The sequence below is a fragment of the Sediminibacterium sp. C3 genome (assembly GCF_000508085.1).
Classification (GTDB): Bacteria; Bacteroidota; Bacteroidia; order Chitinophagales; family Chitinophagaceae; genus Sediminibacterium.
In genome coordinates, this window is the sequence record NZ_KI669560.1 from 3,024,819 (window position 1) to 3,082,489 (window position 57,671).

Annotated in this window: 48 protein-coding genes and 1 tRNA gene (2 of these 49 cut by a window edge); 27 read left to right on the forward strand and 22 right to left on the reverse strand. The window is 40.5% G+C overall.

The window, feature by feature from the left end; all coding sequences use genetic code 11:
- Both F777_RS17465 and F777_RS0114165 read left to right on the forward strand, forming a co-directional pair.
- Positions 1–2,310: the 3' portion of a S8 family serine peptidase gene (locus F777_RS17465; RefSeq protein ID WP_081720523.1), read on the forward strand. 1,497 nt of this gene lie to the left of the window's left edge; 2,310 of the gene's 3,807 nt are visible here — the last part of the coding sequence; its start codon lies off the left edge, out of view; the stop codon is at positions 2,308–2,310.
- Between the two features lie 84 nt (positions 2,311–2,394).
- A complete protein-coding gene (locus F777_RS0114165) occupies positions 2,395–3,141 on the forward strand; it encodes a ferredoxin--NADP reductase (protein ID WP_026752622.1) in 747 nt (248 codons plus the stop codon).
- Here F777_RS0114165 and F777_RS0114170 read toward each other — a convergent pair.
- Entirely contained in the window at positions 3,138–4,607 is a 1,470-nt protein-coding gene (locus tag F777_RS0114170) for a glycine--tRNA ligase (RefSeq protein WP_026752623.1), read from the reverse strand. The genes F777_RS0114165 and F777_RS0114170 overlap by 4 nt on opposite strands.
- Before the next feature lie 96 nt (positions 4,608–4,703).
- On the opposite strand from F777_RS0114170, the gene F777_RS0114175 reads away from it, so the two are divergent.
- On the forward strand, positions 4,704–6,110 hold the full coding sequence (locus F777_RS0114175; protein ID WP_026752624.1) for an aminopeptidase P N-terminal domain-containing protein: 1,407 nt from the start codon (positions 4,704–4,706) through the stop codon (positions 6,108–6,110).
- 10 nt (positions 6,111–6,120) lie between these two features.
- Here F777_RS0114175 and F777_RS0114180 read toward each other — a convergent pair whose 3' ends face one another.
- Both F777_RS0114180 and dtd read right to left on the reverse strand, forming a co-directional pair.
- Positions 6,121–6,444 carry a nucleotide pyrophosphohydrolase gene (locus tag F777_RS0114180; protein ID WP_026752625.1) on the reverse strand — a complete coding sequence of 108 codons (324 nt, stop codon included), beginning with the start codon at positions 6,442–6,444 and terminating at the stop codon, positions 6,121–6,123.
- The gene (dtd, locus tag F777_RS0114185) at positions 6,444–6,896 is read right to left on the reverse strand and encodes a D-aminoacyl-tRNA deacylase (protein ID WP_026752626.1); all 453 of its coding nucleotides are present in this window, start codon (positions 6,894–6,896) and stop codon (positions 6,444–6,446) included. The genes F777_RS0114180 and dtd overlap by 1 nt, the downstream gene beginning before the upstream one ends.
- Positions 6,897–6,963: 67 nt before the next feature.
- On the opposite strand from dtd, the gene F777_RS17470 reads away from it, so the two are divergent.
- The 9 genes from F777_RS17470 (at position 6,964) to tig (ending at position 15,947) form a co-directional block, all read left to right on the forward strand.
- On the forward strand, positions 6,964–7,695 hold the full coding sequence (locus F777_RS17470; protein ID WP_051408634.1) for an MbnP family protein: 732 nt from the start codon (positions 6,964–6,966) through the stop codon (positions 7,693–7,695).
- Positions 7,695–8,768, forward strand: a complete 1,074-nt coding sequence (locus F777_RS16890) for a cytochrome-c peroxidase (RefSeq protein ID WP_051408635.1) — start codon at positions 7,695–7,697, stop codon at positions 8,766–8,768. The genes F777_RS17470 and F777_RS16890 overlap by 1 nt, the downstream gene beginning before the upstream one ends.
- Positions 8,769–8,804: 36 nt before the next feature.
- Positions 8,805–10,295 (forward strand): lipopolysaccharide biosynthesis protein, encoded by a 1,491-nt coding sequence (locus tag F777_RS0114200; RefSeq protein ID WP_037369551.1) that lies wholly within the window; start codon positions 8,805–8,807, stop codon positions 10,293–10,295.
- A 15-nt stretch (positions 10,296–10,310) separates the two neighbouring features.
- On the forward strand, positions 10,311–10,781 hold the full coding sequence (locus F777_RS0114205; RefSeq protein ID WP_026752628.1) for a GAF domain-containing protein: 471 nt from the start codon (positions 10,311–10,313) through the stop codon (positions 10,779–10,781).
- 230 nt (positions 10,782–11,011) lie between these two features.
- Complete coding sequence (locus F777_RS16895; RefSeq protein WP_081720524.1) at positions 11,012–12,256, forward strand: DEAD/DEAH box helicase; 1,245 nt, start codon at positions 11,012–11,014, stop codon at positions 12,254–12,256.
- Between the two features lie 57 nt (positions 12,257–12,313).
- Positions 12,314–13,549 (forward strand): serine hydrolase domain-containing protein, encoded by a 1,236-nt coding sequence (locus F777_RS16900; RefSeq protein ID WP_037369553.1) that lies wholly within the window; start codon positions 12,314–12,316, stop codon positions 13,547–13,549.
- 99 nt (positions 13,550–13,648) lie between these two features.
- Complete coding sequence (locus F777_RS0114220; protein ID WP_026752629.1) at positions 13,649–14,392, forward strand: sensor histidine kinase; 744 nt, start codon at positions 13,649–13,651, stop codon at positions 14,390–14,392.
- A 29-nt stretch (positions 14,393–14,421) separates the two neighbouring features.
- Positions 14,422–14,503: transfer RNA gene (locus tag F777_RS0114225), tRNA-Leu, on the forward strand.
- 79 nt (positions 14,504–14,582) lie between these two features.
- The gene (gene tig / locus F777_RS0114230) at positions 14,583–15,947 is read left to right on the forward strand and encodes a trigger factor (RefSeq protein ID WP_026752630.1); all 1,365 of its coding nucleotides are present in this window, start codon (positions 14,583–14,585) and stop codon (positions 15,945–15,947) included.
- A gap of 43 nt (positions 15,948–15,990) precedes the next feature.
- On the opposite strand, the gene F777_RS0114235 is transcribed toward tig, so the two are convergent.
- Positions 15,991–17,601 (reverse strand): patatin-like phospholipase family protein, encoded by a 1,611-nt coding sequence (locus tag F777_RS0114235; RefSeq protein WP_026752631.1) that lies wholly within the window; start codon positions 17,599–17,601, stop codon positions 15,991–15,993.
- Positions 17,602–17,774: 173 nt separating this feature from the next.
- Between F777_RS0114235 and F777_RS0114240 the strand changes: the two genes are divergently transcribed.
- From F777_RS0114240 to F777_RS18110, 4 genes are read left to right on the forward strand one after another with little or no spacing between them, the layout of a single operon-like run.
- Positions 17,775–18,470 (forward strand): ClpP family protease, encoded by a 696-nt coding sequence (locus tag F777_RS0114240; RefSeq protein ID WP_026752632.1) that lies wholly within the window; start codon positions 17,775–17,777, stop codon positions 18,468–18,470.
- Between the two features lie 20 nt (positions 18,471–18,490).
- Complete coding sequence (locus F777_RS0114245) at positions 18,491–19,129, forward strand: ClpP family protease (RefSeq protein ID WP_201767615.1); 639 nt, start codon at positions 18,491–18,493, stop codon at positions 19,127–19,129.
- Between the two features lie 6 nt (positions 19,130–19,135).
- On the forward strand, positions 19,136–20,371 hold the full coding sequence (clpX, locus tag F777_RS0114250; RefSeq protein WP_026752634.1) for an ATP-dependent Clp protease ATP-binding subunit ClpX: 1,236 nt from the start codon (positions 19,136–19,138) through the stop codon (positions 20,369–20,371).
- Positions 20,372–20,390: 19 nt separating this feature from the next.
- Complete coding sequence (locus F777_RS18110) at positions 20,391–20,552, forward strand: hypothetical protein (protein ID WP_173399634.1); 162 nt, start codon at positions 20,391–20,393, stop codon at positions 20,550–20,552.
- Here F777_RS18110 and F777_RS0114260 read toward each other — a convergent pair whose 3' ends face one another.
- From F777_RS0114260 to F777_RS0114285, 6 genes are all read right to left on the reverse strand, one after another.
- The gene (locus tag F777_RS0114260; protein WP_026752635.1) at positions 20,553–22,493 is read right to left on the reverse strand and encodes a tetratricopeptide repeat-containing sensor histidine kinase; all 1,941 of its coding nucleotides are present in this window, start codon (positions 22,491–22,493) and stop codon (positions 20,553–20,555) included. It abuts the gene before it with no gap.
- Between the two features lie 84 nt (positions 22,494–22,577).
- Entirely contained in the window at positions 22,578–23,717 is a 1,140-nt protein-coding gene (locus F777_RS0114265) for an acyl-CoA dehydrogenase family protein (RefSeq protein ID WP_026752636.1), read from the reverse strand.
- Between the two features lie 143 nt (positions 23,718–23,860).
- Complete coding sequence (locus tag F777_RS0114270; protein WP_026752637.1) at positions 23,861–24,781, reverse strand: ComEA family DNA-binding protein; 921 nt, start codon at positions 24,779–24,781, stop codon at positions 23,861–23,863.
- 19 nt (positions 24,782–24,800) lie between these two features.
- Positions 24,801–25,577 carry an MBL fold metallo-hydrolase gene (locus F777_RS0114275; protein ID WP_026752638.1) on the reverse strand — a complete coding sequence of 259 codons (777 nt, stop codon included), beginning with the start codon at positions 25,575–25,577 and terminating at the stop codon, positions 24,801–24,803.
- Positions 25,578–25,626: 49 nt separating this feature from the next.
- Entirely contained in the window at positions 25,627–25,902 is a 276-nt protein-coding gene (locus F777_RS0114280) for a hypothetical protein (protein WP_026752639.1), read from the reverse strand.
- A 73-nt stretch (positions 25,903–25,975) separates the two neighbouring features.
- Complete coding sequence (locus tag F777_RS0114285) at positions 25,976–27,535, reverse strand: T9SS response regulator signal transducer PorX (protein ID WP_026752640.1); 1,560 nt, start codon at positions 27,533–27,535, stop codon at positions 25,976–25,978.
- 68 nt (positions 27,536–27,603) lie between these two features.
- On the opposite strand from F777_RS0114285, the gene F777_RS0114290 reads away from it, so the two are divergent.
- Genes F777_RS0114290 through F777_RS0114310 form a run of 5 tightly spaced genes read left to right on the forward strand, consistent with a single transcriptional unit; the run spans position 27,604 to position 32,807 of the window.
- Entirely contained in the window at positions 27,604–28,818 is a 1,215-nt protein-coding gene (locus tag F777_RS0114290; protein ID WP_026752641.1) for an HD domain-containing protein, read from the forward strand.
- A 9-nt stretch (positions 28,819–28,827) separates the two neighbouring features.
- Positions 28,828–29,880 carry a UDP-3-O-(3-hydroxymyristoyl)glucosamine N-acyltransferase gene (gene lpxD, locus F777_RS0114295; RefSeq protein WP_026752642.1) on the forward strand — a complete coding sequence of 351 codons (1,053 nt, stop codon included), beginning with the start codon at positions 28,828–28,830 and terminating at the stop codon, positions 29,878–29,880.
- 53 nt (positions 29,881–29,933) lie between these two features.
- Positions 29,934–31,346 carry a bifunctional UDP-3-O-[3-hydroxymyristoyl] N-acetylglucosamine deacetylase/3-hydroxyacyl-ACP dehydratase gene (locus tag F777_RS0114300; RefSeq protein WP_026752643.1) on the forward strand — a complete coding sequence of 471 codons (1,413 nt, stop codon included), beginning with the start codon at positions 29,934–29,936 and terminating at the stop codon, positions 31,344–31,346.
- Positions 31,347–31,384: 38 nt separating this feature from the next.
- On the forward strand, positions 31,385–32,182 hold the full coding sequence (gene lpxA / locus F777_RS0114305) for an acyl-ACP--UDP-N-acetylglucosamine O-acyltransferase (protein ID WP_026752644.1): 798 nt from the start codon (positions 31,385–31,387) through the stop codon (positions 32,180–32,182).
- Positions 32,169–32,807 (forward strand): ABC transporter ATP-binding protein, encoded by a 639-nt coding sequence (locus F777_RS0114310; RefSeq protein ID WP_235785959.1) that lies wholly within the window; start codon positions 32,169–32,171, stop codon positions 32,805–32,807. Before lpxA ends, F777_RS0114310 begins: the two co-directional genes overlap by 14 nt.
- On the opposite strand, the gene F777_RS0114315 is transcribed toward F777_RS0114310, so the two are convergent.
- Positions 32,787–34,001, reverse strand: a complete 1,215-nt coding sequence (locus F777_RS0114315) for an alanine dehydrogenase (RefSeq protein WP_026752646.1) — start codon at positions 33,999–34,001, stop codon at positions 32,787–32,789. The two genes, F777_RS0114310 and F777_RS0114315, sit on opposite strands and share 21 nt — an antisense overlap.
- 29 nt (positions 34,002–34,030) lie before the next feature.
- On the reverse strand, positions 34,031–34,450 hold the full coding sequence (gene tsaE / locus F777_RS0114320) for a tRNA (adenosine(37)-N6)-threonylcarbamoyltransferase complex ATPase subunit type 1 TsaE (protein WP_026752647.1): 420 nt from the start codon (positions 34,448–34,450) through the stop codon (positions 34,031–34,033).
- Positions 34,451–34,529: 79 nt separating this feature from the next.
- Between tsaE and F777_RS0114325 the strand changes: the two genes are divergently transcribed.
- Both F777_RS0114325 and F777_RS16905 read left to right on the forward strand, forming a co-directional pair.
- Entirely contained in the window at positions 34,530–36,656 is a 2,127-nt protein-coding gene (locus F777_RS0114325; RefSeq protein WP_026752648.1) for a heavy metal translocating P-type ATPase, read from the forward strand.
- 4 nt (positions 36,657–36,660) lie between these two features.
- On the forward strand, positions 36,661–38,565 hold the full coding sequence (locus F777_RS16905) for a RecQ family ATP-dependent DNA helicase (protein ID WP_037369562.1): 1,905 nt from the start codon (positions 36,661–36,663) through the stop codon (positions 38,563–38,565).
- Positions 38,566–38,601: 36 nt separating this feature from the next.
- On the opposite strand, the gene F777_RS0114335 is transcribed toward F777_RS16905, so the two are convergent.
- Entirely contained in the window at positions 38,602–40,161 is a 1,560-nt protein-coding gene (locus tag F777_RS0114335) for a helicase HerA-like domain-containing protein (RefSeq protein WP_026752649.1), read from the reverse strand.
- Positions 40,162–40,259: 98 nt separating this feature from the next.
- On the opposite strand from F777_RS0114335, the gene F777_RS0114340 reads away from it, so the two are divergent.
- The 3 genes from F777_RS0114340 to F777_RS0114350 all read left to right on the forward strand — a co-directional run bounded on the left by F777_RS0114340 (position 40,260) and on the right by F777_RS0114350 (position 42,573).
- On the forward strand, positions 40,260–40,718 hold the full coding sequence (locus F777_RS0114340; RefSeq protein WP_026752650.1) for a hypothetical protein: 459 nt from the start codon (positions 40,260–40,262) through the stop codon (positions 40,716–40,718).
- A 147-nt stretch (positions 40,719–40,865) separates the two neighbouring features.
- Entirely contained in the window at positions 40,866–41,792 is a 927-nt protein-coding gene (locus F777_RS0114345; RefSeq protein WP_026752651.1) for a cytochrome-c peroxidase, read from the forward strand.
- Positions 41,793–41,874: 82 nt separating this feature from the next.
- Entirely contained in the window at positions 41,875–42,573 is a 699-nt protein-coding gene (locus F777_RS0114350) for a response regulator transcription factor (protein WP_026752652.1), read from the forward strand.
- Between the two features lie 23 nt (positions 42,574–42,596).
- Here the strand turns inward: F777_RS0114350 and ruvB are convergent, their stop codons facing one another.
- Positions 42,597–43,628: a Holliday junction branch migration DNA helicase RuvB gene (gene ruvB / locus F777_RS0114355; protein ID WP_026752653.1), complete on the reverse strand. Its 1,032-nt coding sequence runs from the start codon at positions 43,626–43,628 to the stop codon at positions 42,597–42,599.
- A gap of 55 nt (positions 43,629–43,683) precedes the next feature.
- Between ruvB and F777_RS16910 the strand changes: the two genes are divergently transcribed.
- Positions 43,684–44,367: a Rossmann-fold NAD(P)-binding domain-containing protein gene (locus tag F777_RS16910; protein WP_051408636.1), complete on the forward strand. Its 684-nt coding sequence runs from the start codon at positions 43,684–43,686 to the stop codon at positions 44,365–44,367.
- A gap of 7 nt (positions 44,368–44,374) precedes the next feature.
- Here the strand turns inward: F777_RS16910 and F777_RS0114365 are convergent, their stop codons facing one another.
- The 8 genes from F777_RS0114365 to leuS all read right to left on the reverse strand — a co-directional run.
- The gene (locus F777_RS0114365) at positions 44,375–45,091 is read right to left on the reverse strand and encodes a peptidoglycan DD-metalloendopeptidase family protein (RefSeq protein ID WP_026752654.1); all 717 of its coding nucleotides are present in this window, start codon (positions 45,089–45,091) and stop codon (positions 44,375–44,377) included.
- 87 nt (positions 45,092–45,178) lie between these two features.
- Positions 45,179–47,356 carry an outer membrane beta-barrel protein gene (locus F777_RS16915; RefSeq protein ID WP_161631523.1) on the reverse strand — a complete coding sequence of 726 codons (2,178 nt, stop codon included), beginning with the start codon at positions 47,354–47,356 and terminating at the stop codon, positions 45,179–45,181.
- 125 nt (positions 47,357–47,481) lie between these two features.
- Positions 47,482–48,717, reverse strand: a complete 1,236-nt coding sequence (locus F777_RS0114375) for a helix-turn-helix domain-containing protein (RefSeq protein WP_026752655.1) — start codon at positions 48,715–48,717, stop codon at positions 47,482–47,484.
- A 14-nt stretch (positions 48,718–48,731) separates the two neighbouring features.
- Positions 48,732–51,374 carry a S41 family peptidase gene (locus F777_RS16920; protein ID WP_201767616.1) on the reverse strand — a complete coding sequence of 881 codons (2,643 nt, stop codon included), beginning with the start codon at positions 51,372–51,374 and terminating at the stop codon, positions 48,732–48,734.
- Positions 51,374–51,838, reverse strand: coding sequence for a DPP IV N-terminal domain-containing protein (locus F777_RS18265; RefSeq protein ID WP_201767617.1), 465 nt, complete (start codon positions 51,836–51,838; stop codon positions 51,374–51,376). Before F777_RS18265 ends, F777_RS16920 begins: the two co-directional genes overlap by 1 nt.
- Positions 51,839–51,930: 92 nt before the next feature.
- The gene (locus F777_RS0114385; protein ID WP_026752656.1) at positions 51,931–54,093 is read right to left on the reverse strand and encodes a S9 family peptidase; all 2,163 of its coding nucleotides are present in this window, start codon (positions 54,091–54,093) and stop codon (positions 51,931–51,933) included.
- Between the two features lie 57 nt (positions 54,094–54,150).
- The gene (locus tag F777_RS17475) at positions 54,151–55,287 is read right to left on the reverse strand and encodes a BamA/TamA family outer membrane protein (RefSeq protein WP_051408638.1); all 1,137 of its coding nucleotides are present in this window, start codon (positions 55,285–55,287) and stop codon (positions 54,151–54,153) included.
- Positions 55,274–57,671, reverse strand: partial view of a leucine--tRNA ligase gene (gene leuS, locus F777_RS0114395; RefSeq protein ID WP_026752657.1) — the 3' portion only. Its footprint extends 389 nt past the window's final position; 2,398 of the gene's 2,787 nt are visible here — the last part of the coding sequence; its start codon lies off the right edge, out of view — the gene reads right to left on this strand; its stop codon occupies positions 55,274–55,276. The genes F777_RS17475 and leuS overlap by 14 nt, the downstream gene beginning before the upstream one ends.

The following is a 57,671-nucleotide window of genomic DNA, read 5'->3' on the forward strand; positions in this document are numbered from 1 at the left end:
GATGCATCCAGCAACTTAAACGATCGTACAGCCAAGCTGGTACACGATTTAGATATTAAAATCACCAGAAATACACAGACATTCCTTCCTTGGGCATTGGATGTAAGCAGCCCCTCTTCTGCCGCAAGCAAAAGAGTCAATAGTGTAGACAATGTTGAGAGAATTGATGTTGATAGCACTATTCCCGGCGCCATATATACCATAACAGTAACCCACAAAGGAACATTGGCCAGAGGAACTCAGGCTTATGCTTTAATTGTGAGTGGCGCAGGTGGTGTTTCATACGGCAGCTCCGCTTCCCTTACCAGTGGTGCAAAAATTGACAGTTTATCCTTCAGCAATATCCGTTATAGCAGCCCTACTGGTTGTAAAACATTTACAGACAACACCAATTTAACTGGGAATATTCAGGCAAGACAGGTACTTCCCATTTATTTCCGCACCAGCTCCTGTGATGCAACTGTTGCATCAAGAATTGTGAAAGTATATATTGACTACAACAATGATGGTGATTTTAATGATGCCGATGAACTGGCATTAACCAGTACGGTACAAAGTGGCAACAGCAGTGTTTTTACTGGTACTATTACGATTCCATCAACTGTAACCATTGGCACCATTCACAGAATGAGAGTCATTACACGAGAAACCACAAATGCTTCTGATATTGTTCCCACCGGAGAATATTCAAGGGGCGAAACTCAGGATTACCTCTTAAAAGTGGAAACACCTTCCAATGATGTTTCCATGAGTAATATCGTATCCCCTGCTGCTGGAAATTGTGGTAATGAAAAGCAATACATTACCGTAGCCATTTCCAATAATGGCGCTAATGCACAAACCAATGTTCCTTTTACTGTAATTGTAAAAACCGGAACAACAACAGTAGCAACTTTCAACGCTACCTATCCTGGAACCATTGCAGCACTTTCAACTGTAGAGTATACTATACAAACACCATTCAATGCTTTGGCAGGAACCACTTACACCATTTCCGGCGAAACCAAATTAAGTTCAGATCAGAACAGTACTAATAATCTTATTGAAGTTGCAGTACCTATATCAGCCAACTCTGATGTACCGGTTGCAGAAGGTGTGGTTTGTAACAGTTCAGCCATTTTACGCGTACTGAATCCAGGTAACAGTAATTATTTCTGGTATGCAGATGCAACAACCACTACGCCTTTTGCCGTTGGTAGCTCTGTCACTACTACTAATGTTCCAGCCAACAGAACCTATTATGTTACCAAAGAAGCCAGAGGCTCAGTTGGAGCTGCCTCCAAATTAACTTTCCCAAGCGGCGGGTACAATGCGTTTGCAGGAAATTATATGAAGTTTAATCATGATGTTCCGGTGAAAATTGAAAGCGTAAGAATGTACACTGCCAATCCGGGTAAAATAAAAATCACAGTGGGAGATAATTTAACTGCGGGATCAACTGCGGGAAGTTACTCCTATAGACCCTTATTAAGCAAAACATTTGATGTATTCAATTCAAGACCCACAGCAGCCATTGGCGCTTTATCTGAAAACAATCCTAATGACTCTGGATTTGTATACAATCTGAATTTAGAGATTCCCGGAAATGGAGAAAAAATCATTATTGTGGAATGCTCAGAAGACGCCAATGTTTACAGAAACAATAGCATTTCAAGCACTATTTATCCTTTTGGCATCAGTGGTCTGATGAGTTTTACAGGCAATAGTGTTTCATTGGCTCCGGCGGCCGGTCAAGACGAAAACCAGTTCTGGTATTTCTTCTACGACACTAAAGTATCTACCGGATGTCCAAGCAACCGGGTACCTGTAGTAGCTGCGCCTAACACGCCGCTTACCGTTTCTCAGGTAGGCGATTCATTGGTAGCCAATTTAAAAACAGGAACTTTCCAGTGGATTTATAATGATACTGCATTTGTTGCGGGTGGAAATGGTTCTTCTATAAAACCAACCCGTACCGGAAATTATAAAGTACAGTTACTGGATGCATTTGGATGTAGTAAAACTTCAGCCAATGTAAGTTATACGGCAACAGCCATCACCACGGTGGATCCAAGAGAAATTAAATTAACGGTTTCTCCCAATCCGAATAATGGTATTTTCCAATTGAGTTTTGAAGTAACCAAAAGAAGTGATTTATCCATAGAAATACTGAATGCATCAGGTCAGCGAGTATTCCTGAATACGCAATCAGGATTCCTGGGTAAATACAACAAACAACTCAGTTTAAAACAATATAGCAGTGATGTGTATTTGTTGAAAATACAACATGATAAAAAAACCTATCTGCAGAAAGTTATCATACAGAAATAAACCTGCGATATTCTATTCAATGCCTCTATGAAAATAGGGGCATTGTTATTTATGGGTATTTCGTACTTTGTGTAAAACAATGCTATGCTTCAACCCTGGTTAAAAAGTGTGGTAATTAAAACCGAAGACATTACCCATAGCACACGCAGATTCTGGGTACAGATTCCTGAGCTTGAGCGATTCAATTTTGAACCAGGGCAATTTGTAACTTTTGATTTACCCATTCACGAGCAGCGAAACAAAAGATGGCGATCCTACTCCATTGCCTCTGCGCCGGATGGTACCAATGTATTTGAATTGGTCATTGTTTTAATGGAAGATGGATTAGGAACGCCCCATTTATTCAATGACGTTACAGTTGGCAGTGAACTACTGGTAAGAGGTCCGCAAGGCAAATTTACCATGCCTCCTGTATTAGACAAAGATTTATACCTGATTTGTACCGGAACAGGTATTGCCCCATTCCGCTCAATGGTTCATCATATTCACCAGCAACAGCTTCCTCATAAAAATATTCACCTGGTATTTGGTTGCCGTGAATTTAAAGACAGTTTGTATGAAGCAGAATTAAAGCAACTTGAAAACAAACTTCCCGGATTTTATCACCACCCCTGTTTCTCCAGGGAACTGGTGGTGGGGCCCGGCCAATATAGCGGCTATGTGCATGCCTGCTATACGGAACTGGTAGAAAAGCACAAGGGTATGACCGGAGCCATACCCGAAGCGAATTTCTTTTTGTGCGGATGGAAAAATATGGTTGACGATGCCAAAGCAAGAATTCTCTCCTTAGGTTACGACAAATCGGCTATCCACCTTGAACTGTATGGTTAGTTACTAATATGCGATAGCACCAGTTCTTTTACTTTACTAATCGGAATGCGTTCCTGCACCATACTGTCTCTGTGACGAATGGTTACCATATTGTCTTCCTTGGTCTGATGATCAATGGTTACACAGAAAGGCGTACCAATGGCATCCTGACGACGGTAACGTTTACCAATGGCATCTTTTTCTTCGTAGAAGCATTTAAAAGCGCCCTTGCATTCGTCCATCAATTCGCGAGCAATTTCAGGCAGACCGTCTTTTTTAACAAGCGGCAGAATCGCCAGTTTATTAGGAGCAATTTTTGCAGGAATTCTCAATACCACTCTGCTATCGGTAGTACCATCTTCTTTGGTAATAGTTTCTTCAGCATAAGCATGGCTTAAAATCAGCAAGAACATACGATCCAGTCCAATAGAAGTTTCTATTACATAAGGAATGTAATTACCATAGGGCTTACCGGTTGCTTCATCAATATCATTGTCAAAATACTGCTGTTTTTTCTTACTGTACTCCTGATGACTCTTTAAATCGAAATCTGTTCTGCTATGAATGCCTTCTACTTCTTTAAAGCCGAATGGAAATTCAAATTCAATATCCAAAGCCGCATCAGCATAGTGGGCCAGTTTCACGTGATCGTGATAACGGTATTTTTCAGCAGGCAATCCTAAACTTAAATGCCAGTTCAGTCTTTCCTGTTTCCAATAGTTATACCATTCCATCTGTGTGCCGGGTCTTACAAAAAACTGCATTTCCATCTGTTCAAATTCTCGCATACGAAAAATAAACTGACGGGCTACAATTTCATTACGAAATGCTTTACCTATCTGGGCAATACCAAATGGCACTTTCATTCTCGCGGTCTTCTGCACATTCAGGAAATTCACAAAAATACCCTGAGCCGTTTCCGGTCTTAAATAAATAGTATCGGACTCTTCTGCTACCGAACCCAGCTGGGTAGAAAACATCAGGTTGAACTGACGAATATCGGTCCAGTTGCCGGTTCCGCTTACGGAACAAACAATCTGATAATCAGCCAACAGCTGTTTTAATCCTGCAAAATCTTCTGCTGCCAGTAACTGATCCATCTTTGCCAGCAGTGCATCGGCTTCGGATGATTTGCCCGCCTCTCTTAACTGGTCTGCCTTAGCTTCAATAATATGATCTACTCGGTATCTTTTCTGGCTGTCTTTGTTGTCAATCATCGGATCACTGAAATTATCCACGTGACCGCTGGCCTTCCAGGTGGTAGGGTGCATAAATATAGCCGCATCAATACCCACGATATTCTGGTGCATCTGCGTCATACTTTTCCACCAGTAATCCTTGATATTCTTTTTTAACTCACTTCCATAAGGGCCATAATCGTAAACGGCACTGAGACCATCATAAATTTCGCTACTCTGGTATACAAAACCATACTCTTTGGCATGTGAAATAATTGCCTGAAAACTGTTTTCTGTTGCTGTGCTCATACAGCGGCAAAAATAGGTGATTACCCGTTTATCCAGTAAAATGGGCAATGTTGATTAAAAAATTTAGTTTAGAGACACAAAACTCAACAGACCGTTATGAAAAAAATCCTGTTCTGGATGCTGCTTTTGCCTGTAATGGCTAATGCACAGCAAACCAATGTACAAACCACAGAATATCCGAATGACTATTTAAGTCCTGCCTTTCATGCGGGCAGAAGGGCTGCTTTTAAAGAAAAAATGCCGGCTAAATCGGTGGGGATTTTCTTTGCCAGTCAGGTAAGACTAAGAAATGATGATGTAGACTACCAGTATGCACAGAATAAAAACTTTTATTATTTCACAGGGCTGGAAGAACCCAATGCCATGCTATTGCTGTTTAAGGAACCTACCACCATCTTAGGCAAAACAGGTACGGAATTTATCTTTGTTCAGAACAGGGACCCGCAGCGGGAAATGTGGAATGGCAAGATCCTGGGCGCGGAAGGTGTAACCAAACGTTACCAGTTTACCAATGTTTTTTTAAACCGCGATTTTAAAAACAACACCCTTGCACTGAATGAATACGATTCTGTATTAACATCTTTCAGATCAGAAGATATATTTCAGACCTATCCCAGAACAAGGGATGAATTGAGCAGAATGGCAGGCATAGTTGACAGTTTAATCAAAGCACACAACAAACCCATTGCCAGCAGAACCCAAATGCAAATCTTAACTGCTTTAAGAGGCATTAAACAACCCGAGGAAATTGCCATTCTGGAAAAAGCGGCTGCCATTAGTGTGGAAGGGCACAATGAAGTAATCAAAGCGGTTAAACCTGGCATGACCGAATACCAGGCCCAGGCCATCATGGAATATTCTTTCAAGAAAAATGGTTCTGAATACCCCGGCTATCCAAGCATCAATGGCTCATCGGAGAATGCCTGCGTATTGCATTATGTAACTAATTTAAGATTGATGAAAGACGGAGATTTGTTGTTGAGCGATTGTGCGGCTGAATACCATGGATACACAGCCGATGTTACCCGCACGGTTCCCGTGAATGGTAAATTTACTCCTGAACAAAAAATCATTTATGAACTGGTATTGGCAGCACAGGATTCAGCTATAGCGGTTTGTAAACCAGGCATGCCTTACAGTGGTTCCGATGCTGCTGCCAGAAGAGTCATCAACAGAGGTTTGATTCAGTTGGGTATTGCTGCCAATGAAGCAGAAGCAAGACGTTATTTTCCTCACGGAACATCCCATCACCTGGGTTTAGACGTGCACGACTTAGGTATCAGAGGCAACCAGGCTTTTGAACCCGGTATGTATTTAACCGTAGAGCCAGGTATCTATATTCCACCAAACAGCAAATGCGATCCGAAGTGGTGGAATATCGGCGTAAGAATTGAAGACGATATTTTAATTACCAAAGAAGGCAACCGCAATCTTTCTGCAGGTGCGCCCAGAACAGTTGCTGAAATTGAGAAGCTGGCAAAAGCCAAATCTAATTTCAACTAAAATATAAAAACTACAACTTGGGGTTATTCTTATGGCGGTCCTTGTCTCTTAGGGTTTTCTTCTCTAGGTTTTTTTCAAGGGCTTCCGTAAGATTAACCCCGGTTTGGTTAGCCAGACAAATCAATACCCACAAAACGTCGGCCATTTCATCTGCCAGTTCATGGGAAGTATCGGAAGCCTTAAAGGATTGCTCTCCGTATTTTCTTACCATAATCCTGCTGAGCTCTCCTACTTCTTCCATCAGAATACCCAGGTTGGTTAATTCATTAAAATAACGCACCCCAACGGTTTTTATCCATTGGTCTACTTGTTGCTGTGCCGCTTCTATTGTCATTATTCCTTGTTTTTTGAATCTATTAAAATGGTTACGGGCCCATCGTTCACCAGGGCAACTTTCATATCCGCTCCAAAAATACCCGTCTGAATTTTTTTACCCAGCTGGGTCTCTAAAGCGCTAATCATTGCTTCATATAAGGGAACAGCAATTGGAGGCTTGGAAGCTTTGATATAAGAAGGCCGGTTGCCTTTTTTGGTACTGGCATGCAGGGTAAACTGACTAACCAGTAAAATATCTCCATTTACTTCTTTTATGGAACAATTCATTACACCTGCTTCATCATTAAAAATCCGAAGGTTCACCAGTTTACCTGCCAGCCATTCAATGTCTTCCTGAGTATCGGCGTCTTCAATCCCCACCAAAACCATTAATCCCATACCGATTGCCCCATTCAGTTTTTCCTCAATGGTTACCGATGCACTGGAAACTCTTTGAATTACTAATCGCATAGAAAGAAATTTAACCGAAATTTGAAAGAACTAAGATAAACATTCAAAACAGAAACCCTTGAATAGAATGCCTGCATACAAAGCCATTTTTCTGTTTGGAGTATTGTTTACCGCAATGGCTGTAAAAGCACAGCACAGCATTGAATTCAATCCCCTGTATGGTACAGCAATCTGGAATCCAGACAGTAGCTATACCAATTTTGCCGGCGAAAGTTTACAAATCAATAAGTGCCTTTTTTATACATCAGGATGGAAAGCAATCATTAACCATCAAAATAAAAAAGGACAGACCGATACAGTTATCTTAAGTAATGCTCATTATTTAATAGACCTGAGCGAACCCAAGAGCCTGAAACTTCCATTTACCGTTCCAGCCCATGCTACTCAACTTATTTTTACGTTGGGGGTAGACAGCATTAAAAACACAACCGGTATTCAAACTGGTGTGCTGGATCCGGCGAGAGGCATGTTCTGGACCTGGAGAACAGGATATATTATGGCCAGAATGCAGGGTACTTCGCCCTCAGCCAACACGGCTGGTAAACGTTTCAGTTATGATGTGGGGGGATTTGAATCGCCGTATAATGCAGTCAGAACCATCGCACTCAATCTGCCCGAAACCGCTGGCTCGGATAACCATGCAAAGAACCCGCTATATATTCAAACTGATTTATCCAAATGGTTCCAAGGAAAGCATACCATCAGTATTGCGCAAACACCCAACTGTCACAATGCTGGGAAGCTGGCTATGCAACTGGCAGATAATTATCAGCAGCTATTTCAAATACTTTTACATTGATGAAGAAGGCCGGTATCATATTATTCTTAGTGGTGTTTGTTCTTTCAGCGCTGGGCTTTATGGAGCAGCCGGAAAGAAAAGGCTTGCCTAAACAACAGCCTTTGATTGTTCCTAAGGGCTGGCCGAAACCCCTGTATGATTTCTCAAAAAATCCTTTAACGGCCGAGGGAATTGAACTGGGCAGACAGCTGTTTTATGAACAACAACTCAGCAGAGATGGCAGCATTTCCTGCGGAACCTGCCATCAGCAATTTGGTGCATTCAACAACTATGATCACCCTTTGAGTCATGGATTGGACAATAGCTTAACTACCCGTAATGCTCCCGGTCTCTTTAACCTGGCCTGGCAGAAATCATTCATGTGGGATGGTGGCATCAATCACCTGGACCTTCAGCCACTGGCACCGCTGACGGCTCATAATGAAATGGGAGAAAGTATTGAAAATATTATCAGTAAGCTTAAGAAAAGCAAAACCTATCCACGATTATTTAAAGCAGCATTTGGCGACCCAACCATTAATACCCAACGACTCGGAAAAGCATTGAGTCAGTTTCTCTTAACCATGGTAAGCAGCAACAGCAAATACGACAGAGTGATGCAGGGCGCAGATAGTTTTAATTTACCGGAGAAACTGGGTTATGCCATTTTTAAAAGTAAATGCAGCAGTTGTCATACAGAACCACTGTTTACCGATTTCAGTTATAGAAATACTGGCATGCCCCTGGAACCCTTCTTACAGGATATGGGCAGAATGACCATTACACAGGATCCTGCTGATTCACTAAAATTCAAAGTGCCCAGTCTGCGCAATGTAATGGTAACATTCCCCTATGGTCACGATGGAAGATTTTTTTCTCTGAGCAATGTATTTGAACATTATCGTAACAACATGCAGGTAATGGGCAACACAGATGCTTTATTGAAAAATAAACTTCCACTCAGCAACTATGAAATAGGACAACTCAAAGCATTCCTGCAAACCCTTACCGATTCGGCTTTTCTGCGGAATCCCCGTTTTGCAGCACCAGGAACCAGCCCCTCAGCAACACAACCCTTAGACCTGCACAACTGATAACAATACCCTATTTTTGAGCAATAGATAATTCCATTGAGCGAGATAAAAAAACTGGCAAGTCAAACAATCTGGTATGGTGTACCCACTATAGCCAGTCGTTTTTTAGGGTACCTGATGAACCTTTCGCTTCCGTTGTTTTTTGCACAACCTGCTACTACGGCAGATTTAACACAGATCTACGCAATCATTCCTTTTCTGAACGTGTTGTTCACTTACGGATTGGAAACCGCCTATTTCAGATTCATCAAAGAAGAAGACCCCAATCGGCTTTACAGTACTTTATCTATTTCTTTACTGGGGAGTACTCTCTTGTTCACAACCATTTTATGGTTATGCAGAGAACCCCTGATGAACTGGGCCAACCTGGAAGCACAGCCGGCATTTATCAACTGGATGATTGGTATTTTATTTTTCGATACCATCAGCACCTTGGCCTTTGCCAGGCTCAGACAGGAAAACAGACCCCGTAAATACGCAGCAGTAAGACTATCCAGCGTACTCATCAATTTTATTACCGTACTGGTTTTTATAGGATGGATTCCACAATACGTACAAACCAATCCAGCATCCGCACTCCGTTATTTTACTGAGCAGAATATTGGCATTGGCTATTATCTGATTGGCAACCTGGCGGGCAGCATCCTCACTTTTTTGTTACTCTTTTCCGAGTTCAGAAAAATCAAATGGAACTTCCATTTTGATGTATTGAAAAAAGTACTGAGTTACAGTTACCCATTGATTATTGTAGGGATGGGTGGCATGGTAAATGATATGTTAAGCAGACTGATTTATCAGCATGTGGTAGACCTGCCGGTTGAAGAAGCCAAACACGAGCTGGGCGTATTCGGTAATATTTATCGGCTGGCGGTTTTAATAACCATTATGATTCAGGCATTCAGAATGGCAGCTGAACCCTTCTTCTTTAAACAAAAAGGAGAAGAGAACGCGCAAAAAACCTATGCCCGCGTAATGAAGTTTTTTGTGATTGCCTGCAGCTTCATGTTGTTGTTCATTAGTTTGTTCATTGAAGTATTTGAATGGTTTTTTGTGGCCATTGACAAGCCCTTGTGGACGCAGGGATTGCAGATAGTTCCCCTGCTCGCTTTAGGCAATATATTCCTTGGCATTTATTACAATCTAAGTATCTGGTACAAGCTCACCGACAGAAACAATTACGGTGCACTCATCACTGTTGGCGGTGCGGTCATTACCATTGCAATGAATATAATCTTAATCCCCAGCCTTCACTATTTAGGCGCCGCCATTGCCACTTTTATTTGTTATGTATTCATGATGCTGGTTAGCTATTACCTCGGTCAAAAGTATTATCCGGTTCCTTACGCAACTAAAAAAATCATCGCCTATTTAGTGGTGGTTCTACTTATGTACGGCATTCAAAAAGCAATCCTGTATTTTATTCCTCAGCTATGGCTGGGCATTTTCACTGGATTTATTTTCATTGGTCTGTTTGGCTGGCTGGTTTTTTGGGCAGAAGAAAAAGAAATCAAAAAACTCATCTCGTGAATTTATCTTTGCAGTATGGCAGAAGATTTACAGATTATCAAAGGAACCAAGTCTGAACAATACGAGGCATTGATCCCTCAAATTAAAGGTTTGCTAAGTGGCGAACCTAACCTGATTGCCAACCTTGCCAATACAGCAGCAGCCCTAAAAGAGCAATTCGGCTGGTTCTGGATAGGTTTTTATCTGGTAGAAAAAGACGAACTGGTACTAGGCCCCTTCCAGGGACCAGTTGCCTGCACCAGAATCAGAAAGGGAAGAGGGGTTTGCGGAAGCAGTTGGGAGCAGGCTAAAACCTTGATTGTACCCGACGTTGAAAAATTTCCCGGTCATATAGCCTGCAGCAGTTTATCTAAATCTGAAATCGTTGTTCCTTTATTCAAAGACGGAAATATATGGGGCGTTCTGGATGTTGATAGCAGCGATTACAACCAGTTTGATGAAACCGACCAGCTTTATTTAGAACAAATTGTTGCGCTGCTATCTTAATACACAAACGCTATAAGCTTTACCATTTACTTACTGCTAAAGGCAAGTTTCCCGCTAACGGTCTCCATTTGAAAACCATGCGCATTTGGGCTTCTCCCCCAAATTATGTACCTTTGCATTATTCGTATATGTCTCAGTTATACTGGAATCTACTTCAGTGACAAGGTAATCCCAACAATATCAGGTTATATACCACTTGAAATTTCAAGTGTTCATTTAAATCACATTTTGTGTTATTCAAAGAATTAGAACTCATTGAGCCCATCTTAAAAGCGCTCGAAACAGAAGGGTATACCAACCCTACCCCCATTCAGGAACAAGCGATTCCGTCCGCCCTTGCAGGTAAAGACATTTTGGGTTGCGCCCAAACAGGAACAGGAAAAACAGCCGCTTTTTCTATTCCTATTCTTCAACTGGTTTGTCAGTCTCAGTTAAACGGAAATTTCACCAGAGGCATCAAGGCATTAATCCTTACCCCTACCAGAGAATTGGCTATTCAGATTGACGAAAGTATTGCAGCGTATGGTAAAAATCTGCGCATCTCCCATGAAGTTATTTTTGGGGGTGTATCGCAACATCATCAGGTAATTAACTTAAAGAAAGGAGTAGATATTTTAACTGCTACCCCAGGTAGATTACTAGACCTGATGCAACAGGGATTTATTCATTTAAAAGATATTCGTTTTTTTGTATTGGACGAAGCCGATCGTATGTTAGACATGGGCTTTATTAACGATGTAAAGAAAGTTGTGGCTAAACTACCTGAGAAAAAACAGACCTTGTTTTTCTCAGCCACAATGCCCGATGAAATTAAAAAATTAGCCAACACCCTTTTAAAGAATCCGGTAACCATTGCGGTAACACCTGTTTCTTCTACGGTAGAAAAAATTGAACAGGCGATTTATTTTGTTGAGAAGGAAAACAAAAAAAATCTGCTACAAGATTTACTACAAGACAGTACCATCAAGTCGGCACTGGTATTTACCAGAACCAAGCACGGTGCAGATAAAGTTGTGAAGAATCTGGTTAAACAAGGAATAACTGCTGAAGCCATTCATGGTAATAAATCACAGAATGCCAGACAAAGGGCATTGAACAATTTTAAAAATGGTAGCACCCGCATCCTGGTTGCTACTGATATTGCAGCAAGGGGAATTGATGTAGATGGTTTGTCCCATGTATTCAATTACGAATTACCCAATGTTCCGGAAACCTATGTTCACAGAATTGGCAGAACAGGCAGGGCGGGAGAAAGCGGTATGGCCATTTCTTTTTGTGACACAGAAGAAAGAGCTTATTTGAAAGACATTCAGAAGCTGATAAAAATTGAGCTGCCGGTTGTAAGCAACCACGAATACCATTCGGCTACCCCTCAGAAAACCAGTTCCAATCAACCCGAAAAAATAAAGAAACCTGCACCCAGAAACAGAATGGTGAAACAGAGTTATTACAAATCTGGGAGAAGCAGCAAGTAATTTTTCTGATTTAAGCACTGACTGATCAGATTAGCAATAGTTTTTTTAGATTGTAGCATGATTAAACCCATTCATTTATTCATCGCTACAATTTTTTTTGCCATTACAGGAAATGCACAATCTGCAAAGAAGGGGGCAATTGCATTGTATTATCCTGAACGTTCCAACTGGGAAACCAAAGCTCCCGAAGCATTGGGAATAACTGCATCAACGATAGAAAAAACGATCGCCACTGCCAGGGCTGCGGAGTCACCCAATCCCAGAAGTATGGAAGAAAACCATTACAAAACTTTTGGTAAAGAACCTTTTGGTGATGGCATTGGTCCTTTTGAAGACCGTGGAGAACAGACTGGTATCATTATTTACAAGGGGTATAAGGTAGCAGAATGGGGCAGCCCGCTAAAACCTGATATGACCCATAGTGTGGCAAAAAGTTTTTTATCTGCTGTTGTAGGTTTGGCAGTAGATGCGCAATTGATACGGTCGGTTCAGGATCCGGTACACAGCTATGTTCCACCCATTGAGTTATTTCAACCTGAGCCTGTTAGTAAACCCGCTTCTCTGTTTAATCAACCAGAATTATTACACCCTTTTGAAACTGTTCACAACAAAACCATTACCTGGGAATCCATGTTAAGACAAACCAGTGATTGGGAAGGAACGCTATGGGGTAAACCCGATTGGGCAGACCGGCCCGACCCTGATCCCAAAAAATGGTTGAACAGAATCCGTTATCAGCAGGGTACTGTTTTTGAATACAATGATGTTCGGGTTAATGCGCTGGCATTGGCAGCTACCAGTGTTTTCAGACAACCGCTTCCTCAGGTTTTGAAAAAAAATATCATGGACCCCATTGGGGCATCCAATACCTGGCGTTGGACAGGCTACCGGAATGCTTGGATTGTATTGGACGGAAATCCGGTTCAGTCTGTAAGTGGTGGCGGCCACTGGGGCGGAGGCATGTTTATACATGCGGAAGACATGGCTCGCTTTGGATTACTTACCCTGCGTAAAGGCAAATGGAAAGATCAGCAAATTCTTTCTGAGTCCTGGATTCGTCAGTCTACCACTCCGGGTCCGGCCAACAAGGAATATGGATACATGAATTTTTATTTAAATACCGACCAGAAATTAATTCCAGCTGCACCGGCTGAATCGTTTGTGCATTTGGGCAATGGAAATAATGTGGTGTATGTTGACCCCATTAACGATTTGGTAGTAGTTTTGAGATGGGTAACCCAAAAAGGGATGATTGACACCATTTCCACACTACTGGAGGGACTCAAGAAATAACAATTTTTCGTCAATAGACGAATATTTTATAATTGCTTAAATCTCAATGATAAATACCTAATTTTAGGTGACGGCGTTTCCCCCAGCCGATTATACGCCATGATTAACCCAAGTCCTATAGCAACGGAAAGCTTAGAAGAGCAAAACCGAAAATTGCTGAAAACGCAACATGCACTGGAAAAAAAAGTAAGTCAGCTAAAAGATTTTGCTGGGATTATAACGCATGATGTAAGGGGACCTGCCCATAATATTTCCAAAATGTTGGAAATGTACGAAAGCACCAATGATCCGGAACTGAAAAAAGCTTCCATGGATTATTTAAAAAAAATCAGCAAGGACCTTACCAACAATCTCAATGAACTGATTCAGATATTACAAATCCATCTGGAAAAAGACATTCCTGCTTCAGATTGTTCTTTTGAGGAAGTTATCAACAGCGCTCTGCTTCAATTACAGGATGTAATTCAGCAGAAGAATGCGGTAATTGAACAAGCCCTGGAAGTGGCACAGATTAATTACCCAAGGGTTTACTTACAAAGCATCGTTTACAATTTATTGAGCAATAGTCTTAAATATACCAAACCCGGGACCGCTCCAGCCATTCGCATTGAAACCTTCGAAAAAGAAGGGGCCATTCATTTATCGGTTACTGATAACGGATTGGGTATTGATTTAACTAAGTTCGGCCACTTGCTATTCAAATTTCAGAAGAGCTTTCACAGCGGTTTCGACAGCAAGGGAATTGGTCTATATCTCATAAAAAATCAGATTGAAGAGCAGGGGGGGAATATTTTTTGTGAAAGCGAATCACAAAAAGGAACAAAATTTACTGTTCGTTTTTAAAAAAATCCCCTATTTTTGCCGTCCCAAATGCGGATGTGGCGAAATTGGCAGACGCACTAGACTTAGGATCTAGCGCCGCGAGGCATGTAGGTTCGACCCCTATCATCCGCACTGAACCACCTTTATAGGTGGTTTTTTTATGCGAAACCCTTACCTTTGCAGCCCGATTTTAAGTATATAAAACACCTATATGGCTACAATTACCAGAGAAAACATTGGCTTATTAAATGATAAGCTTACCGTTACCCTTACCAAGGAAGACTATTTAAGTGGCTTTGAAAACAGCCTGAAGAAATATGCAAAGACTGCCAATATACCTGGCTTCAGAAAAGGTATGGTACCCACTGGACTGGTAAAGAAAATGTATGGTCAGGGGGTATTTTCTGAGGAAGTATTGCGTAAAGTAGAGCAGGAAATGAATGCCTATATGACCAAAGAGCAGATTGATATTTTTGCTCAGCCACTTCCACTTGAAAATGACGCAAACAAATTAGACATGAACAATTTGTCTGATTATGTTTTTTCCTTTGAAATTGGATTGAAGCCGGAATTTGAAGTAAATCTGTCAAAATTTGAAGCTACCCGCTATGTGGTAACGGTTACCGATGCAATGATTGATGACGAAATCGCAAGATTGCAGACCCGTTTTGGTAAAATGACAGAACCTGAAACAGTTACAACCGAAGACAATGTATTGAATGTAACATTTACTGAAACCGATTCAAAAGGAAACCCTGTTGAAAACGGGGTAAGCAAAGACAACAGCGTTCTGGTAAAATATTTTGCAGAAAAGTTCCGTAAGAATTTAATGGACAAGAAAAAAGACGATGTGGTACTTCTGCAAATCAAGAAGGCTTTTGAAGACAAGGAAGCAGAAACCATTCTGGCTGATTTGGGATTAACCAAAGACGATGCTGACAAGTATTTCAATATGTTAATCACCAAAGTAGGTTTAGTAGAGAAAGCGGCGTTGGACGAAGAACTATTTAAGCAGATTTATCCAGGCAACGAGAATATTAAAACCGAAGCAGACCTGAGAAATGAAATCAAGACTGAAATTGAAAAATACTATGCTCAGTCTGCTCGCAATCAGGTTCAGGATCAGATATATCACTACCTGGTAGATCATGTTAGCATGGAATTACCAGAAAACTTTTTAAAACGCTGGTTACAAAACGGTGGTGAAAAGCCAAAAACTGCAGAAGAAGCGGAAGCAGAATATCCAAGTTTCTCCAAACAATTAAAGTGGACTTTAATCAGCAGCAAATTGTCACAAGACAACAAAATTGAAGTGCTTCCTGAAGACATCCGCAATTTTGCCAAAATGCAATTGTTCAGCTATATGGGCAACCAGTTAGGTGCTTTGGGCGACAACCAGCAGTGGATTGATGACTATGCAAACAGAATGATGCAGGATAAAAAATTTGTGGAAGACAGTTACCACAGAATCAATGCAGAAAAATTATTTGACGCATTGGAGTCTCAGGTAAAAGCAAAAGATGAAAGCATTAGTGCAGACGATTTTGCTAAGAAATTAGAACACCATCATCATTAATAGAAGATATCATATTTTAAAAACCAGCCAAAGGCTGGTTTTTTTATTGGCATAACTGATGCGCTTTTAGTGCAGTTTTCATCTGACGAAGTAATGTATTTGCAACATAACGGTTCACGAAGAGATGTCCGCTCAGTTGCAAAAGTCGCTTTCTGAACCAGTGACTAGAAATAACAGATAAAATGGCTGCGCTTCTTTTTTGAATGAATGGCTTTAACTCATCAATAAAATCAGCATGGGTAACCGGCCATTGAGGCTCAGGCTTGGTAAATTTAAACAGCGGAATAATTTGCACACTCTCTTCCTTATCGCACAGAAAAGATTTCAAATGAATGCCTGCATATCCTTTGGAAAAAAGTGGATGTTGATGGAAATCCTTCAGTGGGATTGTAAAATGATTTTGCAAAAACCGAATACAATTATACTGCCCCAATGCATAATCGTGCTCTCTGAATCTTTTACTCAGGAATCCACCAAATCCCTGCAGCGAACCGCTTGCAATTGCTTTTTCTCCTTCTATTCGCTCTTTCAGACTCCCCTGGTATCGAACCGGTGAAATTAAAAATTGTCCTGCTTTTTCCTTGTTCATCATATCAGCTATGGGTAGGGGTTTGGCTTTCATTTGGTGCATCATGGCAAACAGAATTTGTTTTGCAACCCCGGTAATGGCAGTTGATTCATTGTCTTTAAATCCGGTTGATTCCGGAAATGGGTCAATCATTAGTACCGTTTGAGTAAAAGAGGAAAATGAATCACGGTCAGTGCCCTGGAATTCACTACCTCCTGCCTTTTGTTGCAGGAGTTCAATAACTTTTTCAAAGGGTTCATTGTTCATGAGGCCACCGTCGACCTGTAAGGAAACATGATCGGCAGAACCATCCAGCAGTATGCCCTGCTGATTCAACCAATGATTTTCCTGAATGAATTTCAGGGGCCGTTTCAATAATACCGGCTTCAATACAAGGGGGAAAGCCCCTGTGGCCATAATTGCTTTTTGCAACAAATTAGCATTGATTCCTTTGGATAAATTCAAAGGAATCCAGCCAGGGTCCGTTAGCTCCCCATAATCTTTTCCCTGCAATGGTTCTGTAAACTGCGACCCTGTCAATTGAAAACAGGCAAAATCATGATGAACCGACATTCGGTGTGTCGACTTTTGCAAATCGGATTGAAAGGAAATATTGAAAGGATATCCTGCCAGATTGGTCATTGTGGCAAATAATTTCATGGCGGGATCCATATAGGGGGGTAATACATTGTGGGGATTAGCAGCTGCTGCAATGGCCCGGAGACTTAATCGTTCAACAAAACTCCCATTGAGCAGGGATGAAAGGGATTGAGATGTAGCAATATCAGCCGTATCCAGCAAGAAAGGGGCCATGGAATCTGCTTCCATTTCAACCCAGCTTTTGTACAAAATTTTTGCAGCAGGTTGCTGAATTGCTGCTGCAGCTAACAGTCCGGTCATTCCTCCCGCAGAAGCCCCACCCACTACTGAAATATTTACCCTATGTGTGGGAACCCCTGACTGACCGCGTTTTTGCTCCCAGTTTTCCAAAACCTCCAGCAAACAATCCAACACACCTGCCGTATATGCGCCAGCCGAAACTGCTCCTGCCATGCAAATTCCTAAATGAAAAGATTCGTTTTTCATATCTTAACAAATAACGTTTCTGAACTTATCTAAAATGAACGACCTTTGCAACCGTGTTTTAACGGTAAATCAAGGGTTATGTCAAAATGCCATGGATAAAGCTTTGCACAGTATTTGAACAGGGTTGATACCGATTTAACAAAACACCTAACTTCAACACGAAATACAGTTATATGAATATTGAAAAAGAATTTGAGAAATACGCCGTAAAACACCATGGAATCAGCAGCGGGGTTTTGCACAATTACAGACAGTATGGTCAGGTTACCAATCTTACCCCTTACATCATAGAAGAACGTCCTTTGAATGTAGCGAGCATGGATGTTTTCAGCCGCTTAATGATGGATCGTATTATTTTTCTGGGAGAAGGCATTAACGATTATGTTGCCAATATTGTAACAGCACAATTACTGTTCCTGGAGAGTACCGACCGTACCCGCGATATTCAGATGTATATCAATAGTCCCGGTGGCAGCGTTTATGCTGGATTAGGCATCTATGATACCATGCAGTTTATTGGTCCTGATGTAGCAACCATCTGCACGGGAATTGCAGCCAGCATGGGTCAGATTTTATTGTGCGCAGGTGTTCAGGGAAAAAGAACCGCTTTAAAACATAGCAGGGTTATGATGCATCAGCCAAGCGGTGGCATTGGCGGACAGGCAACTGATATTGAAATTACTGCCAGAGAAATTAAAAAACTAAAACAGGAATTGTATTCCATCACTGCTAGCCATACCGGCAAATCAGTGGAAACCATTGCAAAAGACAGTGACCGCGATTTCTGGATGACAGCTCTGGAAGCCAAGGAATATGGCCTGGTAGATGAAGTATTATTAACCAATCCACGCAAAGAGAAGAAAGGATAAACCATTCAAAACAAATTACTATGAGTGCTAAATATATATTGAACCCATACTTGTCTAACGACGCTGAAGAGCCTGAAGAAAATAAAGAAGATAAGCCGGAAGCTATGAGTAGCTATCTGACCAAAAAAATGGAACACCTGTTTTTTGAGAAGAGAGCCGTGTACTTATGGGGTGTGGTAGATGATAAATCAGCAAAAGATATTGTATCAAAATTGTTGTTACTGGATGCAGACAAACCGGGTGCAGAAATTAAATTATACATCAATAGTCCCGGAGGTGTTGTAACCAGTGGGATGGTTATGTACGATACCATTAAAATGATTCAGAGCCCAGTTAGCACAATTTGTATGGGACTAGCTGCCAGCATGGGGTCTATACTTTTAAGCGCAGGCACCAAGGGTCGCAGGTTTATTTTTCCTCACGGTGAAGTAATGATTCACCAACCTAGTTTGGGCGGATATTATCAGGCTACCAGTGCTGACATTGAAATTCAGGCCAACCAGATTTTAAAAACCAAACAACTGGGTGCTAAGATTCTGGCTGAAAACTGTGGCAAATCAGTAGAACAAATTCTGGCCGATTTCGACAGAGACTACTGGATGGACGCCGAAGAAGCGGTTGCTTATGGCATCGCTGATGGTATATTAAATAAGATATAAGAAATTATGGCAAAGCAAAATAATTTACACTGCTCTTTTTGTGGGAGAAGTAGGGATGAGGTTAAAATTTTAATCGCCGGTCAGGAAGGGCATATTTGTGAAAATTGCGTTGAACATGCCGAAGAAATCATAGCGCAGGAATTAACCGCAAAAAATAATCCTGCCTCCGCAAGTGGAGCTGTACAAATCAGAAAGCCAAAGGAAATCAAGCAGTTTCTGGATGAGTATGTGATTGGTCAGGATGAAGCCAAAAAAATACTTTGTGTAGCAGTATATAACCACTACAAGCGTGTAAACAATAAGCAGAAAGTAGATGATGTTGAAATTGAAAAAAGCAATATCATCATGGTGGGTGAAACGGGTACCGGTAAAACCTTACTGGCAAAATCAATCGCCCGTTTATTGAATGTGCCTTTTGCCATTGTAGACGCCACTGTTTTTACAGAAGCCGGCTATGTGGGTGAAGACGTAGAAAGCATGCTTACCCGCTTGTTACAGAATTGCAATTACGATGTAACAGCAGCAGAAAGAGGCATTGTTTATGTAGACGAAATAGATAAGATTGCACGTAAAGGTGACAACCCATCCATTACCAGAGACGTTAGTGGAGAAGGTGTTCAGCAAGGTCTTCTGAAAATGCTGGAAGGAACAGAAGTGCTGGTTCCGCCGCAGGGAGGAAGAAAGCATCCTGAACAAAAAATGATCAAGGTAGATACCAAAAATATTCTATTCATTTGTGGTGGTGCATTTGATGGCATAGACAAAGTCATTGCCAGAAGAATCAATACCAATGCCATTGGTTTCAGTGTAAACAAAGATGAACAGGAAATGCAGAGAAGCAATCTCTTGGAATTCATCAATGCACAGGACCTGAAAAGTTTCGGATTGATACCTGAACTTTTAGGAAGATTACCCGTGGTAACCCATTTAAATCCTTTGGATGCCGCCACCTTAAGAAGCATTTTAACAGAACCGAAAAACTCCTTGATTAAGCAATTCACCAGATTGTTTGAGATGGAAGGAATAGAGCTGACCATTGAACCGGCTGTTCTTGATTTTATGGTAGCCAAAGCCATGGAATATAAGTTAGGTGCAAGAGGACTCAGAAGCATCTGTGAAAGTATTTTAACAGAAGCCATGTTTGAGTTACCGGGAACTGAAACAACCACTTTGGATGTAACCCTTGACTACGCTGAAAAAATGTTCAGCAAGAGTAAGCTAAGTGCTTTAAAAGTTGCCTAACCCTAAATTAAGTATACACATGAACGAGTTAATAGAAAAATTAGTAAAGGAAGCTGGTTTGTCAGAACAACAGGCCCAACAAGCCATTGCTACCATAGCAGGATTTGTAAAAGAAAAATTCCCTATGCTGGGAGGTGCTGTTGATCAGATTTTTGCAGCTGGCTCCAAGAGTGAAGATTAATTAAGCTTGCATATGGGGGAGCTTGATAACAAACCTGCTCCCCTTTCCAGGCATACTCTCTATGGTTAAACTACCATCGTGCCTGTTGATTAAATCGCTACAAAGCATTAACCCAAATCCACTTCCTTTCTCCATAGAAGTTCCTGCAGTAGTAAAGTACTGTTTTGCATTTACTTTCTGAATGGTTTCATCAGACATACCAATACCGGTGTCTTCCACCAGAATAATTGTCTCTGATTCTGTTTGCTCTGTTTTTATTTCAATCATCCCTTTTTCTGGGGTGAACTTTATTGCATTACTGATTAAATTCCTAAGTACAATTCTAATCATTTCTTTGTCTGCAAAAATCTGCATCTGTGGATTTACCAGATTATGAAATAGAATTTGTTTGCGATCTAGCAACATTCTATGTTCGTCTTCCAGTCCTTTTACCAATTGGAAGATTACTACTTTTGAACGATCCAGATTTTTACCAGCCATCTGGCCTTTTAGCCAGAAAAGCAAATTATCCAACAAAGAAGTAGTGCCCATATACTGGGTTTCCAGTTGAAGCAATAACTGTTTGGCCTGATCTTCAGGAACAATTCCCTGGTTCACTAAATTCAAAATACCTTTTGTATTTACCAATGGATTTCTAAGGTCGTGCGATATAATTGAAAGTAATTTATCTTTTGTTTTATTATCGGCTTCCAGCATTCTGTTCTGATAAGAAATTTCCTTATTCAGGGCCCCCATTTCTTCAATCTGGGCTTCAATTAAAATATTTTTAGCTCGAAGCTCTCTACTGAAATGTTTTTGTTTTTGATAGTTTATAAATACCATCACCACCAAAACAGCCAGTATAATTAAAATAAAAGTACCGACTGTTAAAATGAATAGCTGTTCATCTGAAGCACGCTGTGCACGAATAAAGGCGTTCTCTTTGTCTAATCTTAAGTTTTGCTGATTCTTGATGATATCAATAAAGTTAGAGGCATACTCATTTTCTTTGATGCGGTGTTGGTTAGTAACAGCAATAATAGTATCCTGCCAGGCAATGGCTTGTTCCGGATTATTAACCTTTTTATAGTAATTAATAATCTGAGTTACACTCTGATAAGTTAAATCATAGGCATTGATTGATTTTGCAAACTCATAAGATGTTTTTGACAATGCATACATTTCATTCAAGAGTCCTCTCTTCAAAGCAATATCTGCAAGTGCAAGATTATTCAGCGCCATTCCATAGCGATCATTAATTTTCTGATCTATTGCCATAGAAGCATTAAAAAAACTGACCGCCAAATCCAGATTCTTCCCATTCAAAGCCAGTTTGCCTAAATGATACAAAGCTTTCTTTTCACCATAGCTGTATTTAATCTTTTTACTGATATTCAAAGCCTGGTCAAATAAAATAACAGCAGAATCTGGTTTGTCTCTGTATAATTGAATTAAACCAAGACTATTTTTAACATTGACAATTTCCTCTTCTTTATTGTACTGTTTAAAAATACTAAGGCATTCATTGAATACGGTAACAGCCGTATCGTAACGACCTTCGAGCAGTAAGGCATTTCCAATTTGCTGGGTTACTTTGGCCAAATTAAAAGTATCCTTGGTTCTCTTAAATATGTCCAGTGATAGATAATAATCGGTTAGTGCCCTTTTGTTGAATCCCTGTTGCTGATAAATTCCTCCTTCGTTTAAATAAGCAATTGCCAATCCTTTTTGATAATCAATTTGCTGTGCCGTAATCTGTGCTATGATCAGCAGGTTCAGCGCTTTTGAAATATCTGAACGTTTGCTTGCAAATGCTTCCTGATTTAAAGAATCAACTACAGCCGTCGTTCCTGTGGATTTCTGGCCATAAAGCTGATTCAAAAAAACAGATAGAACAAGTATGATTAGTATCCGCATATAACTGAATGAAGAAAAAGGATATAATGGATTTATACGTTTCAATATACAAAGTTTTGTGTGAACCTAGTCTATAAAAAAAGAGACCCAATCGGGTCTCTTAATATGAGCAAGCAATCGAAAAACATTTTATTGAAGTACTTCTCTTGCTATCACCATTTTCTGTATTTCTGAAGTTCCTTCCCCAATAGTACACAATTTTGCGTCACGATAGTACTTTTCTACAGGAAAATCTTTTGTGTATCCATACCCGCCAAAAATCTGGATGGCTTCGGTGGCTGCCTTAACTGCCACTTCGCTGGCATAATATTTAGCCATGGCCCCTTCTTTAGTTACTTTTTGCCCTTTATTCTTTAAGTCACAGGCCTGGTGGATCAGAAGGTCGGCAGCCATGATTTCTGTTGCCATATCCGCCAACTTAAAACTGACTCCTTGAAAAGACGCAATAGGTCTGTCGAATTGCTGACGTTCCTGCGCATATTGCAATGCCGCTTCGTACGCACCTTTGGCGATTCCAGCTGAGAGCGCAGCAATGGAAATTCTTCCGCCGTCCAGTATTTTCATGGCCTGTCTGAAGCCATCTCCCACTTCGCCTAAACGATTGCTATCAGGAATAATACAATTATCAAAAATCATTTCTGCCGTTTCACTGGCGCGCATACCCAGCTTATTTTCCTTTTTGCCTGCTGTAAAACCCGGGGTTCCTCTTTCTACCACAAATGCAGTTGAATTACCGCTGGTTCTGGGCTCTCCGGTTCTGCAAATCACCACAGCAACTTCCCCTGACTTACCGTGTGTAATCCAACTCTTAGTACCATTCAACACCCAGTTATCGCCTTGCTTAACTGCCGTTGTTTTCATATTTCCCGCATCACTTCCCGTGTTGGGCTCGGTTAGGCCCCAGGCGCCAATCCACTCAGCAGTTGCCAGTTTAGGTAACCAACGTTGTTTCTGCTCTTCGTTTCCAAAGCTCAGTATATGATTCGTACAAAGTGAATTATGAGCAGCCACACTTAATCCAATACTTCCGCAAACTTTCGCAATTTCCTGAATAATGGCATTGTATTCAAAATATCCTAAACCAGCGCCTCCATAAGCTTCCGGTACCAATACCCCCATTAATCCCAGCTTCCCCATTTCCCTGAACAAAGCCTCAGGAAAAAACTGAGCTTCGTCCCATTCCATAAGATGGGGTTTAATTGATTGCAATGCAAAATCCCTGGCCGTGTCGGCTACCTGTCTGGTTAATTCTGTTTCCTGAAAATTCATAGTTAAAACTTTACAATAGACGGGGGCTGAATAATGCAAGCGTACTATTCAGACCCCCTAAAACAAACAATCGTTAGTTAGTTTGTGGAGCAAATCTAGGGGATTTTACATGAAAAAATTGGTTAAAAAAGGGAAGAATATATTCACAGCCGAACTTGTTGAATCAATTGCTCATATTGAGCCGGTTGAATGAAAACAATCTTTCTTAAATCTTCCAGCTGTTGGAATAATCCATACAGTTTCCTGTATTGAACAATTGCAGACGCAATGTCAGGACTAACCCCTGCTTTAATAAGCAATGCTTCGCTGGCCGTGTTGATGGAAGGAAGTTCGAGCCTTGATTTTTCGGTAGGCGAAATACTATTATTGAGCTGAAGAAAAGGTTCTATGATGGAAAACACAGAGTCAGTTAGTCCATAGGTTTTTCGGATTTCGGAAATGGAATTAAACTGACCTAAATGGTTTCGGTATTTGAGAATTCTGCCTGCTAATACCGGACCAATTCCAGGCAATTGTTCCCAGGCAGTCTGATCTGCCGTGTTAATTTCAATTTTATGTGGCATCCGTCTGCTGTATTCTTTTTTTCCGTAGGTTGAATCTCTGTATGTGTTCGCCTCGCGTTTCTGATATAACGCTTCAATTCTGACAAAAGGCATCAATGATATTGCCAGGTCTGGATGAATGCCCCAGATTTTTTTCAAATCAGCAGCTTCTTTAAATCTTCCCCCCTTATTCCGATAATTACTTAAAGTTTTTATGTTTTTTTCCGTGAAGCCTAATTTGCCCAGCATTGAAGTACTGGCCGTGTTGGGATCAAAGAAAAATAGACTAAGCGTATTCTTGGTTGACGGTGAGACTGTATTGGAAAAATTGCTATCAGGCCCTTTTTCTTTCGGGTAGTCCACCTGATTTGTCCATTGCAACTGCTCAACAGGCAATGGTTGGGGAGTATCTTTTAAAAAATAAGGGGCAGCAATAAATAATCCCAATAGCATCAGCAACCCCAATAATCCAATCCGCTCTTTCTGTGAAAAGCTTAGATAATCTTTCATCCATTTTTTCATCTCCGCAAAATTTGCGGGATTACAAACTAATTTCTAACCCATCAAAAGCAAGTTGTATATGCGATGGTAGTTCCTGATTAATTTCATCGTGCAAACCCAATTGGTGACTTATATGGGTAAAATACACTTCAGGAACTTTCAGCATCTCGGCAATATCAATAGCTTCTTGTAACGTAAAATGAGACAGATGTTTTTCCTTTCTCAAAGCATTTAACACCAGTATTTTGGAACCTTTTATTTTTTCCAGTTCGGACTGCTCAATAAAATTGGCATCTGTGATGTAAGTAAAATCACCCATTCTGAAACCCATCACCGGCATCCGATGATGCATTACCTGTATGGGTTCTACTTTAATATCATTAATAAAGAAAGTTGATTCTCCAATGGTATGCAACTGTATTTCAGGAGTTCCGGGGTATTTATTATCTGAAAAAGCATAATAAAAATCGCGTCTGATAGCTTCTTCCGTTAAGGAATTGGCATACACATTCATGGCAGACCCGGAAAAAAAATTGAATGCACGAATATCATCCAGACCGGCAATATGGTCTTTGTGCGGATGAGTATAAAGAACGGCATCCAGCTTCCTTGTATTTGTCCTGAGCATCTGATAACGAAAATCGGGCGTGGTATCTATCACCACTGTAGTGTGTTCCGATTGAACCATTACACTGGTTCTTAGTCTTTTGTCTTTGGGATTATCTGAAGTGCAAACAGCACAAGTACATCCAATCATAGGTATCCCCGTACTGGTACCCGTACCCAAAAACCGGATCTTTAATGCACTTGATTTCACTGAATAAAACTACGGTAAATTTGTGCTGAACAGCAGGTATTTTTCTAAATTACTCGGTAGTTATCACTGCTTTTCTAACCACTTCTTCATAGAGTTTCTGTGACTCAAGGGTTAATTTATCAAACTGTATATCCAGCTGAGGAATTAATTCCATTAAAGTATTAATCCGACCTTCTATATTTAAGAATTTGTTGAGTACCACTACCCTTCTTGACTCCAGTAAACACCATCCACTCTGGAAAGTACCTCTTTCGTAACGAACCACGTAGTCAGATTCACCTAATATATCTTCTAATTTATTGAGTGTAGATTGCGTGTATTTCATAAGGACAAATTTAACCTTAGTACCCTGCAATTGCACAGGGTTTTATCCACAAACTGGGTAGAAATAGGGATAATCATGCCTTAGACTCCATTTTAATCAGGGGAACAATCATTTCTTCCAGGCTAATCCCTCCGTGCTGAAAACTATTCCTGAAATAATTAACATAATGATTGTAGTTATTGGGGTAGCACAAAAAACTGTCTTCCCTGGCAAAAATAAAGGAGGAATTAAGGGTGGGAACCGGTAGACCTATTTTAGCAGGATCTCTAAAAGCCAGCACTTCCTTATCATCGTAATTCAGGTTTCTACCATGCTTGTACCTAAGATTGGTAGTAGTCATTTTATCCCCAATCACTTTAATGGGCGATTTAACTCTTACACTTCCATGATCGGTTGCCAGAATAATTTTAATTTTTTTATCCGCCACTTTCTTCAAAGCCTGATGCAATGGACTGTGTTCAAACCAACTTCTGGTTAAACTCCGGTAACTGGCTTCATCACTGGCCAGTTCTTTCAGCACTTCCATTTCTGTTCGTGCATGACTAAGCATGTCCACAAAATTGTATACAATTACATTCAGCTGATTGCCCAGCAAATTGTGCATATTGTTCACCAATTGCTGTCCATCCTGGTGATTCAGAATTTTATGGTAACTGATTTTAAGCTGCTCTTTTTTCAGTCTTTTCAACTGCGCTTCCAGGAATTCTTTTTCATGCAAATTCTTACCCCCTTCTTCTTCATCGTTCTTCCATAAATCGGGAAACTTTTTTTCTATTTCTACGGGCATTAATCCTGCAAAAATGGCATTGCGACAATACTGCGTAGCAGTGGGCAGGATGGAGTAAAAACTGTCTTCTTCCAATATTCTGAAGCTCTCGGCAAACACAGGTTCAATGGCTTTCCACTGATCGTAACGAAGATTGTCAATTAAAATAAAAAATACAGGAACCTGATCTTCAATATGGGGCAGTACTTTAAACTGAAAAAGCTGATGACTCATTACCGGTGAATCTGCAGCAGCATGGCTTACCCACTCTTCATAGTGTCGTGTAATATATTTACCAAATGCGGCATTGGCTTCTTTTTTCTGATTCAAGAGAATTTCCCTCATTTCCGGACTATCACTTTTTTCCATCTCCAGCTCCCAGAATACCAGTTTTTTATAGAGATCCATCCATTCAGTATAGTCTGGGTTACCTGACAAAGCCATGAATAATTCTGAAAACTTCTGTTGGTAGGAAACCGTTGTTTTTTCGGCCACCAATCGCTTGTTGTCGATGATTTTTTTTAAACTCAGTAATACCTGATTCGGATTAACAGGTTTTATTAAATAGTCCGCAATCTGACTTCCAATGGCTTCATCCATCAGATTTTCTGTTTCATTTTTGGTGATTAGGACAATGGGAAGTCGTTGCTGAATCTGTTTCATCCTTGTGAGTGTTTCCAATCCTGTTAATCCAGGCATGGATTCATCCATCAGCACCACGTCTACTACGTTGCTCTGAATGTATTCAATTGCATCATAGCCGTTGGTTAAGGTATGAACAGCATACCCTTTTGCCTCCAGAAAAATCTTTTGAGACTGAAGACTTTCAATTTCATCGTCCACCCATAAAATCTGTGCAATTGCCATAGTGCTAAGCTATTTATAATTTTGTTTGTGCTACTAAATACTACCTTTATTAACAATTCAACAACAGCATGGACAAAGCGAAGCGTAAGATTATCAACGATCCGGTGTATGGATTTATCACCATTAACCATTCTCTAATTTTTTCCATCATCGGGCATCCCTTTTATCAGCGCCTCAGGAGAATTCAGCAAATGGCCATGGCTCAGCTGGTTTATCCGGGGGCAGTGCATACAAGATTACATCATTCACTGGGCGCTTATCACCTGATGTGCAATGTAATCACTGAATTGAGAAACAAGGATATTGAAATTACCAAAGAAGAAGAAATTGCGGTTAAAGCAGCCATTTTACTGCACGATATAGGTCATGGACCTTTTTCACATGCACTGGAACATGAGTTGGTCCAGGGGGTACATCATGAAGATCTTTCCCTGCAGATTATGCAGCAGATGAACAATGAGTTTAACGGACAACTTTCCCTGGCCATCGACATTTTTACCAATCAGTACCATAAACCCTTTCTGCACCAGCTAATCAGTGGTCAGCTGGATGTAGACAGAATGGATTATTTAAGCCGTGACAGTTTTTTCTCCGGAGTTAGTGAAGGGGTAATCGGCTATGACAGGATTTTAAAAATGCTGACAGTACATAATGGCCAGCTAATGATTGAGGAGAAAGGAATTTACAGTGTAGAAAAATTCCTGGTAGCCAGGCGGCAAATGTACTGGCAGGTGTATCTGCATAAAACCGTTTTATCTGCAGAAAAAATGTTAGTGAAAATTATACAAAGAGTAAGAGCCATTTATCCACGCTACAAGAAAGAACTGGCTACCGGGTCAGAAATTGATTATTTTCTGGGCGAATTTACCTTGCCCGTAACTTCGGCTTCTATACAGCGTTTCTGTTTAATGGACGACTTTGATGTAATAAGTGCCATAAAAAAATGGAGTCGTCATTCAGACAAAGTGCTTTCCATATTATGCACCCGATTACTCAATCGTGAAATTTATAAAACCAGCATACAATCAACCCCTTTTGCTGAAAGCTTTTTAGCGGAAAAGCAAGCAGAGATTATGAAAAAATTTGGAGTGAATGAAGAGGAGGCTTCCTATTTATGCTTTACAGGGATTGCGTCTAACACTACTTATCAAAGCAAGGAAGAAAAAATCAATATTCTTTACAAAGATGGCAGCGTAAAAGACATTACAGAAGTAGATAATTCAATGATACAACAGAATTTATCCTCCCAGGTAAAAAAATTTTACATTTGTCTGTTAAACTAATATAAATATATGCAGTTCACCGCAGCACAAATTGGCATGCTGATTAATGGAAAAGTAGAGGGAGATGCCAGTGTAACCGTTCAGTCTTTTGGAAAAATTGAAGAAGCCAAAGCTTCTCAGATTTCTTTTTTAGCCAATCCTAAATATGAGGATTTTCTATATACAACCGCCGCTTCCATTGTAATTGTGAACGATGCATTACAACTTAAGAAACCTGTAGCCGCTACGCTTATCAGGGTAGCCGATGCTTATTCTGCTTTTGCAGTGTTGATGACTAAATACCAGGAAATGGCGGCAAGTCAGCTAAAGGGTATACAGGAACCCAGTTATATTTCAAAAACAGCTCAGCTGGGCAAAAATGTATTCATTGGAGCTTTTGTCTATGTAGGTGAAAACGTAAAAATTGGCAACAATACCAAAATATATCCCGGGGTATACCTGGGTAACGATGTGGTTATTGGAGACAACACCACCCTATTTCCCGGTGCAAAAATTTATACCGGTTGTATAGTAGGCAATCAAGTAATTATTCATGCCGGTACCGTTATAGGGAGTGACGGATTTGGATTTGCTCCACAGGCTGATGGAACTTTTCAGAAAGTACCCCAGCTTGGCAATGTGGTAATTGAAGATTATGTAGAAATTGGAGCTAACAGTACCATTGACAGAGCCACGATGGGTTCTACCCTTATTCGTAAAGGGGTAAAAATTGACAACCTGGTTCAGATTGCCCACAATGTGGAAGTAGGGAACAATACGGTAATTGCTGCACAAACAGGTATTAGCGGCAGCAGTAAAGTAGGAAAATATGTAATGATGGGTGGCCAAACCGGTGTTGCTGGTCATTTAAGCATTGCGGATGGTACAAAAATTGGCGGCAAGAGTGGCATTACCAAAACCATCAAGGAACCCAATAAATCAGTGAACGGAAACCCGGCATTTGACTATACCAGTTCCCTTCGCGTGCAGGCTGCAACCAGAAACCTGCCCGAGTTGGAGAAACGGATAAAAGCACTGGAAAAAATGGTAGAGGACCTGGTTTCTGAGAAGCTTAAGTCTTAAATGAAGCATAAACGGTCGGGATAACTTAATTTCGCATATTAAAGCGCGGAAATATGGATATCAATTTTAATCCCGAAAAACAGCATACGCTTGCTCAGTCTATACAAATCAGTGGAACTGGCTTGCACACAGGTGTGCTGGTAGATATGATTTTAAAACCGGCGAACCCCGGATTTGGCATTCAGTTTCAGCGTACCGATCTCCCCAATAAACCTGTAATTAAGGCCGACTGTGACCTGGTAACCGACACGAGCCGGGGAACTACCCTGCAGATTGGAGATGCCAAAGTGAGCACGGTAGAACATATTCTGGCAGCCCTGGTTGGCATGGGGGTAGATAATGTGCTGATTGAAGTAAATGGCCCGGAAATCCCTATCATGGATGGTTCTTCAGCCCCTTTTATTGAGTTGATTGAAAAATCAGGGGTACAGGAGCAGGATGCTGCTAAAATCTGGTACAGTCTGGATGAAAATATATATCACTACGATGATGGTAAAAGAGTAGAAATGGTAGCCTTGCCTGCCATGGACTATCAGATTACCACCCTGATCGATTTCAATAGTCCGGTATTAGGTACCCAGCACGCTGGATTAAAATCAATCAAGGATTTTAAATCGGAAATAGCTCCTTGCAGAACTTTCTGTTTTTTACACGAACTGGAAATGCTGCTGGAAAATGACCTGATTAAAGGAGGGGATATCAACAATGCAATTGTGGTAGTAGACAAGCCCATTACCGATGCTGAAATGAGCAGGCTTGCCAAGATTTTCAAAAAAGAAGAGATTGCAGTAAAAAGTGAAGGCTACCTGAACAATCTGGAACTGCGCTTTCCCAATGAACCAGCGCGACACAAATTATTGGATGTAGTTGGCGATCTGGCATTAATTGGTTATCCCATTAAAGCAAGAATTATTGCAAACAGACCAGGCCATAGTTCCAATGTGGAATTTGCAAAAAAAATTAAGCAATACATCAAAAAGAATAAGCACGTTAAAGGTGTTCCAACCTATGACCCAACCATTCCACCGGTGTATACTTTAGAACAAATTGAGAAGACCCTGCCCCATCGTCATCCTTTTCTGCTGGTAGATAAAATTATTGAATTAACAGATACTTATATCGTGGGGATTAAAAACGTTACGTTTAACGAGTGGTTTTTCCCAGGCCATTTTCCAGGAAATCCGGTAATGCCCGGAGTACTTCAAATAGAAGCCCTGGCGCAAACAGGCGGTATTTTATGTATCAATTCTATGCCAGAAGGAAAATATGATACCTACTTCCTTAAAATTGACAATTGTAAATTCAAACAAATGGTTCGTCCGGGTGATACCATGGTATTGAAACTGGAATTCACGGGACCCATCCGCAGAGGAATTTGTGAAATGAGAGGAACCGTATATGTGGGCGGAAAAGTTGCCACAGAAGCTGATCTGGTAGCACAGGTCGTGCGAAGAGCGGACAACTAAAGCAGCCAAATTTGTATCTTACATACGAAAAGAAAAATATGACGCATCCATATACCTATATTGACCCTAATGCCAGAATTGCACCGAATGTAAAAATTGACCCTTTCACTGTAATTCACGGGGACGTTCAAATTGGAGAAGGAACCTGGATTGGGAGTAATGTTACCATCATGGATGGAACCCGCATTGGAAAAAATTGCCGGGTTTTCCCGGGTGCGGTTTTGGGTGCCATTCCACAGGATTTAAAATTTGTAGGAGAAAAAACAACGGTTGAAATAGGCGACCACACTACCATTCGTGAATTTGTAACCATCAACAGAGGTACAGAAGACCGTGGCAAAACCGTTATTGGAAATCATTGCTTAATTATGGCTTACAGCCATATTGCACACGACTGTATTATTGGAAGTCATGTAATCATGAGTAACAGCGTACAGGTTGCCGGACATGTTACTATCGGAGACTGGGCAGTAGTAGGCGGGGTTAGTGCCGTACACCAATTTGTTAATATTGGTCAACATACATTTATTGCCGGGGGCAGCTTGGTAAGCAAGGATGTTCCTCCGTATATCAAAGCAGTACGAAACCCGCTAAGCTATGGTGGAGTAAACAGTATTGGTTTAAAAAGAAGGGGCTTCCCGTTGGAACAAATCAATCATATTCTGGATGTGTATCGCACTATTTACAATAAAGGATTAAATACCACACAGGCATTGGAATACATAGAGGAAGAACTTCCAGCCACCGATGAAAGAGACGAAATTGTCACTTTTGTAAGAGAAAGTGGCCGAGGAATCATCAAGCGTTTTACCAAGGGTGCCAATGACGATGAATAACTATTTTATTCATTTGGACAATTGCGGAAAGAAATTCAACCGCGAATGGATTTTCAGAAAACTGAGTTACTCATTTGAATCTGGGAAGTCTTATGCCATTACTGGTTTCAACGGATCTGGTAAAAGCACACTCCTGCAATGTATTGCCGGCAGCATGGAACTGAATGAAGGCCAGATCAACCTGCCTGTAAAGCCCGAAGTACATTTTCAACAACTGGCAATCTGTACCCCCTATCTGGAATTAATTGAAGAAATGAGTGCAACAGAATTGCTGAGTTTTCATCAGCAATTCAAATTGATCAACCCTTCCATACAAATTGCAGAAATTCTTTCACTGGTTGGGCTGGAGAAGGCAGGAAGCAAACAAATCAATCGTTTTAGCAGTGGCATGAAACAAAGACTAAAACTGGCTCAGGCCGTTTTTTCTGACTGTCCGGTTCTGCTATTGGATGAGCCTTGTACCAATTTAGATAAACAAGGTTATCAATTATACCAGCAACTGATTACTGATTTCTGCAAAGACAAACTGGTAATTATTTGCAGTAACGAAGAGGCAGAAATTCATTTTTGCCAGGACCGGATTCATATCAACGACTACAAGCCTTTAACGTCGGCTGGCAATTAATAAATTGAGATCTGTGTATTTTAAATCAAATTTCTGACTGATATAAATATCAGTCAATGCTCCTTTAAAAAGGTATACGCCTTCCCGCAAATTGAATTTGTGCCAAATCATTTCTTCCAGACCTCCTTCATCACTTACTTCCAAAAGAAGCGGCATGAGCACATTACTGATTGCCTGAGAAGCTGTACGGGCAAAGCCACTGGGTATATTGGGAACGCAATAATGAATAACCCCGTGTTTTACAAACGTGGGCTCTTCATAAGAAGTTAGCTCGCTGGTTTCAAAACAGCCCCCCCGGTCAATTGCCACATCAATTATGATGCTATTGGGACGCATTGCTGCCACCATTTCCTCGGTTACAACCACAGGAGCACGTCCATATTCATTGCTTAGCGCACCTACCGCTACTTCACAGGTTTTTAATTGTTTAGCAAGAATGCGAGGTTCCAATACACTGGTCCAGACACGTTGTCCCAGATTATTCTGCATTTGCTTTAAGCGGTAGATATTGTTATCAAAAACTTTTACGGATGCCCCCATGGCAAGGGCATTACGGGTAGCACATTCTCCCACAATGCCAGCGCCTATTATAACTACTTTGGTAGGAGGAATTCCACTGATTCCGCCGAGTAAAACCCCTTTCCCATCATTAAAGCTGCTCAGGTATTGCCCGGCAATCAGCATCACAGCACTACCTGCAATTTCACTCATGCTTCTTACAATAGGATAAGTACCGCTATCATCTTTAAAATTTTCGAAACTGAGGGCCGTGATTCTCTTGGCCATCATTTTCTCAATGATTTCTTTTTTTAATGCGGAGTGGTGAATGGGAGAAATAATAATCTGATTCATCTGCAAAAGCGGAACATCTTCTTCCACCGGAGGTGCACTTTTAACCAGAATGGGACACTGGTAAACAGCAGCACGGTCATACACAATCTGAGCTCCTGCTTCCGAATAATCCTTATCAGAATAATGACTTCTTTCTCCTGCTTTGTGTTCAATGGTAACCTGGTTTCCATTGGCTACCAGCACGCCTACTGCATCCGGCGTTAAGGCAATCCTGTTTTCCTGAAAAGCAATTTCTCTGGGAATGCCTATATGCAATTTTGCCCCCGGGGTTTTAATGTCCAGGGTTTCTTCCATTACTTCATATAAAAGCGAAGGACTGATGCTGGGTCTGCTTGTTGCCATTGTTTGTGTTGAACGTTGAAGTTAACAAATTATGCCGATCTGTCTTCCTTAAATAAACGCCTGGTAGATGGGTCCAGCACTTCAAGGTTCAAATGCAATACTTCAGGACCAAGTAATCCGGGAGCGTTTTCCGGCCACTCCACAAAACAATATGCCCCACTTTGCAGAATATCTTCAATCCCTGCATCCATTGCTTCAGATTCGGACTGCAAGCGATACCAGTCCATATGATATACCGGTCCTTTTTCGCAAGCATATTCATTTACAATGGCAAATGTGGGGCTGCTCAATCCATCTTTCACACCCAACTGTTTGCAAAGTGCATTAATAAAAGTAGTTTTTCCTGCTCCCATTGGCGCATGGAAAGCCCAGATTTTATGAGTAGGGAATTTTTTAAGAAAAACCGCCGCAACGGTTTCTATCTGTTCCAGGCTGAAAATTGCATCCATGATACAAAGATAATCAGGCTTCTGCGAATATTATTCCAATATCGCAAATGAAGGAGGCAGGGCTTTTGTAAATTTGAGCATGGAAAAAGTTAATTGGAAAGTAACAGGTATGAGTTGCACCAATTGTGCCCTCAGTATAGATAAATTCCTCAAAGAAAAAGGGATGGAAGAAGTGAAGGTTAACTTCATCGGAGGTGATGTGAGTTTTGCCATGCCCGAGCATACAGATAAGCTTAGCTTACAAAAAGGGATTCAGGGAATGGGGTATCAGGTAAAGGGATCAGAACTGGAATCCAGTGCAAGAAAGCCGCTATTCCGTTCGCACCTGCAAAGATTTGCCTTCTGTGCTGTTTTTACATTGCCCCTGATGGTGCATATGATACCAGGCGTGCATATTCACTGGTTAATGAATCCTTATGTTCAACTGGGATTAACCCTTCCTGTTTTTATTTTAGGAATGGATTTTTTTGGCAGAAGTGGCTTTAAAAGTCTAATGAAAGGAGTCCCCAATATGAATGTATTGATTGCCATAGGTGCACTCTCTGCTTTTGTTTACAGTTTATATGGCACCCTTACCCATCAGGCAGCTGATTATTTATTTTATGAAACTGCTGCCACCATCATTACTTTGGTTTTCTTGGGCTATTGGATGGAAGATAAATCGGTGGAGCAAACACAAATTGCCTTGCGTAAACTGGCACAGTCGCAAAAGACCATGGCCAATATGATTGCCTACGATAACGAGCAGAATGAACATATATTTCCTGTAGAAAGTACTTCTTTAAAAACCGGGGACCTCTTGCTTATAAGAAACGGGGAAGCAGTTCCGATGGACTGTAAAATTTTATCCGGTGAAGTATCCGTAGACGAATCCATTATCACCGGAGAATCCATTCCGGTTGAGAAAAAAGTAAAAGATATTTTGATTGGTGGATCAACAGTAGTAAACGGTTCTGTTAAAGCTTATGTAACTGCTGTAGGAGAAGACTCTGTTTTGGGCAATATTTTATCAATGGTAAAAAATGCACAAACAGAAAAACCACCCGTTCAATTATTGGCAGATAAAATCAGTGCCATATTTGTACCTGCTGTCATTAGCATTGCGGCCCTCACTTTTATTTTGAATTATACGGTTGGCTCACAAGACTTCACCAATAGTTTAATGAGAAGCATTGCCGTATTGGTAATCTCCTGCCCCTGTGCCATGGGGCTGGCCACGCCTGCAGCCATAGCAGTAGGTTTGGGAAGAGCCGCTAAAAACGGGGTCTTGTTTAAAAACACCAAAACACTTGAATTATTTAAAGATATTCAACAGGTAGTATTCGATAAAACAGGAACCCTAACCACAGGAAAATTCAGCATTGAAAAAATGGAATTGACCCAAGCGGGTAAAGAATTAGGAGAGCAAGCCTGTAAAAATATAACCTACTCGCTGGAAAAATATTCCACCCATCCGCTGGCAAAAGCCATCGCCCTGCACTGGAAAACAAAGGAAGAAATCAGGTTCAGCAAAGTAAATGAAGAAAGAGGCCTGGGGGTTACCGCAACAGATAAGGAGGGGAATGTATATATGGCAGCTTCCTATAAAGCTGTTGCGCATTTAACCAGCGATCAAAGCTTCAATATTTATCTGGTAAAAAACAATGAACTACTGGCTTCCATTCTATTGCAGGATGAAATAAGACCTGAAGCAGGCATGATTATAAAAGCCCTTCAGCAAAAAGGCATCAAAACCATTATACTTAGCGGTGATACTCAGGCAAAATGCCAGACGGTTGCCGACAAACTGGACATAGAGGAAATATATGCAGAACAAAGTCCGGCACAAAAACTGGAAAGAATTGAAGCATTGACAGCAATAGCGCCAACAGCCATGGTTGGGGATGGCATCAATGATGCGCCAGCACTTGCAAAGGCAACCGTGGGTGTTTCATTGAGTGATGCAACACATATTGCCCTGCAAAGTGCAGAAGTAGTTTTGATGAATCACGGAATCAAAAATCTTTCGCTCGCACTGGGTCTGGGTAAACATACTTACAAAACCATACAGCAAAATCTTTTCTGGGCATTTATTTACAATATAGTGGCCATTCCGGTTGCTGCAATGGGATACCTGAGTCCTACGATTGGTGCACTGGTAATGGGATTGAGCGATGTAGTACTGGCCATCAATTCGGTAAGACTGAACTTTAAAAAAGTGGATTAATTCTTTGTCAACTCCACTTTCCATATTACAGCAATACTGGAAGCATGCAGCTTTCAGACCTTTACAGGAAGAAATCATTCATGCTGTATTAAATGGCACAGATACGCTTGCGCTATTACCTACAGGTGGAGGCAAATCGGTCTGTTATCAGATACCAGGCATACTCAGAGGTGGCACTTCTCTGGTCATCAGTCCACTGATTGCTTTGATGAAAGATCAGGTGGATGCATTAAATCAAAAAGGAATTTCGGCTGCTGCCATTCACAGCGGACTAACAAAAGAAGAGGTAAAAAATATCCTTCTGCAAGCAACCGAAGGAATCTATCAATTTCTTTATTGTTCTCCGGAAAGACTGGAAAGTAGCTTATTCAATGAGTTCCTTTCTCATATTCCTATTCAATTGCTGGTCGTAGACGAAGCCCATTGCATTTCACAATGGGGTTACGATTTCAGACCTGCTTATTGCAGAATAGCCGCCACCAAAGAAAAGTTACCCGACGTTCCTGTTATAGCAGTAACTGCATCGGCAACTCCCCTGGTATTGGCAGACATTCAGGAACAATTGAAGCTGAAATCACCAGCTGTTTTTAAACAAAGTTTCTTAAGACCCAATATCTCATACAGTGCTTTTAATACGGAGAGCAAAATCAATAAAATCCTGGAAATCATTCATAAAATTCCAGGCTCAGGAATTGTCTATTGCAACAACAGAAGACAATGCAAAAAAATTGCTGAAGCTATTCTATTGCAGGGGATTGCTGCAGATTTTTATCATGCAGGGCTGCAGCAGTCAGTAAGAGAACAAAAACAACAGAACTGGATCAACAATAAAATCCGAATCATGGTTTGCACCAATGCTTTTGGCATGGGCATAGACAAACCTGATGTTAGGACCGTTATCCATCACGATATTCCGGATTGCCTGGAAAATTATTATCAGGAAGCAGGCAGAGCCGGCAGAGATGAAAAGAGAGCATTTGCAGTTCTATTATGGCAGGAAAAAGACCTGGCTGCCTTAACTGAACAGACTGAAATAAAATTTCCACCCATACCGGTTATCCAGCAAGTATACCAGGCCATTGCCGACTTTCTACAAATTCCCGTTGGCAGTGGTGAAGGCATCTACTATGATTTTGATTTTGAAACTTTTACCCGGCGATTTTCACTTGAGCCCTTGCTGGTGGTGAATGTATTGAGAATACTGGAACAGGAGGGGCATATTCAATTTAGCGAACAGATTTTTCTGCCTTCTCAGGTAAGTTTTACCACCGACACCCAAAACCTTTCTCAGTTTGAAGAAATGTATCCGGCACTGGAGCCAGTTATCAAAGCATTATTAAGAACCTATCCGGGCATTTTTAACAACCGGGTTTCCGTTTACGACCAGCAACTGACCAGAATTTGCAGGATGAATCTGGAACAGATACATACAGCACTAAAGCAGTTGCAGGCCCTGGGCATTATTGAATATTTACCCAAAAAAGAAACTCCGCAAATACATTTTATACTGAACAGAGCTCCTGCAAAATACCTGCATATCCAGCATGAAGCCTATCTGGAAAGAAAAAAACTTCACCTGAACCGGGTTGGCCGGATAATTGCCTATGCAAGAGAAAAAAACAAATGCAGAAGCCAGTTTATCGGAGATTATTTTGGTGATGAAGGAGCAAAAAACTGTGGTGTTTGCGATTACTGTTTTCAGCAAAAAAATAAAAATATATCCCAAAAGGAATTCAATGCCATTGAAATAGCTATTCAAAAAAGCAAAGAGAAAACCATTGCTGTTGATGCATTAATCAAAGCCTGCGAAAACATAAATCCAAAACGTATCTGGGAGATTTTAAACTTTCTTCAGGCCGAATCCAAAATTGAAATTTCAGAAGAGAAACGCATCCTGTGGCTGCAATAAAACAGTAGTACTTTTCATTAGCAAAGTACTACCACTTTACCTTCTTCTTGTTGTTCTTCCGGAACCTGATCTGCCACCCAACCCCAATGCCCCCAGCAAACTGCGCGTAATGATACTGGCTGCTGTTCTGCCCACCTGCTTTACAATAGGATTGTCAAAGAAGGCTTCAGTTGCGGAAGAAGATTCCTGCGATTGTTTTTCCTGCACTTTTTCTGCAGCACGCTCAGCTGTGATAGCTTGTGCTTCCGCTAATTTCTGATTCAGTATTTCATAAGCACTCAGGCTATCGATTTCCTGGTTGTATTTGGCCACCAGTTTACTCTTTGCATTGATGGCATTGATTTCTGCATCTGACAAAATATCCATCCTGCTTTGAGGTGGATTCAACAAGGTATGAACCAACGGAGTCGGAATTCCTTTTTCATTTAATAAAGTAACCAATGCTTCTCCAATACCCAACTGTGTAAGGAGTTCATCCACCTCATAAAATTCAGACTCCGGAAAATTCTCTGCAGCCTGTTTGATGGTTTTTCTATCCGCAGCTGTAAAAGCACGCAATGCATGTTGCACTTTCAAACCCAGTTGACTTAGAATGGAAGGCGGAATATCCTGCGGATTCTGGGTGCAAAAGAAAATGCCTACTCCTTTAGAACGGATTAATTTAATGACGGTTTCCAGCTGTTGCAACAAAGCGTCAGAAGCTTCCTGAAAAATCAGATGCGCTTCATCAATGAACAACACCAGCTTGGGTTTATCCAGATCACCTTCTTCAGGACAACTGGCGTAAAGCTCTGCCAGCAACTGCAACATAAAGGTGGAGAACAATTTGGGTTTGTCCTGCATATCAGTTACCCTAAGGATATTAATCATCCCCCGACCTTCATCATTAATTCGCATTAAATCATCAACTTCAAAACTTTTCTCGCCAAAAAATATATCTGCTCCCTGCTGTTGCAATTCAATTACTTTTCTGAGAATGGTACCCGTGGAAGTAGTAGAAATTTTTCCATAGTCCTTTTCCATTTCCGCCTTTCCTTCATTGCCTATGAATTGAAGCACTTTAATAAAGTCTTTCAGATCGAGTAAGGGCATGGCAGTATCATCGCAGTATTTAAAAATCATGGATACCAGCCCCCCCTGCGTATCATTCAATCCCAAAATTTTACTCAGCAAAACAGGACCAAATTCAGAAACCGTTGCCCTTAATCTTACACCATGATTCCCTGTTAGGGTTAGTAATTCAACCGGATAGGCAGTGGGCTTCCAGGACAGATTCATTTTTGCAATTCGCTCCTGAATTTTATCGTTCATTACTCCTTCTGCAGCAATTCCACTCAAGTCGCCTTTTATATCCATGAGCATCACAGGCACACTGTTGTCACTTAAACATTCACTAATCAATTGAAGCGTTTTGGTTTTACCTGTTCCTGTTGCACCGGCAATTAATCCGTGACGGTTCAAGGTTTTTAAGGGTAAATAAATATTAGCTTCGGGCACTACTTCTCCATTTAAAATGCCACAACCAATCTTCACAAATTCACCTTTAAACTGATAGCCTTTTTGAATGGCTTCTAAAAAAGCATGTACATTACTCATACCAATCATTTTTTTCTAAAATAGACAATGCCAGAGAGGGTTCAAAATAAATTTTATCAGCTACCACCACATTGTTATTTTCATTCAAAGAATTCCTTATGTTTCGTAATATCTTTAATTCAAACTGGTTAATCTACAAATTTGTAGGATTCATTTGTATTGTATTAGGCGGATGGGGGTTTTTCAGTTCATTACTAAGTGAAGAATATACCCTACACCTGCCAGTGAAGCAAAAATTAAGTATTCAGGAACCTCAGACCTTACTTCGTTTTAACAAGGCAACACTTATGACACAAGAGACTGTTTTGGAAATCAAAAATCCGAGTGTGATGCAACGCTTATTTTGGCCCAATCTGAATGCTTTTGAACCACTTGTCTGGCTGGTTGTCTGTATTGCAGGAATAACGGCCCTTAAACTATTCATGGGACTGGGCAATACTTTAGAAGTATTTGAATCCAATCTGAAATGGCTGAAGTTGATATGGGGGAGTTGTATTATTTGCTTTTTCGTTTTTACATCAGCAGCTATTTTATCAACACACAGGTTGAGGCCTTAACAAACGGTCAAATTGAGTTTAACCGATATGGAAATAATCATTCGCGGGATATTGTTTGGATTGGCATTCTTTTTGGGCTTCTTCATCGTTTTTATGAAAAAGCAGTAGAATTGAAAAAAAGCATGGGCTAAGTTGTATTTTTGTCCAATGAAAAAATGGTGGGTGATAGGAGGATTGGGACTGGCTGTTGCCTTTAGCGTCGGCTTTAATCCCCCCACCCCAATAAAGACCAAAGCCCAGTTAGGCAAAAAACTTTTTTCTGACCCCATTCTCTCCAAAGACAATAGCATCAGTTGCGCCAGCTGTCATATCCCAGCTTATGGTTTTGCAGACACCTTAGCCATCAGCTTAGGTGTGGGGGCTACACCGGGAAGCCGCAATGCCCCAACAGTAATGAATCTCAGAGGTCATGATCCATTTTTCTGGGATGGCAGGGCAGCAACCCTGGAAGCTCAGGCAATCATGCCCATTGAGAACCCGGTAGAAATGAATTTGCCCATTAAGGAAGCCGTTAAAAGATTGAATGAAAGCAAAACCTACCGGTCTCTTTTTATGGCAATTTTTAAGCAGACACCCAATGCAAAAAATCTGGGACAGGCATTGGCAGCTTTTCAGAACACCCTGGAAACCGATGAGTCAGACTTCGATTTGGATCAGATGAGTGAATCTGCAGAGAGAGGCCGTCAACTATTTGTTAGCGATAAAACCAAATGTTTTGATTGCCATAACGGAACGGATTTTACCAATGATGACTTTAAAAATATTGGATTGTACGACGGAGTTTCACTCGTAGACGAGGGACGTTATGCCATTACCAAAAACAAGGAAGATCTGGGTAAATTTAAAACGCCGGGACTCCGGAATGTGGCGGTTACGGCCCCTTATATGCACAATGGAATGTTTAAAACTTTGGAAGAAGTAGTTGAGTATTACGACAACCCTTACAAATTTGTTCCCAAACCCATTAATATCGACAGCACTTTAAGAGAGCCCCTCAACCTGAGTCAGCAAGACAAAAGTGATCTGGTAAATTTTTTAAAAGCCCTTACCGATAAGCAATTTGTAAAAAAATAGCGGATTATATTTAACAAAAGATTGCAGCCCCTCAAAGAGATAATTTTCGTAAATTATTGTTATTTCACTCAAAATAATTCCAATGGAAGATAAAAGACAGTACAAAATTCTACTTTGCGAAGACGATACAAACCTGGGTATGGTATTAAAAAACTACCTGGAATTGAACGAATACGAAGTTACTTTAGAGCGTGACGGCAGATTGGGTCTGGCAGCATTTCAACGCGAGAAATTCGACATCTGCTTATTAGATGTAATGATGCCCAATATGGATGGATTTACCCTGGCGGAAGAAATCAGAGATATTGATCCTGATGTGCCTTTGTTTTTCCTAAGTGCAAAAACCATGAAAGACGATATTATCCAGGGGTACAAACTGGGTGCTGATGATTATATCACCAAACCCTTCGACAGCGAAGTACTGTTATTGAAAATAAGAGCGATTCTGAAAAGAAACGAGGAAGAAAATAAAATCAATGACAATGTTGAATTTGATTTAGGCACTTATCATTTTAATCCCAAGCTGAGAGAGCTAAAAAATGGCACAACCATGCAAACCCTTTCTCCTAAAGAAAATGAACTTTTAAAGATGCTTGCGGAACACAAAAATGATTTGCTCCCCCGTGAAAGAGCATTGAAAAAAATATGGGGAAGTGATACTTATTTCAACGGAAGAAGCATGGACGTTTACATTGCCAAACTCCGCAAGTATTTAAAAGAAGACAGCAATATTGAAATTGTTAATATTCATGGAAACGGCTTCAGACTTGTTGCCCCATAGTAGATTTAAAAATTAGGGATGCCCTAACTGAAAAGTTCCCCGGCTTCCCCTCTTTTCATAACAATCCCCAGGTGATTATAAGCTTTCAAAGTAGCTTCTCTTCCCCTGGGGGTTCTTTGTAAAAAGCCTTCCTGAATTAAAAAAGGTTCATACACTTCTTCAATGGTACCAGGCTCTTCGCCCACTGCAGTTGCAATGGTAGTAATTCCAACAGGACCTCCTTTGAATTTATTGATAATAGCAGATAAGATACGGTTGTCCATTTCGTCCAGTCCATGCGCATCTACATTCAAAGCTTTCAAGGCATGCTGTGTAATGCCCAGATCAATTTTTCCATCGTTCAATACCTGTGCAAAATCACGTACTCTTCTGAGCAAGCCATTGGCAATTCTAGGTGTACCCCTGCTTCGGCCGGCAATTTCAGCTGCTGCATCAATGGTAATTTGAGTACCCAATATAGATGCACTTCTCTCAATAATCTTTTGCAAAACGGTTGCCCCATAATATTCCAGGCGAGATTTTATACCGAATCTGGAAAGCAAAGGTGCCGTTAATAAACCACTCCGGGTGGTTGCACCTACCAGCGTAAAGGGATTCAGATTAATCTGTATGCTTCTGGCATTGGGACCAGAATCAATCATGATATCGATTTTGAAATCTTCCATTGCAGAATACAGATACTCTTCAACTACCGTACTCAGTCTATGAATTTCATCTATAAAAAGTACGTCATTGGGTTGCAAATTGGTCAGCAGACCAGCCAGATCACCGGGTTTTTCAATTACCGGTCCTGAAGTTTCCTTGATGCTTACCCCCAACTCATTGGCAACAATACGGCTCAGCGTTGTTTTACCCAAGCCCGGGGGGCCATGAAATAAGATATGATCCAGCGCTTCTCCCCTGATTTTGGCAGCCTTAATAAAAATCACCAGATTCTCAATTAACTGGGGCTGCCCGGAAAATTCGTCGATTTCCCTGGGGCGAATGGTATTTTCAAACTCCCTTTCAGAAGCATTTAATCCATTCAAATCGCTGTTCAGATTATTATTTGACATAACTCTTCAAAAGTACAAATAAAGCAGTCCTTATCTTTGATAAAATTAAAGCAAGGTGCAAAGAAAAGCGTTGGTATTAGGAGCAAGTGGATTAACAGGGTCTTATTTGCTTGAAATGCTGTTAGATTCCGACTTATACAGTCAGGTTACCATTTATGTGCGCAAGCCATTAGGGAGAGTGCACCCTAAACTGGTAGAACAGCTGGTAAACTTTGCCACCATTGAATCCTGGACAGAAGCTGATGATGTTTACTGCTGTTTAGGGGCAACCATCAAAACCGTAAAAACCAGGGAAGCTTTTACGCTAATAGACTTACATGCTCCACTTCATATAGCCAAACTACAGCTATATGCAGGCAGCAAACGGTTGCTGGTGATTACCGCAGCCGGAGCCAATCCTAAATCAAGTGTATTCTACAACCGGACCAAAGGAAAATTAGAAGAAGCTTTAAAGCAGCTCAACTATAGCTCCATTTATATTTTCCAACCCTCTTTCATCCTGGGGCCGAGAAAAGAATCGAGATGGCTGGAAGAGTTGGGAATATTCTTTGCATTAAAAGCCATGCCGATTATGAAAGGCAGGTTTAAAAAATATTTACCCGTACATGCCAAAGCCATTGCCAGAAGCATGCTCTACTTTGCAGGTCATTCCAAAACTGGTATTCACACGATTCAATCGCATATCATTAAACAATGGGAGAAGCCAGACTTTGTACCTAATCAGCAAAATCAATCATAAGAAAAAACTAAAGCGCAGGTTGCGCCCATTGAATCATATTCAGAAAGGCATCCGGATCAGGACAGTTTTGCAAATAATTTTCTCTTTCTGCGATACTACATACACCGGGATAGTCTCCTTTCTTACCCTGCATGTTCAGGATAATCTGAAAATGCAAATGTGGAGGCCATTGACCATTCTCTGCAGGCTCTCCAAAATGGGCAAAGACTTTTCCTGCTGCAATAAAATCCCCTTCCTTTAAATTGGCTATATCTGCCAGAGATAAGTGCCCATAGAGTGTATGAAATGCTGCGCCGTTTATCTGGTGTGCCAGAAGAATGGTAGCTCCATAATCTCCGTAGGCTTCATTGAATGCAAAACTATGAACCGTTCCATCCAGCGGGGCAGCTACAGGAGTTCTGGCTTTGCCCCATATATCAACGCCAAGATGGATACATCTGGCATCCGTTTCACTTACCCCGTCAAACACCCTGCTTCTTGCATATACAGTTCTGTGTTCGTTATAACCACCTATACCATATAATGCATCCGCCTCATTCAATTGTTGCTGAATATACGCAGAGAAAAGATTGGTATCTGCTATTAAGGCAGATGTTAATGCCTTGTTTTGTTCAGTAAAATCCAATGCTAACAGTTTGTCCCGTTGGGGATTGAAATCTACCACCGGCTCAATCGCTAAATTGGTTTGTTGGTTTAACCAGAAATAAAAACTGTTTGAATCCATGCCATTCATTTTTGCAAACTTACCTCAGTAAATGTCTTAAGTTAATGCAAATAGTATTTAATTCACTTTAATGACTTTTTATTTTTTTCATTGTTTGATGCGATCTATTTCAGCATTTGATCCCATTTCTCTTTCTCTGGCACTTTTAATTTTATTATTTCCAAAACGATAGCTGAAACTGATTGCTATATTCCTGCTTTCCCATTTACGATAGGTATTTAAGTTGAGTGTATTGGTAATAGCGTTTTGCTCCCAACGTTGGGTATTCAACAAATCGGCAATAGCTAATTTGATGGTTGCCTGATCCTTGAAAACTTTTTTACTGACTCCAATATTTATACTACCTAAAGCTTTGGATCGATAGATGGTAGTTGCATTTTGAAAATTATACCAGCTACTGATATCAAAATTCCACTTGTGTCCTAAATTAAAATTCTGACTCATGTATCCATTCATTCCCCAACTGCTCTGCGAACGATTTTCTACTGTTCCAAAACCGTTGAGTACAACAGAATAAGATTGATAAAATGGAGATAAGCTGAAATACATATTCCACCAATTATTTACAGTAACAGGACTACTGATACTGATATTTAGCATTCTTCTGCTTCCTGTATTTTGTGGTGCTAAAATGGTATTTTTTCCAACCTGATAAGTCAATTGTTCTATATATTTATTAGTAATCCCATATTGAATTTTGAAGTTGGCAGCATATTTATATGTATAACTCAACTCTGCACTATAAGTGATTTGTGGAATTAAATATGGATTCCCCTGCTCACTGTTAAATGCATCCAACTGATAAATAAATGGATTTTGATCCTGGTAACTGGGGCGATCAATTCTTTTCGTAAATGCAAAACCCAATTGATTGTCTTGATTAATTTGGTATTGAACAAATACTGTTGGAAATAAACTGAGATAACTGGTATCAGGTTTTACAGTTTGTACCTTATTTAAAGCAGTTGATAAACCATTCACTTTTGTTTGTTCAGCTCTTAGGCCTGCTTGAAATGACCACCGATTGTATTTGGCTTGCAGGCTGAAATAGGCAGCATGAATGTATTCTTTAAATTGAAATTGATTAGACTTTCCTGTATCGGCTTTCCAAACTTGATTAATTTGTTGATTTACGAATAATCGATTGGTAGCTGCAGAATAAACTGATTTAAAACCTGTTTCCAATTTTATTTTGCTAGTTAATTGATGCATATAATCTGCTCTAATACTGCTGATTTGTATCCGTACACTGGCTTCATTATTCAATGCAGTATTATATCTATTTACACCAGTTACCGAACCTGCGTTAATATTGACCAGGTTATTTAAAGAAGAATAAAAACGGGTATAATCTGCATCGATGTTCAGGCTTTGTTGCTGACCATTTACCCATCTATAATTGGCATTATAATTATTCCTTTTAATATTACCAGGTGCATCGCTAAATGTAAATACACTGCTATCTATACCTCCAATGGATTGAATAGAAGTGAGATTACGATTCGTCATATTGGTAAAGCGACTATTTTGCAACCAAAGTAATCCAATAGTGGTTCTTTTATTCAGGGCATAATCTACACCTACCCTGTTATTATTTCCACCAAAATCATCCTGTTCAATACCACGTTGAGTCATTATTTGTGCCGGCAATAATCGATCATTATTAGCAATGGTTTCCTGATATCCTTTATTTATGCCCAGATTTCCAAACCAATTCCATTGATTTTTTCTAAAATTCACATTGACTGATCCACTCCTTCTATGATGGGTGCTCTGTGTAAAATTCCCCGTAACTGAGCCATTAAAACCATTGGTCAAACTTTTTTTCAAAATAATATTGATGATGCCCGCATTTCCTGATGCATCATATTTAGCTGAAGGGTTTGTAATAAATTCAATTTCTTTGATATTATCCGATTCAATACTTTTCAGTAATTGGGCAAGATCTTGCGCAGACAGTTGCATATTCTGATTGTCAATTAAAACAGTTACCCCATTTTTGCCTCCCATTTGAATATTTTCATTGGGATCAACTACCACACCGGGAGCAATTTTTAACAGGTCTAATGCATTTTGCCCAGCTGAAGAAGGCTTTGCCGAAATATTCAATACCGTTTTATCTACCAGGGTTCTGATGAATTGCTTATTCGCAATCACCGTTACTTCTGAAGTAGAAGTAGATTTCAAAGTGTCTTCAACTGGGATAGATTGTGCTTGGGCAATCGCACCAATCAAGAATAAATAAGCAGTCAGTAAATATTGCATGATTTTCATTTGTGGGTGCAAAATGCAAACACAAATAGGGCTGACCGCCTCATATCATTATTTGAGACCATTCAAGCAGGTATCAAATTATGAAGCATTGAAAATCAAGAACTTAGTAAAGTGAATTATTTAATTTGATACGTTTTAGGGCTGTCTCCTGTAAATTTTTTAAAGGCTCTATTGAAAGTAGCCTTACTGTTAAAGCCAGCATCATAGGCAAGGCTCATAATAGTTAAGTTCGCCAGCTCAGGATTGGATAGTTGTTCTTTTACTTCCATTACCCTGTATTCATTAACGAAATCATTGAAATTTTTTTCAAAACTCCGGTTGATCATTTTAGATAAAAAAGAGGGATTGGTTCCCAGATGAATGGCAAGATCGCTCAAAGTAAGCTCAGGATTCCGGTATAGTTTCTCTAACACCATTGCCTTTTCCAGTTTCGCTTTCCATTCTGGCGGAACAGGACTGTCAGTTGCTTGAAGGTCAGTATCCAATTTTGTACTTGTCGCGGTTTCATTGACGGTTTCCTCCAAATTCGCATTTACTTCGTATCCGTCAGTCAGTGCTGTTTCCTCTGTTTGATAGCGGTAAAAATCTACTTCAAATTTCTTCTTTTGCTCTATTGAGTTCGCATATCCTGTAATACCGATATAGTAGAAGATAAGAGCAAAAAGCAAATAATACCACCAGGTATCCTGATACCCAATATCGAAACCCAGCAGTCTTAATACATCCAAAGTAATGGTAGCAAAAAAATAAAGGAAACAGGCAATCAGAAAATTTCTAATCCAGGTAAAGTGCAAATTGTCTGCATAAGAAAGCTCCTGATCAATAAAAGCCCGATAATTCAAATAATATCTAAGGCTCAGCAACAAGTAAACCATCAAACTAAAAAAACCTATTACCTGGTACCAGGTATCAAAATCAGGATCATTTTGCCCGTCCATTAAATAATAGCGCTTCAGAATCAGTTGGTCAGTTACTGCAACTATTATCGTCCACAGGATATACAGCGTCCCGGGTATAAAATGATAGCGGTCTTTTTTAGAAAAAACAAAACTAGGGTTCAATAAAGATTTGATATAGATAAAAATAGCAGGCCCCATCAATAGTGTGTGATTCATGGGAAAGTAGAACATAAAATTTCTACACTCCATACATTCCCAGCCCCAATACCAGCCAGCAAATCCAAGCATCCAGGGACAGATGTACAGCACACTCATTAATAAGATAAATCCCAGCCAATTATCAGAGGCTCTTTCATGCTGATATGCTTTCCGGAACAATAAAAAAGCATATACCAAACCATGAAAGAAAAAAATCAACAATAACCCACTTCGCCAGTTAAAATCAAAATACATATACCCAATATAACCTATTTTAACTGCTTTAAAACTTCCTCTATGGCTTTGTCTAACTGAGGATCTCGCTTATTAACTTTATCCTGGAAGTTCAATGGCACGAATATATCAGGTTCTACTCCGGTTAATTCCAAATCTTTTCCATCTAAACTATAACAACCCCAGCTGGGTAGTCTCACAAATGAGCCATCTACCAATCCTGCGCCACTGGTAAATATAATCCAGCGATAGGTAGGCATGCCAATCACTTTGCCCAGCTTCAAAGCTTTGAATCCCGCAGCCGTCATTTCTGCATCACTTAATGATTGTTCATTGATTAGTAAAACAATGGGCTTATCCGAAGGCCCGAAATTAGACTGAGGAGTTAACTTTCCTTCTCTGTATTTCCAGCGTAAATAGGTCTTCTGACTTAAAAACTTCAGCACTTCGTCGTGCACATTTCCTCCGGTATTGTAGCGCAAATCCAGAATCAATCCGTCTTTCTGATACAAATCCTGTGTCATATCAATCAGGAATTGCTCTAATTCTCTTGTGCCCATATCTTTCATATGATGATAGGCAATTCTTTTCTTGGTTCTCGCATTCACCTCTTCCTGATTGGCTTTGCTCCATTCATTGTATAATTCAGGGGCCACCGTTCTTTGCGGATGAATATTCACAGATATTGTTTTGCCTTTTCTATCAAAGACCAGATTGATTTCCCGGTCAAAGCTGGCTTTGCTGAAATAACTGTTTCTGTCTTTAGTAATATCCACTGCTTCGTTGTTCACTTTAATTAAGACGTCACCTGGCTGTATGTCCATGCTTTTTTTATCGGCCTGTGAATTGGCAATAATTCTTTTTACAACATAAGGCTGATCATTTTCAAACACAATTCCTGTTTCCATTGTACGGTTTACCAGACGAATGGTTTCCTCTTCGCCATTTGAACTAAAACCCTGGTGTGAGGAATTCAGTTCACCCAGCATATCATTAAGCAGCACTCTTAAATCGGCCCTGGTATTTAAGTAAGGTAAATAGGAAGCATACTTTTTCTTTGTTTCCTGCCAGTTGATACCATGAAATTGCTCATCATAAAAATTTTGCTCTACCTGTGCCCATGTTTCTTCAAAAATTTGTTCAAACTCCCCTTTCAGGCTTCTTTGAAAACTCTGTGCAATGATAACAGGATCAGCTTTATTGCCATCCAGATTTAGTTTATAAAGCGTTCCGTTACCCAATAACATCAATTTCTCCCCTGCTTCAGCAAACTCAATACTATTCGCATCAATGCCTGCAATTTTTTCGGTCTTGGGATTTTCAAAGGGATCAATCACCGTTTTCCAAAGCGAAGGCTTTCCTTCTGCATGATCACTCAGATAGAGTACAGAAGTTTTGTCTCCCTTTTGCAAAACTGAAAGCAAATACTGAGAACCAAAAGAAGGACCTACCTGTTCCAGCCGCTCCATCAACCCTGTAAAATCAATAGACACAGAAACAGTTTTAGCAGAATCTTTTTTGGCAGACTTAAAGAGCTCATCAAATTTATCGGAACGATAGGGGTCATCTAATTTCTCTAAAGGCATTTTAAAAATTCTTGGATTATTCATGCCAAATGGATAGGCAGGCCTGGTTCTGTTACTAATAAAATAAATAGACTTGCCGTCCGGACTCCATACCGGATCTGCTTCTGATACGCCCGTATTGGTTAAGTTATAGGTTTTGTTTTGAGCAATATGGTGAATAAAAATATCCTGTTCAAAGTTGCGTACTGCAGTAAATAAAACATATTCATCGTTCGGAGAAAAGCCAGGACTTGAATTTTGCATAGCCCATATTTCTTCTTTTGCAATGGTCTTGCTTTCAAAAGTTTTGGTGTCCATTAAAACCACTTCGTCTCTGCCGCTCAGATAAACCATTTTAGATCTGGACTTGTTCAATACAAGAGAACGATTGTCTTTATTGGACTGAGTAATTTTTTTAGGAGAAGCTGTTCCATTGGCAGCTACAGAAAAAATATTCAGGTATCCGCCTGCGGTTTCATTATAAAGCAAGGTTTGATTGTCCGACAACCATTTAACCTCTCTTGCTCTTTCTGTATTGTTGCGCTGAATTTGCTTAATGAATTTCCCGTCTGCATCACTAACAAACAATTCACCTCTGGAAATAAAAGCCAGTTTTTTCCCATCCGGGGAAAGATCAAAGGCCGAAATTTTTCCTCGCACATCGTATTCTTTCTGGGCTGGCAATACCTGATTTCTATAAAGTTGAATATTCAAAGGTTTTGCCTTCTTACCAACAACATCATACAACCACAATTGATAATCTTTTTCAAAAACAACACTGGTTCCGTTAGCACTTACCATCGGTGTTTTAATAGAAGTGGCAAACTGCGTAAGCGCCATTTTCTTTCCTTTATCCAGACTATACAAATTATATTCTCCATTAGCTTCATCGGAAATAAAATAAATATTACCCTTCTGGTCAATGGTAGCAGCAAAATCCTTACCCTCCCAGTTGGTATGCTTCTGGTATTGCTTTGTTTTTAAATTATAGGATTGAATATCCGGATTAAAAGGTCCCTTGTATCTTTTTCTGGCTACCTGATTATTACTTTCCCAGGTATCATTAAAATAAATATCTCCGGAAACTGGATGCTCTGCAACCAAATGGTCCATCAGAAAATAATGATCGCCGAACAATTTTTTAGGCGTACCCCCATTAATAGAAACGGTATATGCTGAAGCAATACCATAACGGTTTGAAGTAAAAAAATGGTTTTACTATCCCAGCTAAAATTGGCAACCTGATCAGATGCACTGTGAAAAGTCAGTTGTTTTACATCACCACCCGACAGTGGCATAATGTATACATCGGCATTCCCCATTTGCTCTCCGGTAAATGCCAGCCATTTACCATCCGGAGAAATACGGGGTGCGGTTTCATAGCCCTGCATGGCGGTTAAGCGAGTAGCCTGGCCATCCTGTACCGATGCCTTCCAAAGATCCCCTTCAAAACTAAATACAACGGTTTGCGCATCAGGTGTTAAAACCGGGTGCGATAAAAAACGGGGTGCTACAGTTTGTGCGGAGAGGGTTTGAACAGTAATGCCCAGCAATACCCATATTTTCTTGATACTCATAAAATAAATTGAATATTGAAAGTAAGCGTAATTGTATAACAAAAAAAGCCACCCATATAAATGGATGGCTTTTAATACATTCAGGTTGCCGTTTATCTCAACATGCCCTTTGGCACTTCTTTTTCCAATAAATGTTTATAGATAAACTTGGTCTTCAGGTTATTGAAATGATTTCCTTTAGGACCACTCCATCCATGTCTTCCACCAGGATACAACATGAATTCAAAATCCTTACCCTTGTCCTGTAAAGCACTTACCAGCTGAATACTGTTCTGCATATGAACATTGTCGTCCATAGTACCGTGAACCAGCTGTAAGGTTCCTTTAAACTTGTCAATATGGCTTAATACACTGCTGCTCTTGTATCCGTCCGGATTTTCTGCAGGCGTGTCCATGAACTTCTCTGTATAGTGGCTATCGTATAAACTCCAGTCTACCACCGATCCGCCAGCCATTGCATGGGTAAATACAGATGAACCATAAGTTAGGGCATAAGCACTCATGTAACCGCCGTAGCTAAAGCCGGTGATGGCAATTTTGGTTGGATCTGCATATCCCTTCTGGATAAACCATTTAGCCATTTGCATATAATCCTGCATTTCCCAGAATCCTAAGTTGCGGTGCATATAATTAACGCCCGCTTTACCAAAATGACCACTGGCACGATGATCAAATTTCACATGAATCAATCCTTCCTGTGCATACATTTCACGGGTTGCATTCCAGGACCATCTGTCCCAGGTATTGCCGGCATTAGGGCCACCGTAAATGTCTACCAGCATTGGATACTTTTTATTAGGATCCATATTCGCAGGCCAGGTTACCTGTGCAGGCAATTCAAACAAACCATCTGCACTCTTAATGCGAATGAATTCTGTTTTAGCAATCTGGTATTCGCCCATAGCTGATCCTTTTGCATCACCCAATTCACGGACAATTTTGCCTTTATTATCTACCAGACTCATTTTGAAAGGAGTGGTAGTATTGCTATAAGTAGTTACAAAGTATTTTCCGTTCGGAGAAAGTCTTACCTGGGAGTGATCAAACTCACCAAAAGTCAGGCGCTTTAGTTCTGCACCGTTCAATTTTACACTGTATAAATCTATACGAGCCGTATTCTCCTTTCCTCTGGCTGTAAAATATACCAATCCGTTTTTCTCATCAATCAGCTCTGTGCTCAACACGGTAAAATCTCCGGATGTGATTGGGTTGATTAAGCTGCCATCATTGTTGTGAAGGTATAAATGGTTCCAGCCTGTTTTATCGCTCTCCAATATAAATGCAGGCTTAGACTTTAGGAAGGTAAAACGCTGACCTGCTCTGTCTTCCAGATCCACCCAGGTTTTCTGTTGTTCTTCGTACATAATTTTTTTGCCACCGGAGCCAGGATTTACATCAAATATTTTCAGATGATCCTGACCTCTGTTGATCCACTGAACCAACAAGCTGCTTCCATCAATTCTCCAAACAGGCCAGCCAAAATACTGGTCTTCTTTCGGATTAAAATCTGCCCAGGTTGTATTGCCTCCATCGGCTGCAACAAAGCCCAGTTTTACCTCCGGGTTTTTATCTCCAGGTTTAGGATAACGGGTTTCTTCAATAAAACCATGTTGTCCTTCGCTGCTATAGATAGGGAACATCGGTACCATGCTTTCATCAAAATGCATATATGCCAATTGCTTGCTGTTGGGATTCCACCAGAATGCCCGATAACGAGTTCCTCTACCAAAGATTTCTTCCCAGTACACCCAGCTGGCATAGCCATTCAAAGAAGTACTTGAACCGGTATTGGTTAAGCGGGTTTCCTTTGCACTAGGAATATGGTAGGTATATAAGTCGTTTGATTTTGTGTAAGCGATATAAGCACTGTCCGGAGAAAAAGTGGGATTTTTTTCTTCTGCAGCATCAAAAGTAATTTGCTTCTCAACGTCTCCGTCCTTGTAAAATAAATCCCCTTTTTTTACAGAAACAGATTTTGCCGGAGGAGCAGCCCCTTTCATCTGATCAGGCGTTGCGAGCATCAGTTTACCTGTTTTCACTTCCATAACATAATTTTTACTGGCCGAATCCGGATGTATTTTCTGATTCAGAATTACACGGTCATCATCCAGCCATTTCATGAAACGAGGAAGCGGATTTTGAAAATTTTCAGGCAACTTATTAGCCATTAAATCAGCCTTGCTGATCATTTTGTTCTGTGCCATGGAAGGAACTGCAAGCAGCAGCATCCCCATGGAAAAAATATATTTATTCATGGAACAATTTTTGAACCGTGAATATAATAAATATGCAGGAAGCGGGTGAGGAATGAATTAAAATGCCTCGTTCAATCTAATATAATAAGCACCTCCTTCTGTGCCATTTCTGGCATAATCCAGGCGGAGAATCATTCTGTTTTTCTTATTCACCACAAAACGCAACCCCATTCCGCCTGCTTTAATTAAATTAGAAGTGGAATAATTTCCGATAGAATGATCAATAAATCCGGCCGAACCAAAAGCTGCACCAGATATCCATTTCCAGATGGGAAAGCGGTACTCTGCCTGTAATGCAGTAAAAGACTTATCTCTGAAACGCCCGGTAAAATACCCACGCATCAGTACGGAACCACCTACACGAGGCAATTCGCGAACAGGCACATTACCCGTGGTATGAATACTACTTAACTGAAAAGCCAATGTGCTATTAGGGCTTAGTGGAAAGTATTTGCGAAGGTCTAAGAACCAGGTATTAAAATCAAAAGGATTATTCTTAAATGAAATATTGCGGGCATAATAGAATTCAGCATAGCTACCACTATGAGCGCTGAATGGAAAATCACGGCCCTCATACAAAATAGCAGGTCCAATCCCCAAAGTCTTACTACCATTAATTCCGGCAACGTTTTGTTCTGATGGGCTTAAGGGGCGTTTATTAACCACCTGGTATACATCATTATAATCGAGCTTTAAACCAGCATACCATTTATTCCTCAACAACCGATAGGTTCGGGATTCCAGAAAAATACGGCTATAGTCCTGTGGTAAAAAATTGGCTTCTGCAACCGTATTGTTTCCAATGCCCCAGAAACGGTCGTTATAAGTACTATACCCTGCAGAACCCCGGTACACGAATCTTTCCCCTCTGGTAAAAACCTGCCAGGTTCCTTTCACTTCAATCTGTCCCTTGGTACTGTACGTAAACTGACCATGCAAATAGGACCCTCTTGCCTCACTATCTTTTTCTTTCGCATTGAAAAAATATTCCAATGCACCGCCAATACGTATCCCTGTTTCAGGAGTAGATGTAAAAATAGGAATAGGAACTACTCTTAAATTCATCAAAGGCAGAGAATCCGGATTAATGAAATTCCTGAACGTCTTTTTAGGCGTTGGCACATCCGCTTCCTGGGCATTCACGCTAACACTCACTACAAGGGCTAAGCCCAGAAAAATTTTATACAACGACATTGATCATTCTACCTTTTACAAAAATGAATTTTTTCACCGGTTTCCCTTCCAGCCATTTCTGAACCAGCTCATTGGCCAGCACTTCTTTCTCTGCTTCCGCTGATTCCATATCCACTGGCAAGTTAATATTGGTTCTTACCCTTCCATTAATACTTACCGGATAATCTTTGGAAGATTCCTGCACATAAGATGCATTAAATACCGGGAACGTTGCATCCAGTACTGAGCCTTCGTTGCCAATTAAATGCCAGAGTTCTTCACTGATATGCGGTGCATAAGGCGTAAGCAAAATCAACATTTGCTCCAAAATGGCTTTCTTATTACACTTTAAATCGGCCAGTTCATTCACGCAAATCATGAAAGTACTTACTGCCGTATTGAAACTGAAGCGCTCGGTATCTTCCTGAATTTTTATAATTGTTTTATGCAGTACTTTTAGTTCTGCGGGATTGGGACTGTCTTCGTTCCAGACTTTTCCCTTTAACTCATCATAAAACAGACGCCAGAGCTTTTTCAGGAAACGGTGAACCCCTTCAATCCCTTTGGTATCCCAGGGCTTGCTCTGGTCAACAGGACCTAAGAACATTTCATACATACGGAAAGTATCGGCACCATATTTCTCTACCAACACATCCGGATTAACGGTATTGAATTTGCTCTTCGACATTTTCTCTACTTCTGCACCGCAGAGGTATTTGCCGTTTTCCAACACAAAAGTTGCGTTGGCATACTCCCCATTTCTCCATGATTTGAAAGAAGCAATATCCAATTCAAATCCATCCACAAAGTTTACATCTACGTGCAATGGAATGGTTTCATATTGATCAATTAATCCGGCAGAAATAAATTCATTGGGATTCTGTTTGTTTCGATACACAAATCTGGAACTACCCTGAATCATTCCCTGATTCAATAATTTCCTGAAAGGCTCGTCAAATCCAATATGCCCTAAATCGAACAATACTTTGGTCCACATTCTGCTGTACAGCAAGTGCCCCACTGCATGTTCTGTTCCTCCGATGTATAAATCAACCTGATTCCAGTAATCGCTTACTTTTCTATCGCAGAAACTATCCTTGTTGTGCGGATCCATATAACGCAGGAAATACCAGCTACTGCCCGCATAGCCAGGCATGGTATTGGTTTCGAGTGCGCCGCCCGGAACAACCGCATCAAACTGATGAATCCATTCCGGAATATTGGCCAGCGGTCCTTCTCCCTCCGGACCAGGTGCATAACTATCTACTTGCGGCAATGTCAATGGCAGTTTAGCTTCGTCCAAAGGATAAGCGATTCCATCTTTCCAGATAATTGGAAATGGTTCTCCCCAGTAACGTTGTCTGCTAAACGCCGCATCGCGCATTTTATAATTCACTTTGCGTTTGCCAATGCCCATTTCCACCAACTTCTCAATCACAATGGCAATGGCATCTTTCAACAAAATACCATTCAGGAATTCAGAATTACTCAAAGCCACTTCTTTGGTGGAATTGGCTTCCTCTCCGTTGAAATGTTCTCCGATTATATTGGTGATGGGAATATTGAAATGTTTGGCAAACTTGAAATCTCTATCGTCACCACAAGGTACTGCCATGATGGCTCCGGTTCCATAACCCGCCAATACGTATTCAGAAATCCAAATAGGAATTCTTCGCTGGTTAAACGGATTCAATGCATACGCCCCTGTGAAGCAGCCGGTAATTTTCTTTTCTGCCTGACGTTCTCTGTCACTGCGGCTCTTTACATAAGCTATATAAGCTTCAACTGCTTCTTTTTGCTCCGGCGTAGTGATCTGATCAATCAATTCGTGTTCAGGTGCCACCACCATAAAGTCTACTCCGAAAATGGTATCGGGTCTGGTAGTGTACACTCTTAGCTTACTGCCTGCTTCGTAATCTGCAATGGCAAAATCTATTTCTGCCCCATAGGATTTACCAATCCAGTTGGTCTGCATTTCGCGCATGGCTTCGCTGAATTCAATTTGATCCAGCCCTTCAATTAACCGGTCTGCATATTCAGTAATGCGTAAGTACCACTGACGCAATTTTTTCTTAACCACCGGATGGCCACCACGTTCACTCAATCCATTCACTACTTCATCATTGGCCAGCACGGTACCCAAAGCTTCGCACCAGTTCACTTCACCGTAACCACAGAAAGCCAAACGGTATTGCATTAAAATATCCTGCTGCTCTTTTTCAGAAAAGGCTTTCCATTCTGCAGCGGTAAAAGCTAATTGGTCGTTGGCAGGGCAAGGATGCACACTGTTTCCTTCTTTTTCAAAAGAAGCAATTAGTTCATTGATGGGCGTAGCTTTTTGAAGCTGACGATTAAAAAAGGAATTGAACAATTGCAGAAAAATCCACTGGGTCCATTTGTGGTAA

Excerpts from the sequence above, each read along its gene's own strand:
- F777_RS0114315 (WP_026752646.1), bottom strand. The coding sequence starts at position 34,001 with ATGGCAACAAGCAGACCCAGCATCAGTCCTTCGCTTTTATATGAAGTA.
- F777_RS0114310 (WP_235785959.1), top strand. The coding sequence starts at position 32,169 with ATGACGATGAATAACTATTTTATTCATTTGGACAATTGCGGAAAGAAA.
- F777_RS0114270 (WP_026752637.1), bottom strand. The coding sequence starts at position 24,781 with ATGAAAAAATGGATGAAAGATTATCTAAGCTTTTCACAGAAAGAGCGG.
- F777_RS0114240 (WP_026752632.1), top strand. The coding sequence starts at position 17,775 with ATGAATATTGAAAAAGAATTTGAGAAATACGCCGTAAAACACCATGGA.
- F777_RS0114165 (WP_026752622.1), top strand. The coding sequence starts at position 2,395 with ATGCTTCAACCCTGGTTAAAAAGTGTGGTAATTAAAACCGAAGACATT.
- F777_RS0114235 (WP_026752631.1), bottom strand. The coding sequence starts at position 17,601 with ATGAAAAACGAATCTTTTCATTTAGGAATTTGCATGGCAGGAGCAGTT.
- F777_RS0114345 (WP_026752651.1), top strand. The coding sequence starts at position 40,866 with ATGAAAAAATGGTGGGTGATAGGAGGATTGGGACTGGCTGTTGCCTTT.
- F777_RS0114205 (WP_026752628.1), top strand. The coding sequence starts at position 10,311 with ATGGCAGAAGATTTACAGATTATCAAAGGAACCAAGTCTGAACAATAC.
- lpxD (WP_026752642.1), top strand. The coding sequence starts at position 28,828 with ATGCAGTTCACCGCAGCACAAATTGGCATGCTGATTAATGGAAAAGTA.
- F777_RS18110 (WP_173399634.1), top strand. The coding sequence starts at position 20,391 with ATGAACGAGTTAATAGAAAAATTAGTAAAGGAAGCTGGTTTGTCAGAA.
- F777_RS0114280 (WP_026752639.1), bottom strand. The coding sequence starts at position 25,902 with ATGAAATACACGCAATCTACACTCAATAAATTAGAAGATATATTAGGT.
- tig (WP_026752630.1), top strand. The coding sequence starts at position 14,583 with ATGGCTACAATTACCAGAGAAAACATTGGCTTATTAAATGATAAGCTT.
- F777_RS18265 (WP_201767617.1), bottom strand. The coding sequence starts at position 51,838 with ATGAGTATCAAGAAAATATGGGTATTGCTGGGCATTACTGTTCAAACC.
- F777_RS0114290 (WP_026752641.1), top strand. The coding sequence starts at position 27,604 with ATGGACAAAGCGAAGCGTAAGATTATCAACGATCCGGTGTATGGATTT.
- F777_RS17475 (WP_051408638.1), bottom strand. The coding sequence starts at position 55,287 with ATGTCGTTGTATAAAATTTTTCTGGGCTTAGCCCTTGTAGTGAGTGTT.
- F777_RS0114265 (WP_026752636.1), bottom strand. The coding sequence starts at position 23,717 with ATGAATTTTCAGGAAACAGAATTAACCAGACAGGTAGCCGACACGGCC.
- F777_RS0114365 (WP_026752654.1), bottom strand. The coding sequence starts at position 45,091 with ATGGATTCAAACAGTTTTTATTTCTGGTTAAACCAACAAACCAATTTA.
- F777_RS0114300 (WP_026752643.1), top strand. The coding sequence starts at position 29,934 with ATGGATATCAATTTTAATCCCGAAAAACAGCATACGCTTGCTCAGTCT.
- F777_RS0114285 (WP_026752640.1), bottom strand. The coding sequence starts at position 27,535 with ATGGCAATTGCACAGATTTTATGGGTGGACGATGAAATTGAAAGTCTT.
- F777_RS16890 (WP_051408635.1), top strand. The coding sequence starts at position 7,695 with ATGAAGAAGGCCGGTATCATATTATTCTTAGTGGTGTTTGTTCTTTCA.
- F777_RS16920 (WP_201767616.1), bottom strand. The coding sequence starts at position 51,374 with ATGGACCATTTGGTTGCAGAGCATCCAGTTTCCGGAGATATTTATTTT.
- F777_RS0114170 (WP_026752623.1), bottom strand. The coding sequence starts at position 4,607 with ATGAGCACAGCAACAGAAAACAGTTTTCAGGCAATTATTTCACATGCC.
- dtd (WP_026752626.1), bottom strand. The coding sequence starts at position 6,896 with ATGCGATTAGTAATTCAAAGAGTTTCCAGTGCATCGGTAACCATTGAG.
- tsaE (WP_026752647.1), bottom strand. The coding sequence starts at position 34,450 with ATGGATGCAATTTTCAGCCTGGAACAGATAGAAACCGTTGCGGCGGTT.
- F777_RS16900 (WP_037369553.1), top strand. The coding sequence starts at position 12,314 with ATGATTAAACCCATTCATTTATTCATCGCTACAATTTTTTTTGCCATT.
- F777_RS0114375 (WP_026752655.1), bottom strand. The coding sequence starts at position 48,717 with ATGTATTTTGATTTTAACTGGCGAAGTGGGTTATTGTTGATTTTTTTC.
- F777_RS0114385 (WP_026752656.1), bottom strand. The coding sequence starts at position 54,093 with ATGAATAAATATATTTTTTCCATGGGGATGCTGCTGCTTGCAGTTCCT.
- F777_RS17470 (WP_051408634.1), top strand. The coding sequence starts at position 6,964 with ATGCCTGCATACAAAGCCATTTTTCTGTTTGGAGTATTGTTTACCGCA.
- F777_RS0114175 (WP_026752624.1), top strand. The coding sequence starts at position 4,704 with ATGAAAAAAATCCTGTTCTGGATGCTGCTTTTGCCTGTAATGGCTAAT.
- F777_RS0114220 (WP_026752629.1), top strand. The coding sequence starts at position 13,649 with ATGATTAACCCAAGTCCTATAGCAACGGAAAGCTTAGAAGAGCAAAAC.
- F777_RS16915 (WP_161631523.1), bottom strand. The coding sequence starts at position 47,356 with ATGCAATATTTACTGACTGCTTATTTATTCTTGATTGGTGCGATTGCC.
- lpxA (WP_026752644.1), top strand. The coding sequence starts at position 31,385 with ATGACGCATCCATATACCTATATTGACCCTAATGCCAGAATTGCACCG.
- F777_RS0114335 (WP_026752649.1), bottom strand. The coding sequence starts at position 40,161 with ATGAGTAATGTACATGCTTTTTTAGAAGCCATTCAAAAAGGCTATCAG.
- F777_RS0114245 (WP_201767615.1), top strand. The coding sequence starts at position 18,491 with ATGAGTGCTAAATATATATTGAACCCATACTTGTCTAACGACGCTGAA.
- ruvB (WP_026752653.1), bottom strand. The coding sequence starts at position 43,628 with ATGTCAAATAATAATCTGAACAGCGATTTGAATGGATTAAATGCTTCT.
- F777_RS0114180 (WP_026752625.1), bottom strand. The coding sequence starts at position 6,444 with ATGACAATAGAAGCGGCACAGCAACAAGTAGACCAATGGATAAAAACC.
- F777_RS0114340 (WP_026752650.1), top strand. The coding sequence starts at position 40,260 with ATGTTTCGTAATATCTTTAATTCAAACTGGTTAATCTACAAATTTGTA.
- F777_RS0114350 (WP_026752652.1), top strand. The coding sequence starts at position 41,875 with ATGGAAGATAAAAGACAGTACAAAATTCTACTTTGCGAAGACGATACA.
- F777_RS0114325 (WP_026752648.1), top strand. The coding sequence starts at position 34,530 with ATGGAAAAAGTTAATTGGAAAGTAACAGGTATGAGTTGCACCAATTGT.
- clpX (WP_026752634.1), top strand. The coding sequence starts at position 19,136 with ATGGCAAAGCAAAATAATTTACACTGCTCTTTTTGTGGGAGAAGTAGG.